The sequence below is a fragment of the Ruegeria sp. J8 genome (genome assembly GCF_056531925.1).
In genome coordinates this window covers 1-54,931 of sequence record NZ_JBQFMR010000010.1, presented here as the reverse complement: position 1 = coordinate 54,931, position 54,931 = coordinate 1, and the positions used below count along the sequence as shown (strand labels likewise).

The window sequence follows — 54,931 nt, the reverse complement described above, 5'->3', positions numbered from 1 at the left end:
CTGACCTGTTCCGCAGTTGAAATGGGCGACAAGGGTGGCCTTGGCGTACGTCTAGATCTCGAGAACGTCCCCCAGCGCGAAGAAAACATGACCGCCTATGAGATGATGCTGTCGGAATCTCAGGAACGGATGCTGATGGTCCTCAAGCCCGAGCTTGAGGCTGAGGCCCGCGCCGTGTTCGAGAAATGGGATCTGGACTTTGCCATTGTTGGCGAAACAATCGCTGAAGACCGCTTCCTGATCGTTCATAATGGCGAGGTCAAAGCTGATCTGGTTCTGTCGAAACTGTCTTCGACCGCGCCCGAGTACGACCGCCCTTGGGTCGAAACACCCGCAGCCGAGGAATTGGCCGAGGTCCCTCAGATTGATCCAATCGATGGTCTGCGTGCCCTGCTCTCTTCGCCCAATTACGCAGGCAAGCAGTGGGTGTACGAGCAATATGACACGATGGTCATGGCCGACACCGCCCGCACGCCGGGTCTGGGCGCGGGTATGGTCCGCGTGCATGGCACCGAAAAGGCTCTGGCATTCACCAGCGACGTGACCCCGCGTTACGTGCGCGCCAACCCGATTGAGGGCGGCAAGCAGGCGGTGGCCGAAGCCTATCGCAACCTGACCGCCGTGGGGGCAACCCCGCTGGCAACCACCGATAACCTGAATTTCGGCAACCCCGAAAAGCCCGAGATCATGGGACAGTTTGTCGGCGCGATCAAAGGTATTGGCGAGGCTGTCGCCGCTCTGGATATGCCGATCGTATCGGGCAACGTCTCGCTCTATAACGAGACCGACGGTCATGCGATCCTGCCGACCCCCACCATCGGCGCGGTTGGCCTTCTAAACCACACTGATGAGATCATCGGCAATGAGGTTCGCGAAGGCCATGTTGCACTGGTCATCGGCGAAACCAAAGGCCATCTGGGCCAATCCGCCCTACTGGCTGAGGTGTTCAACCGCGAAGACGGCGACGCGCCGCATGTCAATCTGGACGCAGAAAAACGCAACGGTGACTTCATCCGCGCCAACCGCGAGATGATCAAAGCCTGTACCGATCTGGGCGATGGCGGTCTGGCGCTAGCTGCGTTCGAACTGGCCGAGGCCGCGGGCGTCGGTGTCCACTTAGACGAAGCTCCAACCGAATTCTTGTTTGGCGAGGATCAAGCCCGGTATTTGGTGGCTTGCAACTTTGATCAGGCTGAGGCGCTAATGATCGCTGCCGGTCAGGCCGGCGTTCCGCTGGTCTCGGTCGGCCGCTTCACCGGCGATGCGGTCAAGATCGGAGGCTCTGAGGCTGCGCTGGGTGAGCTGACCGCCACATTCCGCAGCAGCTTTGCGGAAGCTGTCGCCTGACATAGCCTTCTCAAACGATACCGAAACCCGCGCTTTGATCGGCGCGGGTTTTGTCGTCTCAGGACCACTTGCGCGCCCCGCTTAGGCGCTCTACATCTTGGGAAAGACCTTCAGGAGTAACCTACATGCCGATGAGCGCCCACGAAATCGAACACCTGCTGCGCGAAGCCTTTCCCGATGCGGAAATTCAAGTCGGCGGCAGTGATGGCGTGCATATGTCCGCGATGGTCGTGGACGAGAGCTTTCGCGGCAAAAACCGGGTTCAACAACAGCGCGCGGTCTATGCGGCCTTGAAAGGCAAGATGGACGGCCCAGATGGAGAGCTGCACGCGCTGGCGCTGACAACGAAAGTACCGGAGTAACTTAGCGATCTACGGCTCAATTGCGGCATATAGCGTTTTAGCAGTTTTGCTAGCTCCAATTGTACTGATCGGTTTGCCCGGTTTGATACTTCACTATCGTAGAAGACTCCGTAATAGCGCGAACGAACAGCATCGTTCAGATAGTTCTCAATCTTGATGCCAGTGGCTTCCATCGTTTTTGCAATAGTTTTTGCATCAATAGTTGCCGCCGCATTGATCGAAGCCTATGTGAAACGGAAAAGAAAACACAAACTGGCCGAAATACGCCCGGCCCCGGACAAGATCGGCGAAGCTGGCGGTATCAAACGCCGCGGTCTCGACCCGTACATTTTGGCTCAGACGGAGCAGCGGCGGCTACAGAACGAAGGATGGACCCCCGGTCTGTCTCAGGATGAAACCAACGCCCCGGACGCGGGGGAGAAGGAAACGCAAGATGAGCGACGTTAAGACCCAGATTGACGAAACCGTCAAAGCCAACGATGTGGTGCTGTATATGAAAGGCACCAAGGAAATGCCGCAATGCGGATTCTCGTCCCGCGTGGCTGGTGTGCTGAACTATATGGGCGTAGACTATGCCGACGTGAACGTTCTAGCTGATGAAGAGGTCCGTCAGGGCATCAAGGATTATTCCGACTGGCCGACCGTGCCGCAGCTTTACGTCAAAGGTGAATTCGTCGGCGGTTGCGACATCATCACCGAGATGACCCTGTCCGGCGAACTGGACACGCTGTTTGACGACAATGGCGTCGGCTACAACAAAGATGCCGCCGACAAGATCCGCGAAGCTAACGCCTGATTAGCGGCTACTACAATCGCTTAGAACAACCTGCTCGCTGGCGGCATCCCCTGCCGCCAGATAGCTGACAGTTGCGTCCCAGCCTTTCGAGCGCAGGACATAGCTGCCACCCGGACCGCTGGAGCGATATTGGATACCCGACCCGCTGATGGTCTGCTCCAATGCAATCAACCGGTTATCCACCAACATCGCCGCAGCACTTGCACCGTCTGTAGCGTTGAAAAAGATCACCTCCAGCGGCGTGCCGTTCTCGCATGTGAAGGTCACAGGCAGGACGTCTATCTGGGCCGATGCGACGCTGCCCCACATGCCCAGCATGGAAGCTAGCGCAGTAGCAGGGAAAAATTTCATCCCGCTTTCTCTTCCACCACCGACGCCAATGCCTCGGCCCGTGCGGCCAGTTCCGCCAGCGTATCCGTGACCGAGGGCGGCACGACCGCCACTTCGACACGCTCTGGTTCAGGCTGCGGGGCGTTGCGCAGGGTCTGCACCTCGGCCTCGACCTCAGCCAGCTTGCCTTCCAGCATCTTGATACGATCATCCGTAGCGGCGGCCTTATCGGCCAGCATCAGCCCAGCCATCAGCAACATCCGCGATTCCGGCATCCGGCCAATCTGATCCGACAGCACTTGAGCCTCGTCGTCCAACATCTTGGCAGCGGCCTGCAAGAACACTTCTTCCCCCTGCTGGCACGAGACTTCAAAGCCACGACCGCCGATTTGAATGGTCACCTCGGGCATTACTCCACCTCACCTTCCGCCAGTTTCGCGCGCGACAACAACGGCTCTAGCCGGGCCAGAACTGCGTGGGCTTCTGCCGCGTCTGTGGCTTGTGCGGCGCGGGTCGCCTCAAGCTCGGCCACCGTGGCGCGGTTCAACAATTCGGCATCCGGCATTCCGTTTTGCGAGGCAGACCGCAGCTCATCTACCGTCTCGCGCAGCTGTTCATTTGCCTTGCGCATCCGTTGCAGGTCATCATCCAGACGCGACATCGCGGCCCCGTGACTACTGCGTTCGGCGCGCAGCATCTCCAACTCGGCCGAAAGTTCAGCAACCCGCTCGCTATCAGCCAATTCGGACCGCAGACGCGCGTTTTCTTCTTCCAGAGCCAGAGCCCCGTTGATCGCGGCCTTCAACTCTTCGTTTTCGGATTTCAGCGCGTCCAGTTCATCCTGATTTTCCAAAGCCGCCTTGGCTTCGGCCAACTCGGCCCGCGCCGCTTCGACAGAAGCCAGTTTCGCGGTCGCCTCTGCTAATTGCTGACGCAATTGAGGCACCTCAGGGTCTTCGACCGGGGCTGCACGCAAATTTTCCATGTCGGCGCGCATCGCGTCGACCTCTTGCTCGTGGCGCTGTTTCAGCGATTTCAAGCGCTCTTCAAGCTGCGCGTTGGCAACTTTTTCGTCATCCAATGCAGCTTTCAGTACATCGTCTTGTCCGGAGGGATCTGCTGGTTTGGTGCCCAAGGCATCGACGCCGGCTCCAATCCGTTCCATCGCGGCGACAATGCGACGTTGTAGTTCTTCGATCTGGCTCATACCTGTGCCACCTGTTTACCAAGGTTCCTTGAAATGTGATTTGTGCGAATCAACATTGTCTTCGTCTTGGCCTAGTCTAACCGAATGGCGCGGAAAATACCCAATGTTTGCTTTCAATCACTTGGACCGCATTCTTGAACCACTGCGACCGCGTAACCCCCGGTTCTGCTTGCACTTTGAGGGCTGAGTGGTATTCAGCGCGCAATCTGCCCGTAATCCAAAGGAATAACGCCCGTGGACCTGACTGCGCTGCGCAATGCAAACCCCGAACATTGGGACAAAGCTGCGGCCATCCGCACCCTGACCCTGGACGCCGTCGCCGCCGCCAATTCCGGCCATTCTGGCATGCCGATGGGCATGGCCGATGTTGCGACCGTGCTGTTCGAAAAGCACCTGAAATTTGACGCCTCGGCCCCGAACTGGCCCGACCGCGACCGGTTCATCCTGTCGGCCGGCCATGGTTCGATGCTGATCTATTCGCTGCTGTATCTGACCGGCCACGCTGACGTCACGCTGGACGAGATCAAGAACTTCCGCCAGTTGGGCGCAAAAACCGCAGGCCATCCGGAAAACTTTCTGGTCGATGGAATTGAGACCACCACCGGCCCGCTGGGTCAGGGTATCTCGAACGCTGTGGGCTTTGCCATGGCCGAGGAAATCCAGCGCGCGCACTACGGCAAGAAGGTCGTTGATCACTATACATATGTGATCGCGGGCGACGGCTGCCTGATGGAAGGCGTCAGCCAAGAGGCGATCACCCTCGCCGGACGTCATGAGCTGAGCAAGTTGATTGTCTTCTGGGACAACAACAACATCACCATCGACGGCACCGTGGACATCGCAGACCGGACCGATCAGGTGCGCCGTTTCGCGGCTTCGGGCTGGCATGTGATCGAGATCGACGGCCATGACCCGCAAGCCATCGACACAGCCATCGTGCAAGCGAAAAAGTCGAACAAACCGACCATGATCGCGTGCGAAAGCCACATTGCTCTGGGTCACGCGGCTCAGGATACATCAAAAGGCCATGGCGCGCTGACCGATCAGGATCAACTAAAAGCCGCCAAAGAAGGCTATGGCTGGCCGCATGGCGCGTTTGAAATCCCTGCCGACGTGAAATCGGCTTGGGAAGCCATCGGTGCCCGTGGTGCCGCCGAGCGCACCGCATGGGAGGCCCGCTTTGCCGAGCTGTCCGAGCGTAAGCAGGCCGAGTTCAACCGCGCCTATGCGTTTGAAGCGCCCAAGAAACTGGCCGGCGCGATCCGCGCGTTCAAGAAACAAGCCTCGGAAGACCAACCGAAACTGGCCACCCGCGCCTCGTCGGAAAAAGTTCTGAACGTCGTTAACCCGATCATGACCGAAACCGTTGGCGGTTCGGCTGACCTGACAGGGTCGAACAACACCAAATCTGCGGATATGGGCGTGTTCCTGCCGGAAAACCGCAAGGGCCGTTACATCCACTACGGTATCCGCGAACACGGGATGGCCGCTGCGATGAACGGCATGGCGCTGCATGGTGGCATCCGCCCGTATGGCGGCACGTTCATGGCCTTCACCGACTATGCGCGTCCGTCGATGCGCCTGGCCGCGTTGATGAAAATCCCGTCGGTCTTCGTGATGACTCACGATTCTATCGGTCTGGGCGAAGACGGCCCGACCCACCAGCCGGTCGAACATCTGGCCATCAGCCGCGCGACGCCCAACACCTATGTGTTCCGCCCCGCCGACACGGTTGAAACGGCTGAGGCATGGGAACTGGCGCTGACCTTCAAGGAAAGCCCCTCGGTCCTGTCGCTGACCCGTCAGGGCGTGCCGACCGTGCGCAAGGATCACAAAACCAAGAACCTGACCGCACAAGGCGCTTATGTTCTGGCCGAGGCCGAAGGCAAACGTCAGGCCATCCTGATTGCCACCGGCTCGGAAGTGTCACTGGCGATGGAAGCCAAAGCGATGCTTGAGGCCGAAGGCATCGGCACCCGCGTCGTCTCCATGCCCTGTATGGAGCTGTTCGCCGAGCAGGACGAAGCCTATCGCAAGCGCGTGCTGCCCGCCGGTGCCGTCCGCGTCGGCATCGAGGCCGCCGTCCGCGCCGGTGGCTGGGATCGCTGGCTGCTGGGCGAGCGTGGCCGTGAAGCCAAGGCTGGGTTCATCGGCATGTCGGGTTTTGGTGCGTCGGCCCCCGCGGGTGAGCTGTATAAGCATTTCGGCATCACTGCCGAGGCCACCGTTGCAAAGGTCAAGGACCTGCTGGGCTAACCCGCAACGCATATCAAATCAAAAAAAAGGCGACCACAGTGGTCGCCTTTTTTCATACCTGTTTCCTGTCACAGGTTGGTGAGTCATTGTGACCCCGCCTGCCCTATCCTCACGACTGAAACGCATTACCTGCGGCAAAACCAACCAGTCACAGGGAAGACCAAATATGAAACTCCACGCCGTCCTCTGCGCCGTTGTCATAGCCACCGCCGCCCCAGCCTTTGCGGCTGAATTTGCCAGCAAGGAAGAGATCCAGAAAACCATGGCGGGCCACACCTATGCCGGAGGTATGCTGTCGGGCGCGTTTACGGAATATTACGCCGCTGATGGCACCATCAAGGGCGAGGGCTACACGGGCAAGTGGGAAGCAACGGATAGTGGCATGTGTTTTCAATACGGCACAGACCCCAAGAATTGCTGGGAATTGAAAATTGACGGGGTCGCCGTAACCTTGTTCAAAGACGGCAAGATCGACGGGTCGGGAGTTGTGGTCGAAGGCAATACCAACGGTTTCTGACACGATGCCGCGCCGCTCATTATGGCGGCGCGGATTGGCCAGATCAGTGCGATTTGAGCAGCTTTGTCGCCACCGGGATTAACGCCAATCCCCAGGCTAATCCGAACACACCGTCCATAGTTGCCTTGGCGATCCACTCAGCCGCGCCTTCATATTGCGCTGAAACCATGTGGCCTACCGCATAGGCCCAGTCGTGAATGTGGTGGCCCAGCCAGCCAAAGCCCAAAACCTCGAGCCCGTGGACGATGATCGACCCGCCGACCCACAGCATTGCGGCGGTCCCAACGATTGAAAGCAGCTTCATCACAATCGGCATGGCTTTGACCAAGCCTCGCCCGGTTCCGCGCCCGATCGGCGTTGGCGCGTTCTGCGCCAGAAACAGGCCCACATCGTCCATTTTCACGATCAACGCAACCGAGCCATAGACCGCAACCGTTACACCGATCCCGACAACAGCTAACGTCGCCGCCTGCATCCAGATGTTCGGCGCCTCAATGGCGGCCAGCGCGATGGTCATGATCTCGGCCGACAAGATGAAATCGGTCTTTATTGCACCTTTGACTTTCTGCTCTTCCAGATGGCCTGGATCTCGGATTTTCATATCCTCGTCGATGGCATGGCTGCCATGGGGAAAGAGAACATGGAAAATCTTCTCAGCCCCTTCGAAACATAAATAAGACCCGCCCAGCATCAGCAAAGGCGTGATCAGCCAGGGCGCGAAATTAGCCAGCAACAGCGCAACGGGTAGCAGCAGCACGATCTTATTGAAAACCGACCCGCGCGCGATGCGCCAGATGATCGGCAACTCGCGCGCCGGGGCGAAACCTTGCACGTATTTCGGCGTCACGGCAGCATCGTCAATGATCACGCCCGCCGTTTTGGCCCCGGCCTTGCCAGCCGCTGCAACAACATCATCAACCGACGATGCCGCAACTTTTGCAATTCCGGCAACATCGTCCAGCAATGCCAAAAGACCGCTCATGCCGTGTTCCTTCCTGTAACCTGCCGCAGGTGGACCCTACCTGATCTTTCAGCTAGCGCAAGCGTTAGCGATACCGGCCAAGGTTTGCGCTAACACGTTAAAAATATGTCACTTTTACTCTTTTGAGAACGCGTTAGGGCCGCTATATCGCCAGCAACGCAAGCGCATTTTGGAGACGTCAGATGACCATCAAGGTCGGCATCAATGGTTTTGGCCGTATCGGCCGCTGCACCTTGTCGCATATCGCGGCATCGGCCCGCAACGACATCGAAGTGATCAAGGTCAACGCAACCGGCCCGCTGGAAACCACGGCGCATCTGCTGAAATATGACAGCGTCCACGGTCGCTTCCCCCGCGACGTCTCGATCGAGGGCAACACCATGGATCTGGGCCGCGGCCCCATGGAGATGTTCTCGACCTACGACATGAACGAGCTGGACTGGGAAGGCTGCGACGTCGTTCTGGAGTGCACCGGCAAGTTCAATGACGGCCTGAAAGCCAAGACGCATCTTGAGCGTGGCGCGCAAAAGGTTCTGCTGTCAGCTCCGGGCAAGAATGTCGATAAAACCATCGTCTATGGCGTGAACCACAACAGCCTCGCTGCTGATGACAAAATGGTCTCAAACGGCTCCTGCACCACAAACTGCCTTGCTCCGCTTGCCAAGGTTCTGGACGAAGGCATCGGGATTGAGCATGGCATCATGACCACGATCCACGCCTATACCGGCGACCAGCCCACGCTGGACCGCCGCCACAGCGACCTGTACCGCGCTCGCGCTGCCGCTATGTCGATGATCCCAACCTCGACAGGTGCTGCCAAGGCGCTAGGTGAGGTTCTGCCGAACCTCAAAGGTCGTCTGGATGGCTCCGCAATCCGGGTTCCGACCCCGAATGTCTCGGCAGTGGACCTGACCTTCCGCGCCGGCCGCGAGGTCACTGTTGACGAGGTCAACGCTATCGTGCGTGAAGCTTCGCAGGGTCATATGCAGCGCGTTCTGGGCTATGAGCCCGCGCCGCTGGTTTCGACCGATTTCAACCACACCGAAGAAAGCTCGATCTTCGCACCGGATCAAACTCGCGTGGTCGGTGACCGGATGGTACGCGTGTTGGCATGGTATGACAATGAATGGGCCTTCTCGGTCCGTATGGCGGATGTCGCCGTTGCGATGGGCCGTCTTAACTAAGACGCCATTGAATTCTTGAACATATTTGCCCGCTCAGGTTATCTGGGCGGGCATTTTCGTTCGGGGCCTCGATGACCAATCAAATAGCTATCTGGCTGGGTTTTTTGATTCTGGGGGCCGCCTGCCTAGACTATGCCCTGTTCGGGCCCGAGCATTTTCTGTTTCTGGGCAAGAAACTCTATGCCTTCCTGGATTGGATCGCCGTCTGGCGCTGACATAGGTTTTGCTTGACTTTTTCGTCATTCTGGCTTTGTTAGCGCTAACTCGAACGCAAGCCGAAAGACGGACGGAGCAGATCATGACACTCAAACTGGCAATCAACGGATTTGGACGCATCGGACGCAACGTGTTGCGTGCTGTTATGGAGACTGGCCGAACCGATGTTGAAATCGTCGCCATAAACGACCTGGCCATGCCCGAGATGAACGCGCATCTGTTCGAGTTTGACAGTGTCCATGGCAGGTACTCCAAGCCAGTGACGCTGTCTGAAGCCGGAATGGATGTTGGCGCCGGTCCCATACGTTTGACCAGCGAGCTTGACCCGGAAAACCTGAACTGGTCCGATGTGGACGTCGTACTGGAATGCACCGGCGTGTTCCGCACGCGCGAGGCTGCTGCCCGTCATCTGGAAAATGGGTCTAAGAAGGTTCTGATCTCGGCCCCTGCCCGTGGGGATGGTGGCGTGAAAACGATCGTATTCGGCGTCAACGATCACGAGTTGACCGCTCAGGATACCATTGTGTCGAACGCGTCTTGCACCACGAACTGCCTATCACCCGTTGCTGCCGCCCTTGATGCGGGCCTTGGCATTGTTCATGGCAACATGACGACGGTGCATGCCTATACGGCCAGCCAACCGGTGCACGATTCCGCTGGCAAAGACCCCTACCTGTCCCGCGCCGCGGCTCTGTCGATGATTCCGACAACAACCGGAGCGGCCTCTGCCGTGGGTCTTGTACTGCCGCAACTGCAAGGCAAACTGACCGGACAGGCCATTCGAGTGCCGACGCCCAACGTGTCGGTTGTCGATCTGGTCGTCGAAGTCTCACGCTCTACTACCGAGGAAGAGGTCAACGCCCTGTTCGTAGAAGCGGCAGCCAAGATCCCCGGCGTACTTGCGGCGGAACAGCGCCCACTGATCTCGGTCGATTTTAACCACGATTCCCACAGCTCGACCGTGTCCCTGCCCGAGACGAAGGTAACCGACGGCACTCTGGTCCGGGTGCTGGCCTGGTATGATAACGAATGGGGCTTCTCGAACCGGATGCTGGATACAGCAGCGGCTATGGGCGCGTTAACCTAAACGCTCTTTCAACGCCGCATCGACACGGGGCGTGACGAATTTCGACACGTCCCCATCCAGACGGGCAATCTCTTTAACCAGTTTCGAGGCGATCGCCTGATGGCGGGCCTCGGCCATCAGAAAGACCGTCTCAATCGAATTGTCCAGTGCGCGGTTCATCCCGACCATCTGGAATTCATACTCGAAATCCGCAACGGCCCGAAGGCCGCGCACGATGATCTGAGCCCCAACATCGCGGGCACAATCAATCAGCAGGTTTTCAAAGGGATGCGCAACGATTTCCGTGCCGGTCTGCTCGGTCAGATGCGCGCATTCAGCCTCGATCATGGCAACGCGTTCTTCCAAAGTGAACAAAGGTCCCTTGTCGCGGTTGATCGCAACCCCAATCACCAGCTTGTCCACAAGTGCGGATGCGCGACGAATGATATCGATATGACCCAAGGTGATCGGATCAAAAGTTCCGGGATATAATCCAACCCTCATCGCCGCCTCCTGCGCAACAAAATTTCTGCGCAAGCAAACACAACTCTGCCGCAGGTGCAATAGGTTGGCGTGGATATCGGGGCGATTAGTGCCCCATTATCATGGTTTCCAGCGCCTCTTTCTCCATTGCCAGTTCGGACAATTGCGCTTTGACCACATCCCCAAGTGTAACGATGCCGATCAATTTGCCATCTTCGACAATAGGCATGTGACGGAACCGTCCTTCAGTCATGCGGCTCAGGACGTCTTGGACCGAATCCTGACGCGTCGCCGTTACCAGATCGCTGGTCATGTAGGCGCTGACCGGTTTGCTGAGGCATCCGCTGCCGCTGGCCGCAAGTTCACGGACGATATCGCGTTCCGACAGAATGCCTGCTGCGGATTTCCCGCCATCCTCGGACACCACAACCGTACCGATCCGCTTTTCTGCCAGAATTTTCGACGCATCGGACACGGTCACGTCCGGGGCAACCGTCATGACCCCTTCGGTGGCCTTGGATTTCAGAATGGCCTGAACAAGCATAGGCGAAACCTCCGAAATAACTTGCTGTTTTCCAAAGCGTTGCCGGAATGTTTGAATGTGTCAAGATGAAGCTGCCGCTTCCAGCCGCGCCACTTCGTCACGAATTCCAGCGGTCAGCGCAGTTGCAAACCGGTTCAGGCGCTCGTTTCGCTGATCCCCTTGATGTCGGACCAGATGAAAACTCCGGGTCAGACTGACATGATCCGTCAGGATTTTCCGCAGATTTGGATGGAATGGCAGCGTGAAATCGTGGGCCACACAAACCCCAGAGCCCAAGGCAACCTGCCGCAACTGGACCGATACGGAATTCGATGCAAGTGCGACACGGTCAACCCCAAGATCGACCAGGTAATCGAGTTCGCGGTCGAAGATCATGTCCGGGATATAACCGATCATTCGATGCCCTTTCAGTGCTTCGGGCGTTGGGATCGCGGGCCGCGCGGAAAGGTATTTGTCACTGGCTACCAGATGCAATCGGTAGTCGGTGATCTTCTGAACCAGCACCCGGCCTGCCGTCGGCGCGCTGACGGTTACAGCCATATCCGCCTCGCGTCGGGACAGGTTGATAACGCGGGGCAAGGCCAGGATCTGGATATCCAAATCGGGATTGGCATCGCAGATTTGCGCGCAAACCTGTGGCAACAGGTAGTTGGCGCAACCATCGGGGGCCCCGATCCTGATCTGCCCACTTAGCGTTTTGGACGAACCGGCCATGGCCCCGGCTACAGCGCGCATCGCCTCTTCCGCTTTTAACCCGTGATCCATCAGGCGTTCTCCGGCTGAGGTCAGAACATAGCCTTGCTGAGATTTGGTGAACAAAGGCGCGTTCAGCGAAGCCTCAAGCCGAGCAATCCGTCTGCCCACTGTCGCGGGGTCGATCTTAAGTAGCCGACCCGCGGCGGACAGGCTTTCTTCGCGCGCAACCGCCAGAAACACCCGCATATCATCCCAATTCGGCGTCACCGCATACTCTTTGCATTTTTGCAAAACATGTTTGAGACATTGCCTCTGTTCACGCGATTTTTGCAAGCCTATTGTGCGCGCAAAGATAACGGAGGAATTCGCAATGTCCGAACTGTCCCATTTCATCAACGGCGAGAACGTGTCCGGCACGTCTGGTCGCTTTGACGACGTCTTCAACCCGGCTACGGGTGAAGTTCAGTACAAATGCCCGATGGCCAGCGTGGCCGAGACCACGGCTGCCATCGAAAGCGCCGCCGCTGCGCAACCCGCGTGGGGAGCCACTAACCCGCAGAAACGCGCGCGGGTGATGATGGCCATGGTTGGCCTGATGAACCGCGACATGGACAAGCTGGCCGAGGCGCTCAGCCGCGAGCACGGTAAGACCATCCCTGACGCCAAAGGCGACCTTCAGCGTGGTTTGGAAGTGATCGAATATTGCATCGGCGCACCACAGATGCTGAAGGGCGAATACACCGACAGCGCAGGCCCCGGCATCGACATGTATTCCATGCGCCAACCGCTGGGCGTTGTGGCCTCGATCATGCCGTTCAATTTCCCCGCCATGATGCCGCTGTGGCACGTGGGCCCGGCGCTGGCCTGCGGCAATGCCGTGGTTTTGAAACCGTCCGAACGTGACCCCTCGGTCCCGCTGATGCTGGCGGAACTGTTTGTCGAGGCTGGTCTGCCCAAGGGCGTGTTCCAGGTGGTCAATGGCGACAAAGAGGCCGTGGATACCTTGCTGGACAGCGAGATCATTCAGGGCGTCTCTTTCGTGGGATCGACCCCGATTGCGCAGTACATCTATTCCCGCGCCACGGCGAATGGCAAACGTGCACAGTGCTTTGGCGGCGCCAAGAACCACATGATCGTCATGCCCGACGCGGATTTGGATCAGGCCGCCGACGCACTGGTCGGTGCCGGGTTTGGCGCGGCTGGCGAACGCTGCATGGCAGTTTCGGTCGCCGTTCCTGTGGGTGAGGAAACCGCCGATGCGCTGATCGAAAAGCTGGTGCCGCGCATCGAAAAGCTGAAGGTCGGCCCCTATACAGCAGGCGATGACGTGGACATGGGCCCCGTCGTCACCGGAGCCGCGAAAGAGCGTATCCTTGGCCTGATCAACTCGGGCATCGAACAAGGCGCAGAACTTGTCGTCGACAACCGCGACTTCAGCCTACAGGGCTATGAGGACGGCTTCTTTGTCGGCCCGCACCTGTTCGACCGCGTGACCCCGGATATGGACATCTACAAGCAAGAGATCTTTGGTCCGGTTCTGTCGACCGTTCGCGCGGGATCTTATGAAGAAGCGCTGAAATTGGCGATGGACCATGAATATGGCAACGGCACCGCGATCTTCACTCGTGACGGTGACACCGCGCGTGACTTCGCCAGCCGTGTGAACATCGGTATGGTCGGCGTCAACGTTCCGATCCCGGTTCCACTGGCCTATCACACCTTTGGCGGCTGGAAGAAATCCATGTTTGGCGATCTGAACCAGCACGGCCCGGACAGTTTCAAATTCTATACCCGGACCAAAACGGTCACCGCGCGCTGGCCCTCGGGTATCAAAGAAGGCGGCGAATTTAACTTCAAAGCCATGGATTAAATGCCACGTAGTTTTTGAATCGGCCCCTTCGGGGGCCGGTTTTTTTCGGCAACGGTCTGCCGAATTCAGGCCGAAGCGCCGATTTCACGATAAATTCAGGCCAAGATGTCTGGAAATGTGCATCGATCGCCAATATTTTATCGACAAAATACAGACCGAGCAGTTCCTGAACCGGAGGCCAAATTGTCCAATTCCCGCTTGACCCGTCGCTCTGCCTTGTTGGGGGCAGCGTCCCTGTTGGCCACCCCTGCCCTTGTGCGCGCCCAAAGCTCTGACGCATTTCCGCAGAACGAAGACGCGATCAGCACGCAGCTTCCGGTGCGCCGTAACGTTTCGTCCTTCTCGCAGCAGAACTGGCAGGACCATTTTGATGAGCTGGGTGTGGGTGCCCTGTTGGCCGACATCACCAGCCGCGCGGTGCATTACTGGGGTCCGGACGGGACCTATAAACTGTATCCCAGCTCAGTCCCCATGAGTGAAGAGCTGACAAAGCGCGGCTATACCGAGGTGGTGCGCAAGCGCGAGAACCCAAGCTGGACACCGACCGCGTCGATGCGCGAGCGTGATCCTGATCTGCCGATCCGCATGGAAGGCGGTGAGCCGGGCAATCCGCTGGGCACGCGGGCTATGTATCTTGGCTGGCCTGCCTATCTGGTCCACGGTACCCATGATACCCGCAAGATTGGGCGTCAAAGCTCGTCCGGCTGTATCGGGCTCTACAATCAGCATGTCGAGGAGCTCTATCCCCTCGTCCAGGTTGGAACCCAAGTTCGACTGGTTTGAAACACAAAACCCCGGCCGCAAGGACCGGGGTTTTTTCATGACTTTGAAGAGCGTTATTCCGGCAGAATGACTGCGTCGACAACGTGGATCACACCGTTGCTGGTTTCAATGTCCGCCTGAATGACTTCGGCGTCGTTGACTTTAACCCCGCGCTTGGCGTTGACGCTCAGTCGATCACCTTGGACCGTCAGAACCTTTGCACGCTTACCAGCAATGTCACCGGACATAACCTTGGCCGGGACCACGTGATAGGTCAGAATTTCGACAAGTTGATCCTTATTCTCGGGCAGCAGAAGCGTTTCTACTGTGCCTTCGGGCAAGGCGGCAAATGCCTCATCTGTGGGGGCGAACACGGTGAACGGGCCGTCACCTTTCAACGTGTCGACCAGACCAGCAGCCTGAACAGCGGCAACAAGCGTTTCGAACGACCCGGCCGAAACGGCAGTGTCCACGATGTCGGCGGCTTGCGCCTTGACCGGCAGTGTCAGGGCAAGTGCGGCTGCGGCACCCATCAGTGTTTGGCGGAACATGGCTGTATCTCCTCTCCAGCGTGTTATCGAAAGGGGTACGGGGCCTCAGCCGCAGCGGATCACTTTGAGTTCAATTTTCTTTGATCTGCACCCAGATACTTTGCGCACGACCATCGCCCAGGAACGGCAAAGACTCGACCGCATCAGGACGATCCTGTTGCAGGTAATACCCCGGCCAAAGCATTGAAAACGCGCCAGATTGCAGCAAAGCGTGCAGCATGTACTGCTCGCCCCAACCGGGGCAGTCATAGAAGAATCGCTTGGGATATTCGTAGGGCAAAAAAACATCGTGCACATGGATCACGACACCGGGTTTCAATGCAGGAATGATGCGACAGAACAGGTGTGCGACGTCATTGCTTATGCGTACGACGTGGCTGGAATCGATGAACAGGATGTCGCCCGCCTCCAACTGATCGAACAGCGCGGGGTCGACCTCTTCCAGCCGTTTCTGTTCGAAATGATCCACCACATGGGCGATGTCTGCACGCGGATAGGGGTCAATCGCGGTGATCTGCGTCTTGAGCCCGCCGTCGATGATCGCTTGCCGGGTCACGCGCGTTGAGTTGCCGCAGCCGACCTCAATCACCCTTCGAGGTTTGAACCGACGGATCATCAGGTACAAGGCATCTGCATCGGGGCTATCATAGTAGCCATTGCCAAGCCGATAGCCGGTTTGACTGCGCGCCGGGTCCTTCATCGCGGCCAGCGCATCGGCATGTTCGCCATATTCGGCCGCCAGCGGCGCAATATCGAACTCCTTCATCCCCGGCGACAAGGCATAGGCGGGTCGAGTCAAGCCTCCTGCCCTCTCAAACGCTTCAAGGCGGGCGCGTTCGTCATTTTCGGGGGCTTTGTCGATCAGTTTAACCCCAAGTTCCTCAAGGGCGTCGTTAATTTTTCGGAATTTCTTGGGTTTCACGCGAACGCTCCGGGGTTTGGACTGTTGACTGAAGGGTTCTTATCGCCGGCGCCGGGGGCTTCGCAAGCCAAACACTTGGCAAGACGATCATTTCCGTATTCACTGTTTGGAATAACCGACGAGGGCGACCATGCAGCAAGAATACACGCTGGGTATCGAGGAAGAGTATCTTCTGGTCAACCGCGACACATGCGAACTTGCCGAAGCGCCCGAGGCGTTGATGGAAGCTTGCCAGACCGACTTCAAAGGCCAGGTCAGCCCCGAATTCCTGCAATGTCAGATCGAGGTCGGCACCCGCCCCCATGCCACTATCGCCGCCGCACGAGAGGACCTGAAACGCCTACGGTCCTGCGTGGCCAAACGCGCGGCAGACTACAACCTCGCACCAATTGCGGTGTCGTGCCATCCGTTTGCCGACTGGAAGAAGCAGCACCACACGCGCAAGGAACGCTATGACGCGCTGCAACATGCCTTGGGCGGCGTGGCGAGGCGAATGCTGATCTGTGGGATGCATGTCCATATCGGGGTTCAAGACCCTGCCCTGCGTGCTGATCTGATGCCGCAACTGGCCTACTTCCTGCCTCATCTGCTGGCCTTGTCCACCTCATCCCCCTATTGGAACGGTGAGGATACGGGGCTGTCCTCGTACCGTTTGACGGTCTTTGACAACCTTCCACGCACCGGGTTGCCCCCAGCCTTGGCCAGTTGGGACGAATATGAGCGCACCACCGGTATTCTGGTAGAGCTTGGCGTGATCGAGGATACGTCGAAAATCTGGTGGGACCTTAGGCCGTCGCACCGCTTCCCCACGCTTGAGACGCGGATCATGGATGTGCAACCGAGGCTTGAACACGCGCTGTCTCTTGCGGCGATGGTACAGGCCCTGACCCGAATGCTGTGCCGCCTGAAAGCGCAAAACCTGCGTTGGCGCAACTATGACCAGTTCCTGATCGGAGAAAACCGTTGGCGCGCACAGCGCTATGGCGTCGGCGAGGGCATGATCGACTTTGGCGACCGCTCGATCAAGCCCATGCCCGAACTGATGGGCGAACTGATGGGACTACTGGCCGAAGACACCGAGGCACTTGGTACAATGACCGAACTGGCGCGGTTGCAACAAATCGCACAGTACGGAACATCGGCCACACGTCAGCGACGCGTTTATGCCGAGGCATCCGCCCGTGGCGAAGATCCGGGAAAAGCGGTTGTCCAACACCTGATCGAGGAATTTCACCACGACCTTTAATCCCCAATAGACAGATGCTGGGAATTGCTGGCTGTGAAAAATTTCTGTAAGGATTGGGAAATAAACACTCGTTCAATTCATCCGTCGGCGTGGGAGGGAAGCCATGGATTTCGCTTTGACCGAAGAGCAGACTGCGATCTTCGACATGGCCTATGAGTTCGGGCAGAAGAACATAGCCCCCTTTGCTCGACAGTGGGAGGCTGAAGGGACCATCCCCAAAGACCTGTGGCCACGTGTCGGAGAGCTTGGATTCGGCGGCCTCTACGTCTCTGAAGACAGTGGAGGTTCGGGCCTGTCGCGTCTGGATGCCACAATGGTGTTCGAGGCGTTGTCAATGGCCTGCCCGTCCGTCGCGGCGTTTCTTTCGATTCACAACATGTGCGCGAAGATGTTGGACAGTTTCGCCGGGGATGCGCTTAAAGCACGTATCATGCCCGATGTTCTCAGCCTGAATACCGTTCTCAGCTATTGCCTGACCGAACCGGGCTCGGGCTCGGATGCTGCTGCGCTGAAAACCCGCGCGGACCGCAGCAATGAAGGATACCTGCTGAACGGGACCAAGGCGTTCATCTCAGGAGGTGGTTATTCCGACGCCTATGTCTGCATGGTGCGCACGGGACAGGACGGTCCCAAGGGGATTTCAACGGTCTATGTCGAGGACGGCGCCCCCGGCCTGTCCTTCGGCGCTTTGGAGCAGAAAATGGGATGGAAAAGCCAACCCACGGCGCAGGTGCAGTTCGACGATTGCAAAATCCCGGCCGAAAACCTTGTTGGTGTCGAAGGCGACGGGTTCAAATACGCGATGATGGGCCTAGATGGCGGACGGCTTAACATCGCCTCATGCTCGTTAGGGGCCGCGCAAGCGGGGCTGAATATGACGCTGCAATATATGTCCGAGCGGCAAGCCTTCGGTCAGTCCATCGACCAGTTTCAGGCGCTGCAATTCCGTCTGGCCGATATGGAGATCGAGTTGCAGGCCGCGCGCACATTTTTGCGCCAAGCTGCGTGGAAACTGGATCAGGGCGCGCCCGATGCGACCAAGTTCTGCGCCATGGCCAAGAAATTCGTGACCGAGACCGGATCGAAAGTGGTGGATCAGTGCCTGCAACTGCATGGCGGCTATGGCTACCTTGCAGACTACGGTATCGAGAAACTGGTCCGCGACTTGCGCGTGCATCAAATCCTGGAAGGAACGAATGAAATTATGCGCGTGATCGTGTCGCGCCAGATGCTGGCCAATCGCTGAGGGCGCTATGGCTGATATCGACATTCGAACAGCGGGCCGTGCCGGACGGATCACTCTGACCAGGCCCAAGGCCCTGAACGCGCTCAGCTATGACATGTGCATGGCCATCGACGCGGCGCTCCGCAACTGGCGCGAGGATGATGCGGTGGATCTGATCATCTTTGACGCCGAGGGCGACAAAGCCTTTTGCGCCGGGGGCGACATTGCCGAGCTTTACGAAACCGGCACCAAGGGCGATTTCGCATATGGTCAGACGTTCTGGCGGGATGAATACCGCCTGAATGCGCTGATCTTCGAATACCCCAAACCGGTCGTCAGTTTCCTGCAAGGATTTACCATGGGCGGCGGCGTTGGGATCGGATGTCACGGCAGTCATCGCGTCGTGGGCGAAAGCAGCCAGATCGCCCTGCCCGAATGCGGCATCGGTCTGGTGCCGGATGTGGGCAGTTCGCTGATGCTTGCGCTGGCCCCCGGTCGGGTGGGCGAATATCTGGGCATAGCCGGCCACCGTATGGGTCCCGCCGACGCGATTTTCGCCGGATTCGCCGATCACTACATCCCGACCGCGCAATGGGTTGACCTGATCGACATGCTCGAAGCCTCGGGCGACGCAAGCCTGCTGGCCGCCCATGCCCAAGACGCCCCTGACGGCAAACTGGCCGCGCTGCAAGACCAGATCAACATGCTTTTTGATGGTGAAGGGTTGCAGGACATCCTCAACACCCTGACCGCGTCAGACACGGATTTTGCGGCGAGCGCATTGAAAATGGTGAACCGAGGTTCGCCCCTTTCCATGGCCTGCTGTATCGAAATGCTGCACCGGCTGCGCGGGCCTAACCTGACCATTCGGAAAGCGCTGGAACATGAATTCCGCTTTACCTACCGCGCAAGCGAGCACGGAGATTTTCTGGAAGGTATCCGTGCACAGATTATCGACAAGGACCGCACACCCCGCTGGAAGCACCAAGACCGGACTGTCCCCATTGTCGAAGTGTCGCGGATGCTACAACCGCTGGGCAGCAATACGCTGACATTCGAGGAGGATTGAGGAATGAAGATCGGGTTTATCGGCCTTGGGAATATGGGCAATCCGATGGCTGCCAATTTGTCCAAGGCCGGGCACGAGGTTGCAGGCTTTGACATGGCAGACGTAGACGTTCCAGGCGTAGTTATGGCCACTTCGGGGGCTGAAGCCGCCGTCGGTGCCGAGATCGTCATCACCATGCTGCCCAACGGCCAGATACTGCGTGCTGTCGCTGACCAGATCTTGCCCGCAATGGATTCGGGCGCGGTCTGGGTGGATTGCTCGACCGTAGATGTGGACAGTGCCCGAGCAGTCGCAGACGAAGCCGCTCAAGTTGGCGTCTTGGCCGTGGATGCACCCGTGTCCGGAGGGATTGGCGGTGCCGCCGCCGGAACCCTGACCTTTATGGCAGGTGGCATTGAGGAGGCCTTCGCCAAGGCCGCCCCACTGTTCGACATCATGGGGCAAAAGGCCGTGCATTGCGGTGGCTCTGGTGCCGGTCAGGCCGCCAAGATCTGCAACAACATGATCCTCGGCGTCACTATGATCGCCACCTGCGAGGCGTTTGCGCTGGCTGACAAGCTGGGTCTGGACCGGCAAAAGATGTTCGACGTGGTCAGCACGTCCTCGGGCTATAGTTGGACGATGAACGCTTATTGCCCCGCGCCCGGTGTAGGACCTGCCAGCCCGGCGGACAACGATTACCAACCGGGCTTTGCGGCGGAACTGATGCTCAAGGACCTGCGCCTCAGCCAGCAAGCGGCCGAAAGCTCGGATGCTGATACTCCGATGGGACAGGCGGCCACTGCGCTTTATGAGCAGTTTGTCGAGGCCGAGAACGGGCTGGGCAAGGACTTTTCTGCCATGCTGCCCCGGTTCGAAAAACGCGGACGCGGATGATATTATCCCGTGGGCGGGTATCTGCCCGCGGGGTTGACCGCCGACCTTCGGACCGCCATCTATCGAGTCAGAGCAGTTTTGTGTCGGAGATCACGATGTCACGCGTTTTGGCAGTTTTGTTAACAGTTTCCACTCTGGTGGCCGCTCCTGCGGCGGTGATGGCAGGCAATGGTAAAGGCAACGGCAAGACTACGGACAACGTTTTTCGCATCCCTTCGCAACCTGTGATTCAGGTCAAGAACAAGGGTGGCCATTGCCCACCGGGTCTGGCCAAGAAAAACGTACCTTGCGTTCCGCCTGGCCAGGCCAAAAAACTGTATCGCAACGGCGAGTTCATCAATAACGACTACCTCTGGATCAATGACCCTTACCGTTATGGTCTAGATCGCGGTTCGTATATCCGAGCTGGCGATTACGTTTACCGGGTCGACCCCGAAACGCGCAAAGTGCTGAACCTGATCGGCGCGGTCGTCGACATTCTGAACTAGGTCACACAACCTCAACGATAGCACCCAATTTTTGACGCAATTCTGCGTCATCACGATTCTCGTTATTGCGAGGATTGAATATGTATAGTGACGGTGCGATTTTTGAGTTCCGCGGCCCGTGGAACGTACCCATTCAATTGAACCAGAGCCTGATTTTACTGGTTCTGATCATCGTCGGATTCAGCTTCGACCCCGGGACCCTGCCCTATGCGCTTGGATTCGTGGGTATTTTGCTGGGCTCGATCCTGCTGCACGAACTCGGGCACGCTTGGGGTTGTTTGATCCAGGGCGTCCCCGTCAACCGCGTCGTCCTTTATTGCGGTGGCGGATTTTGCGAACATCGCCGCTCGACCTCGTCATACGAAGATGAGTTGATCGTGGCCATGGGGCCAATAGTGAACCTGACCCTTTGGGCGGTGTGTTCACTGGTCGAGCCCTTCGTTTCCTCTCCCGCGCTGGGGTGGGTTTTGGTCGTGACCGCACAATTGAACCTGTGGCTGGCGATTTTCAACATGCTGCCATTGATGCCGCTGGATGGTGGACGGCTGTTCCACGCAATGCTGAACCGCATGGTGAAACCCGTAACAGCGACCCGCATTGCCGGATTTGTCGGACTGATTGGCGTCGCCATGTGGCTGCCGATGATGGTGTTTGCCTATGTGAATTTCGGCTTTGTGTTTCTTTTCTTCCCACCATTACTGCGCCACTGGCATATGCTGCGATACGCGCAGTATTGACGCTATTCCGCCGCGACCTGTTCAGAGTTCAGCATCTGATTCAGGTATCGCCCAGTATGGCTGCGCTCGACGGCGGCCACGTCTTCGGGCGTGCCGGTGGCGACGATCTCACCACCGCCATCGCCACCTTCGGGGCCGATGTCGATAATATGGTCAGCGGTTTTTACCACATCCAGATTGTGCTCGATCACAACGACCGTATTGCCCTGATCGACCAATTCATGGAGCACTTCCAACAGCTTGCGCACGTCTTCGAAATGCAGACCCGTCGTTGGTTCATCCAGAATATACAGCGTCCGCCCAGTCGAGCGTTTGGACAATTCCTTGGACAATTTCACCCGCTGCGCCTCGCCCCCGGACAAGGTCGTGGCCTGCTGCCCAACCTTGATATAGCCCAGCCCAACACGCGCCAGCGCATCCATCTTATCGCGGATTGAAGGCACGGCCTTAAAGAACTCCTGCGCGTCTTCTACAGTCATATCAAGGACATCGGCGATGGACTTGCCCTTGAATTTGATCTCCAATGTTTCGCGATTGTAGCGCGCACCCTTGCAGGTTTCGCAGGTGACATAGACGTCAGGCAGAAAGTGCATCTCGATCTTGATGACGCCGTCACCCTGACACGCCTCGCACCGGCCGCCCTTGACATTAAAGCTAAACCGCCCCGGCTTGTACCCTCGCGCCTTGGCTTCCGGCAGACCGGCAAACCAGTCGCGGATCGGAGTGAAAGCTCCGGTGTAAGTTGCTGGATTCGAACGCGGAGTCCTCCCAATTGGGCGTTGGTCAATGTCGATCACCTTGTCCAGATGCTCCAGACCCTTGATCGTCTCACAGGGCGCAGGCGTCTGCCGCGCGCCGTTCAATCGCATCGAGGCGGTTTTGAACAGTGTCTCAATCGTCAGAGTCGACTTGCCGCCACCCGATACACCGGTCACACAAACGAACTTACCCAGCGGAAATTCTGCCGTGACGTTTTTCAGGTTATTCCCGGTGGCTTTGACGACCTTCAGCTTTTTCTTGTTCCCTTTGCGCCGGTCAGTCGGCACAGCAATCTCTCGCGTGCCCGACAGGTATTGCCCGGTCATCGAGGCCGCATCGGCCGCGATATGCTCTGGCGTTCCATGGCTGACCACCTGCCCGCCATGCACACCGGCACCGGGGCCAATATCGAACACGTAATCAGCCTCGCGGATCGCTTCTTCGTCATGTTCGACCACGATCACCGTATTGCCCTGATCGCGCAGATTCTTGAGCGTCCCCAGCAGCCGGTCATTATCCCGCTGATGTAACCCGATCGAAGGCTCGTCCAACACATATAACACGCCCGTCAAGCCGGACCCAATCTGGCTGGCCAACCGGATACGCTGGCTTTCGCCACCGGACAACGTGCCACTAGAACGAGACAGCGTAAGATATTCCAAACCCACATTATTCAGGAATCCGAGGCGCTCGCGAATCTCTTTCAGAATCGCCCGAGCAATCTCATTCTTCTGTACGCTCAGATGGTTCGGGGCGTCCTCAACCCAAGCCAAGGCCTCACGGATCGACATCTGAACCACCTGCCCCACATGCAGACCCGCGATCTTGACGGCCAAAGCTTCGGGTCGCAGACGGTAGCCTTCACAGGCCCCGCAAGGACGGTTGTTCTGATAACGCTCGAATTCTTCCCGAATCCAGGCGCTGTCGGTTTCGCGATAGCGGCGTTCCATATTCGGAATAACGCCCTCAAAGCTGCGTGTCACCTGATAGACTCGCCCGCCCTCATCATAACGGAACTGGATTTCCTCATCACCAGAGCCGCGCAGGAATACCTGTTGCACCTTGGCGGGAAGGTCTTTCCACGGGGTGTTCTTGTCGAACTCAAAATGCCGCGCAATGGCTTCGATGGTTTGCAAAAAATATGGCGACTTACCCTTGCGCCACGGGGCCAAGGCACCGTCATACAGTTTGAGCGTCTGGTCCGGCACCACGAGGCGTTCGTCAAAGAACAGCTCGACCCCTAACCCGTCGCAATCCGGGCACGCCCCAAATGGCGCGTTGAAAGAAAACAGGCGTGGTTCGATCTCGGGGATGGTGAAGCCGCTGACTGGGCAGGCAAAATTCTCGCTGAAGGTGATACGTTCCGGGTCGCCCTCCTTCGGGGCGGTTTCCAGAATCGCGATGCCATCCGCCAAATCCAAAGCGGTGCGCAGGCTGTCGGCCAGCCGAGTCTCCATCCCTTCACGCACAACAAGGCGGTCTACGACCACGTCGATGTCATGGCGGAATTTCTTGTCTAAAGTGGGCGGGGTATCGAGCTCATAGAACTCGCCATCCACTTTGACACGTTGAAAACCTTGTTTGCGCAGTTCAAGGAACTCTTTCTTATATTCCCCCTTCCGGTCGCGCACGATGGGGGCCAGCAAGTAGCCGCGCGTGCCCTCCTCCATCGTCATGATCCGGTCGACCATGTCCTGCACCTGTTGCGCCTCAATCGGCTGGCCGGTGGCGGGGCTAAAGGGCGTACCTGCGCGGGCAAACAAAAGGCGTAGATAGTCGTAGATCTCGGTCACGGTCCCCACGGTCGAGCGCGGGTTTTTCGACGTCGTCTTCTGTTCAATCGAGATCGCTGGAGACAGCCCACTGATGTGATCCACATCGGGCTTTTCCATCATGTCCAGAAACTGCCGCGCATAAGCCGACAGGCTTTCGACATAGCGACGCTGACCCTCGGCATAGATCGTATCAAAGGCCAGCGACGACTTGCCCGAACCAGATAGCCCCGTGATCACCACAAGCTGATCCCGCGGAATATCCACATCAATGCTTTTGAGGTTATGTTCGCGCGCGCCGCGCACCTCGATATTCTTCAGCTCAGCCATTCTTGGCCCCCTACACGCAAGTGACCTAGAAATAGGCGAGCAGCACTGAGTCTCCAACAGAAAAATTAGAACAAAGTGTGAACTTACGGATTATTGCCGATCACTCCTGACAAAACATGTGCGTCGGCGCGCAATGTGCTGAATGTTCAAAGTTCTGACTGAGATTTGAGAAATAAATGGCGCGGTTGACGGGGCTCGAACCCGCGACCCCCGGCGTGACAGGCCGGTACTCTAACCAACTGAGCTACAACCGCGCATCTATTTTTACGGCCTTTAACCTGGACCAAGGAGTGCAGCGATGGCGCGGTTGACGGGGCTCGAACCCGCGACCCCCGGCGTGACAGGCCGGTACTCTAACCAACTGAGCTACAACCGCCCGCTGCACGTTCGTTGCTGAACGTTGGGGTGTATTATGGCTCCGCTCGGGCAGCGTCAAGCGGCGTTTTGAAGTTTTTTCCGAATTCGGGAATTTTACCTTCGCCGAAGATCTCGGATCAACGTGTCATCACCGGTCTTGACAGTAGATCAGCCAACAACGCAAGTGGATCAAGCAGCAGGTGTTTTCGCCACAACCAAAAACTGTGTCAGCTTCGCCACATCGCACCTAATTCAACTGTGCCAGATACACTTTCCGCTCTAGCCCGATTAAGTCCGCAATTGCTCAGAAGGTCTCAACAAGACCCTATTGCACAACGAAAAGAAAACGGAGCATAAACGTGAAAAAGTTGTTTATTAGCAGCGCTTTGTCAGCAGCAACCCTGACTGGTGCAGCACAAGCTGTCGAATTTTCCGGCGGATATTTGAATCTGGATTATTCTACGTTCACAGACACCGACTTCGGTGACGCCTACAACCTGAACGGTTCTGGAGAATTGGCATTTAACCGCGCATTCAGCACACAGCTAGATCTTGGCGTCCAGCGATTTCAGGACCTAAGCGAGACCGCAACGAACTGGACCTTGCACGGCAACTGGCACACCGCCAACAACGCGTCTTTCGGCCTGTTTTACGGCCAGGAAGACCTGGACGATGCCGATTTCGAATTCTACGGTCTGGAAGCCGGATTTGATGCCGGACCCGCAGAGATCGAAGGTTATCTTGGGCGGCAAGATCTGACAAATGCCTCGGATCTGGATGGCACGCTATTTGGTATTTCGGCAAAAACCGAATTGGCTGATGCATGGGAACTGAACGCGAGCTTTGACATCGTTGACAACTTTGCAGGTGCACTGGACTACAACCTGTTTGCCATTGGCGCCTCTTATGCGGCTGCGGACAATGCCGAAGTCTACGGCAATGTCGGTGTTGCCCATATTTCGTCCCCATTGGTGTCCGGTAGCGAAAACGAAGCATATGTCAGCTTCGGCGTCCGTGTGAACTTTGGCAACGAACGCGGCACCACCTTCGGTCAGCGTGGCGTTCTGTCCAGACTGCCAGGTTTGCCGGGTCTATGAGGACATTTTCCTCTCGGGGCGCGCCTCCGGGGGGACTTTGGTGCCGGGGTTAGAAAAACGAATCCCGGCTCTTGCGGCGGGCCAAGACTCACTGTAAGACGCCGCCTTACGGGTGATTAGCTCAGTGGTAGAGCGCTTCGTTCACATCGAAGATGTCAGGAGTTCAAATCTCTTATCACCCACCATTTTCCCCTAAAACTTGGTGGTTCCTCGCGTCCCAATTCTTTGGGTAGTCGCATAAAAAGGGCGAGGTTGAAACCCCGCCCATTTTGATCATTCAATCCGAACTCAGTGCGTTCTGGCAGACGCTGCCGAACTTTCCGCGGCTTTCGCAGCCGCGGCGGCGGCCTCCTCGGCTGCTTCGTCCCATTCGATGGGTTCAGGCTCGCTAATCAGCGCCTGCTTCAGAACCTCGGACACATGCGTGACCGGGATGATCTCCAGCCCTTCCTTCACGTTATCCGGGATGTCGGCCAGATCCTTTTCATTTTCCTCGGGGATCAGGACAGTCTTGATGCCACCACGCAGTGCCGCCAGCAGTTTTTCCTTGAGCCCACCGATCGGCATCGCGTTGCCGCGCAGCGAAACCTCGCCCGTCATGGCGATATCCTTGCGAACCGGAATACCGGTCAGCACCGACACGATCGAAGTCACCATCGCCAGACCGGCCGAAGGGCCATCCTTTGGCGTTGCGCCATCCGGAACGTGGACGTGAATGTCCAGCGTGTCGAATTTCGTCGGCTTCACCCCGATCTGAGGCGAGATTGACCGCACATAGGACGATGCCGCGTCGATGGATTCCTTCATCACATCGCCCAGCTTACCGGTGGTCTTCATCCGCCCCTTGCCGGGCAGTTTCAGCGCTTCGATATGCAGCAGATCGCCCCCGACCGAGGTATAAGCCAGACCAGTCACAACACCGACCTGATCGTCCTGTTCAGCCAGACCATAGCGGTATTTGGGCACGCCCAGGAAATCATCCAGATTGTCGGGCGTCACCGTGACCGACTCGGCCTCTTTCTTGATGATCTTGGTCAGCGATTTCCGGGCAACCTTGGCGATCTCTCGTTCCAAGTTCCGCACGCCCGCTTCCCGGGTATAGGTGCGGATGATGGATTGCAGCGCATCATCGGTCAGCTCAAATTCCTTGGCCTTGAGGCCATGGTTTTTAACCTGCTTGCTGATCAGGTGCTGCTTGGCTATCTCGGATTTCTCTTCCTCGGTATAGCCAGCCAGCGGGATGATCTCCATCCGGTCCAGCAGAGGCCCGGGCATATTATAGCTGTTCGACGTGGTTAGAAACATCACGTTGGACAGGTCATATTCGACCTCCAAGTAGTGGTCCATGAACGTACTGTTCTGTTCCGGGTCCAGCACTTCAAGCATGGCCGAAGCCGGGTCGCCACGGAAATCCTGCCCCATCTTGTCGATCTCATCGAGCAAAATCAGCGGGTTCGTGGTCTTTGCCTTTTTCAGCGACTGGATGATCTTGCCGGGCATCGAACCGATATAGGTCCGACGGTGGCCGCGGATCTCAGATTCGTCACGCACGCCACCCAACGAGATGCGAATGAATTCGCGCCCCGTGGCTTTGGCAACCGACTTACCCAGCGAGGTTTTACCTACACCCGGAGGGCCGACAAGGCAAAGGATCGGGCCTTTCAGCTTTTTCGAGCGCTGTTGAACCGCCAGATACTCGACGATCCGTTCCTTGACCTTCTCAAGCCCATAGTGATCGGCATCCAAAATGTCCTGGGCACGGCCCAGATCCTTTTTGACGCGGGATTTGGTGCCCCACGGCAGCGACAGAATCCAGTCCAGATAGTTGCGCACAACGGTGGCCTCGGCCGACATGGGTGACATATTCTTGAGCTTCTTCAGCTCACCCTCGGCCTTTTCGCGCGCTTCTTTCGACAGCTTGGTCTCGGCGATTTTCTCTTCCAGTTCAGCAACTTCGTTGCCGCCGTCCTCGCCATCGCCAAGTTCCTTCTGAATGGCCTTCATTTGCTCATTCAGGTAGTACTCGCGCTGCGTCTTCTCCATCTGGGATTTGACGCGGGTCTTGATCTTTTTCTCGACCTGCAGAACCGACATCTCGCCCTGCATGAGGCCATAGACCTTTTCCAGCCGTTCACTAACCGAGAGCGTCTCAAGCAGTTCCTGCTTTTGCTCAACCTCGATGCCAAGATGGCCCGAAACCAGGTCGGCCAGCTTGGCAGGTTCGGTGGTTTCACCAACGGCGGTCAGCGCTTCTTCGGGGATGTTCTTGCGGACTTTGGCGTAACGCTCGAACTCATCTGCGACGGTGCGCAGCAGCGCCTCGGTCGTCGTCACGTCGCCCGGAATTTCGGTCAGATATTCAGCGCGGGCCTCGAAAAAATCGTCATTTTCCAGAAAATCGGTGATCTGCACGCGCGCCTGCCCTTCGACCAGCACTTTGACAGTGCCATCGGGCAGTTTCAGCAGTTGCAGCACATTTGCCAGTACGCCCGACCGGTAAATCCCGTCGATTGCGGGATCGTCCTCACCCGGATCAATCTGGCTGGACAGCAGAATCTGCTTGTCGTCCTGCATCACTTCTTCCAGCGCGCGGACGGATTTTTCCCGTCCCACGAACAGCGGCACGATCATATGTGGAAACACCACGATGTCGCGCAACGGCAGTACTGGGTACGAGGAATTCAGAGGCTCTTGCATGCTCTATCCTTATCATTGGCAAGACGGCTCCGGTCCCTGTGTCAGGCAACACTCGGCCATCTCCTGTGTAGGTGAAGAAATGGGTTTAAAATCTCACTTTTTCAACCACAGTATTGGTGTGATCTTAAGATGAACCCGTACAGAAGGAAGCGCAAGGTACCAAATTGCACCACACGTGCCCCGCAAATCCAAAGAGGGAAATCTATACTCCCGTGTTAAACAGTTTCGAACCTATACTGAAAAGAAGAATTTCTAACTGTAGAGGTTACTCGTGACAGAACAGACACTTCAAAACGCAGCGGCAAAGGATCAGGCTGCATATGAGGAAATCCGCGAAAAAAAGTACCAAGACCAACTAATCTACGCATCTCATAAGTCCGGGCGCTCCATTCTGCAAATCCAAAAAGACTTTTCACGTCTCGCGCGCTCGATCACTAAACTGAATTTGACCGAATACCTTTTGCATGGGTTTCACTACGAGGGAAATTATGCTGACGAAGAGCGTTTACAGTTCATCGGGAACAAAATCCACTGGCCCATCGCCAACACTTGCAACGATCACACTTGGAACGCGACGACAGAAGATAAAGCCCTCGCCTGCACACTACTCACCGCTGGTGGCCTTCCTGTCCCAGAGAACTTGGGTGTAATTGACAAGTCTCAAAGAGTGTTTCCCGGAATTGATAAGGTCAACACACCAGATGCGCTAAGAGCGCTGTGCCTTGAGCACGCGGACGCAGGATTGTTTGGAAAAGTCATTGGCGGCATGGTTGGATTTGGTGTTTTCCGCATTCAGTCAGCAACAGACCATTCTTTGGTTTGTAGTGGCATTGGCGAAGTAACCTACGAAGACTTCCTGGATCGCGTAGTCGGTGAAAATAGCTATCTAATTCAACGTCAATTGAGAAACCACTCGCGTATTGCCCCATTCGCGTCTGCTCTGGCCACGGTCCGAATGGTTAATTTAGTGAGCGACGAGGGCGTTTATGTGCCCATGGCAGCGATGGCGTTGGCTCAGGGGTCAAATATTGCAGACGCTTTCTGGCGCGACGGAAACATCGCATGTGCTGTCGATGTAGACACCGGAAGACTCACGACAGTTGCGCAACGAGATGATCAGGAAATTCGATACCTTGAAGATCACCCAAAACAAGTTGGTTTAAAAGGTCTCAGCTTACCATATTGGAATGAGCTGAAAGAAATTAACGCGCGCGCCGCTCGCCTCTTCGCACCAATAAGATACCAGTCAACTGATATTGCGATAACCGACACAGGACCAGTTATAGTTGAAATCAACTACGGATGCGGCTTTGGGCTCCCGCAACAAGCTTCAGGAAAAGGACTGCTTACACCAGAAGTTCGCGCATTCTTTGAAAGCTGTGGTTATGACTTCGAAGCCAAACCCCGCCGACGGTTTCGTTTTTTTGGGCGTTAGAATTACAACATCAAATCGGTTCGATATCGCCCTGTACGCGTTGGGCATGGAATTGATTTTGCCATGCCTCAAAGGTTCCCGCCGCAATCGCGCCGCGCATTCCCTGCATGATTTCTTGAAAATAGTGCAGGTTGTGCCAGGTCAGCAGCATCCCCGAGATCATCTCGTTCGCGCGGAATACATGGTGCAAATAAGCGCGGGAGTAGTTGGAACAGGCTGGACACGTACACTGCTCATCCAGCGGGCGCGGGTCATCCGCATGGCGGGCGTTTTTAATATTGACCACGCCATAGCGGGTGAAAACCTGCCCTGTGCGCCCTGAACGCGAAGGCAAAACACAATCCATCATGTCGATGCCGCGCGCAACGGCGCCTACGATGTCATCGGGCTTGCCCACTCCCATCAGATAGCGTGGCTTGTCGGTGGGCAGCATATCAGGCGCGAAATCCAGAACGCTGAACATGGCCTCTTGGCCTTCGCCGACGGCCAGTCCGCCGACCGCATAGCCTTCGAACCCGATCTCTTTTAAGGCTTCGGCGGATTCTTCGCGGAAATCGTGTTCTAGTCCACCTTGCTGAATACCAAACAAAGCGTGGCCCGGACGGTCGCCGAACGCATCGCGCGACCTGTGCGCCCATCGCATCGACAGTCGCATCGATTCAGCAATCCGGTCCCGGTCCGCGGGTAAGGCCGGGCATTCGTCGAAACACATAACGATATCCGAACCCAGCAGGCGCTGGATTTCCATTGACCGCTCTGGCGTCAGCTCATGTTTGGAGCCGTCGATATGCGATTTGAAGGTCACGCCCTTTTCGGTCAGTTTTCGAAGCCCGGCCAGGGACATAACCTGAAACCCACCCGAGTCTGTCAGGATCGGACGTTCCCAGTTCATGAACTTGTGCAAACCACCCAGACGGTCAATCCGCTCTGCCGTCGGGCGCAGCATCAAGTGATAGGTGTTGCCCAACAGGATATCGGCCCCGGTTGCGCGCACGCTTTCGGGCATCATCGCCTTGACCGTCGCCGCCGTTCCGACAGGCATAAAAGCGGGCGTTCGAACCTCGCCGCGCGGTGTGCGGATCACGCCGGCTCTCGCCTTTCCGTCGGTGGCTTTCAGGTCAAAAGAAAAACGTTCGGTCATAGGGGGCCTCGGGGTCGCTGAACCGGGCAGGATTTGCCCGATCTGCCCGTCCTTTGCAACCCGTCAGGGCAATGAAGCGACCCGTTGGGTAAAGAGATCGACCACCCCTGCCCCGTCGACATCGCAGCACACGTGCACGACGGGACGCGAAGGATCAGGGCGGGTCAGGCCAATCTCGGGGCCGTCCGCAACAACCTGCAACCCGGTTTCCACCATTGTGAACATGTCCGCATGGGTACAGGCGATCACAGCTGTCGAATCGTGCAGCCCGCAACCCTCAAGCCCACCAACATCCTTGTAGAACTTCAGATAAAACTTCGAGATATCGCGCAGGAACCCACCCATATCTGCGGATTGTTCCGCGAGGCCGTCAAAATCGGCCCCTTCGTAGAGGGTCCTGAGCGTCACATCCAAGCCAACAACCACCGTCGTAGGAGGGTTGGCAAAAACCTCATCGGCGGCAAGAGGGTCATGGTAGATATTCGCCTCGGCATGCGGGGTAATGTTACCAGGGCAATAAACAGCACCGCCCATGATGACCAAGCGGGCGATGTTCTGGGCAAATTCCGGGTCCAGACGCAGTGCAGCGGCGATATTAGTTAAGGGACCGACGGCGCAGACCACCAGTTCGCCCTTATGCACGCGGGCCATTTCAACCAGGTATTCGGCAGCGGACAGGCTGTGATTGCTCCCGATCTGAGGGATGTCGGTGACATCTCCAAACCCCTCAGGCCCATGAACATGCTCAGACGGCGCATGTGTGTCCGCCCCCTGCGCCACGGGTGCGCCTTCTGCGACCGGGGCGTTTATGCCCAGTTTATCTAACAAAAACCGCGCGTTCCGGCTGGATTGATGCACATGGGTGTTGCCGAAAACCGTGGTCAGGCCAATCAGCTCAATCTCGGGGGCAGCAGCAGCATAGGCGATGGCCATTGCGTCATCAATGCCGGGGTCAGTGTCTATAATCAGTTTCATGTTTGCCCGATAGCGCAATCGGCAAGGGATGCAAAGTGGTCACAGACAGGCCTCCGCCCCCCTTATCAGCTTATTCAATGATTTGATTCCGCGCCCCTTCTCGGGATAGCTGAGTTGAAATTGGGCGAGTCAATCCCCAAATGTATACTATAGTACACAATACCGAGAGGACAGTTATATGGAAGAACAGATTATTGGATTGATTTCATCCAACATCATTTTCCTGCTGGGCGCGGCGCTGATCGTCGTCGTCATTTTCAAGGGCATAAAGATTGTGCCTCAATCCGAGAAGTTCGTGATTGAACGGTTCGGGCGCCTTCATTCGGTCCTTGGACCGGGGATCAACTTTATCGTTCCGTTTCTGGACGTTGCACGCCACAAAATATCCATTCTGGAGCGTCAGTTGCCCAACGCGACTCAGGACGCGATCACTAAAGACAACGTGCTGGTGCAGATCGACACCTCGGTCTTTTACCGCATTCTTGAACCGGAAAAGACGGTCTATCGTATCCGTGACGTAGATGGCGCGATTGCCACCACCGTGGCCGGTATCGTCCGCGCCGAGATCGGCAAAATGGACCTGGATGAGGTACAGTCGAACCGTGCGCAGCTGATTACCCGTATTCAGGAAAGCGTGGAAACCGCCGTGGATGACTGGGGTATCGAGGTGACTCGGGCCGAGATTTTAGACGTTAACCTGGATCAGGCCACCCGCGACGCAATGTTGCAGCAGCTGAACGCCGAACGCGCCCGTCGCGCGCAGGTGACTGAGGCCGAGGGTCAGAAACGCGCCGTTGAACTGAACGCCGATGCCGAGCTATATGCGGCTGAACAAACCGCCAAAGCCCGCCGTATTGAGGCCGAGGCCGAAGCCTATGCAACGGGCGTGGTCGCCAAAGCTATTCAGGATAACGGGATCGAGGCCGCTCAGTATCAGGTCGCATTGAAACAGGTCGAGGCCCTGAACGCACTTGGCGCAGGCAATGGCTCACAAACCATCGTGGTGCCCGCGAATGCGCTCGAGGCGTTTGGCGATGCCTTCAAAATGTTGAAAGGAGGCCGGTAATGGCCGATCCGTTCTGGTTGACATGGTGGATTTGGTTGGCGGGGGCTTTGGCCCTCGGCATCCTCGAGATTGTGCTGCCGGGGTTCATCTTTCTGGGCTTCGCAATCGGCGCGGCGATCACTGGGCTGTTGCTGGTCATTCCCGGGGTCGCACCGTCCCTGCCGGTTTTGCTGCTGATCTTTGCAGCTTTGTCCTTGGTGGCGTGGCTGGTGTTGCGGCGGATGTTCGCCCTGCCCCATGGTCAGGTGAAGACCTTCCGGCATGATATAAACGAATGAATCGCTCGGCGCCCAATAAGGGCGCCACGGCACCACTGGACGCTGCCCGTGGCTTTCCCTATATAAAAGCTCAGGAAACAGACCCGAGGCACGAATGACCCACCCGAGTGAACAGTTCGAAGGCACCCCGCTGATTGCGCCTTCCACGATTGAGCACCCCTTGTATGAAGCGGTGGTCGAGGCGTGCCGGTCCGTCTATGACCCTGAGATTCCGGTCAATATCTATGATCTGGGCCTGATCTATACCATCGACATCACGCCCGAAAACGCCGTTAAGGTCATCATGACCCTGACCGCGCCAGGCTGCCCTGTCGCGGGCGAAATGCCGGGCTGGATTGTCGAAGCTGTCGAACCGGTGGCCGGTGTCAAGGAAGTGGACGTAGAACTGACATGGGAACCGCCCTGGGGCATGGAGATGATGTCCGACGAGGCCCGTCTGGAATTGGGCTTCATGTAAGCAAACCAGTTGTCGATGACTAAACCGCCCTCAATCACCGGGGCGGTTTTTTATTTGATACCGCAGGTGGATTTAATTTCTTCCGCCCGCGCGTCCAGCGCTTTGACGTAATCACCAGAGAGCATCGACAAATGTTTCTTCTCGGTTCCGGTGATAAGGCCCAGCAGCGCACCGGCTGGAAGGATTGAAACAACGCTTGCAACCTGTTGAGCTTGAGCGTGTTTTTTCTCAGCCGCGATGGCGCGCAAATCCCCTGGCGCAGTGGCGCAATTCACCGGATGCCGCTTTTCATCGGTTTGAGCCGCAGCAGCACCAGCAAACGCCGCGAGGGCAATTAACGGCACCGCTTTTATTCCACTAAGTTTTAGCGAAGAATTGATCCTGTTATCCTACCTGCAGTGTTCTCTGCTCTACTGCGTGCAAGGCTAGGACGAAGGTGCAGCGTTAGGCAAGCGTAGGTTGCATGTGTGCCTACCTGAGTGGAAAACTTAGGTAAGCACGTCTGCTATGTCTTGAGACTGCCCCACCAGAGGACTAAGTTATTAACAACGCGCGACGACGGAGACGAAAATGTTTGGCATTCCCGGCAAACAGGCCGTGACCATGACCCCAAAGGCTGCGGCCCAGATTGTACGCCTGATGGAATCGGGCGGGCACGCGGGACTGCGCATTGGCGTCAAGAAAGGTGGCTGCGCAGGCATGGAATACACCATGGATTATGTGGATGAGGCCGACACCAATGATGAGGTGGTCGAACAGGATGGCGCACGGGTGATGATCGCCCCAATGGCGCAAATGTTCCTGTTCGGGACCGAAATCGACTATGAAGTCTCGTTACTGGAATCCGGTTTCAAATTCCGAAACCCCAACGTGGTCGATGCCTGCGGCTGCGGCGAGTCGATCAAGTTCGACGAAACCCTGTCAGCGCAGAATTAGGACGCCGTTTTCAGGTGGACGTACGTCTCGTTGAACCGCCGGGTCAGGTGTTCTCCGGCTGAAATCACTTGGTCCGACTCAGGTAGCGCAACGTTGGTGTCATAGGACGGGTTAAAAAACAGCGGCACCGAAACCCGTTCATCCGCTCCTCCGACGACCCTGTGCATGGTCGCTTTGACCTGCCCTGCGGTCCAGAACTCCAGCATTTCCCCGAAGTTGATCACGAAGGTGCCGGGGTCGGCTTGGACCTCGGCCCAACTTCCATCCGGCAATTGTGCCTCAAGTCCCGGAGTGCCGTCGGTCGCCAGCAAGGTCAGGCAGCCATAATCCGTGTGCGCGCCGATCCCGAAATCACGCGCCCCCGCCCAAACGGGACGCTGAGGGTAGAAGTTGCCGCGCAGCAAAGCCATCGGCGTGTCAAACGCCGCATCAAAGCTGCCCGCGTCGCGGCCCAAAGCAACGGCAATCGCTCGCAAGATACGCATCGCAACGGCACAAGCGTCACCATAGTAGCCTTGAATCATGTGCTGAAAACCAGACGGCGCGTCGGGCCATTGGTTAGGGGCGTAAACGCTCAGGCCCCGGTCGGCATAGGCACTGTCCTCGGGCAGATCGAAACCGCAATCGAACACCTCTTTGTAGTCCGGATTCGCATCGGGATCGACTTGTTCGGAATGCGGCGCACCCCAGCCTCGATTTGCCCCGGTCTTTGCCATGTCTACGCGGCTTTTTTGCGCCTCGGGCAGGTGGAAAAACGCTTTGTAAGCGGCTAGGACGGCTTCGATCCTCGCCTTGTCTAATCCAGTGTTGGAGACGCGCAGAAACCCAACGTCGCTAACGGCGCGCCGCAATCTGGCCAGTTCCGCCACATCACGGGCGTCCAATTTCGCAAGATCCAGTGTGTCGATCATCTCTGCCTCATTCGCTCGCGCGAGTTCTGTCGATTTCTGCGATGGTCTGCAACCGGAATTGTCACGACCCCCGGCGGGTGTTATCCGAAACACAAACAAAAATTCTTGTGGGAGTGTGTGCGATGCGGCGCAAGCTGGCGGCTGGTAACTGGAAAATGAATGGGCTGTCGGCCGAGCTAGAGGAGTTGAGCACCCTCGCCCGCATGTATCCGTCCCCCACGGTCGATGTGCTGATCTGCCCGCCCGCAACCCTGCTGCACCGCGCGGCCAGCACCGTGCAGGCCACAGATATTCAGGTTGGCGGTCAGGATTGCCATGCAAACACCTCTGGCGCCCATACCGGTGATATCAGCGCCGGAATGCTGCTCGATGCAGGGGCGTCCGCGGTCATTCTGGGCCACTCTGAACGGCGAGAGGATCACGGCGAGCAAAATGAAGACATCCGTGCTAAGGCCCGTGCTGCCATGGACGCTGGGTTGAAAGCCATCATCTGTGTCGGTGAAAGCCTGGAACAGCGCGAAGCAGCCAACACGCTGGATATCATCGGTGGTCAGATGTCGGGCTCGATCCCTGATCAGTCAACCGGTGAGAACTTGATCGTAGCCTATGAACCCATCTGGGCCATCGGCACGGGCAAAGTCCCCACCCTCGACGAAATCGGAGAGGTCCACGACTTTATCCGAACCCGTCTGGAACGTCGCTTTGGCGAGGGCGTGGGCCGCTCGGTCAGGCTACTTTATGGCGGGTCGGTCAAACCCGGCAATGCCGCAGACATCTTTGCCGTGTCCAACGTGGACGGGGCATTAGTCGGCGGGGCCAGCCTGAAAGCGCAGGATTTCGCGGGCATCATCGACGCGCTGCAAAACGCCTGAGCGTCACGCCAGTTTCATAGTTACCAAACCGGCCAAAATCAGGGCCGCTGCAATCAAGCGCGGGGCTGTCAGGGCCTCGCCTAGAAACATGACGCCGATCATGAACGCTCCAACCGCACCGATCCCGGTCCAGATCGTATAGGCCGTGCCGAGTGGCAAATCCCGCATAGCCAGTGCCAGCAAGCCAAAAGACCCGATCATCGACACGCCCATCAGCGCGGTCGGCCAAAGCCGGGTGAAGCCAACCGATTGCTTCATCGCAACGGCCCAGACGATTTCCAACAAACCGGCGAATAGCAGAAAAATCCAGGGCATAGAGGCACCTCATATCCGTTCGGGTCGTCCCGAATGATCAACCAAAGTGGTGAGGTCGTCCTCTGCCCTCCAGATGGGCATGATCCGCAATTCGTCAAGAGGGGCGCAAAGGAAAAAGCCGGGCCTCTGGGGGCCGGCTTTCATGTGGTTCACGGCTAGTTCGTTATGATCTCTGGACCCATGAAAGTGTTGGGCAAGAAGGTCGATATCCATGGGATATACGTGACCATGATCAGGAAGACGAACAGAACCGCCAGGAAGGGCAGCGCCGCCTTCACGACGCTCATCATCGGCATTCCGGCCACGCCCGAGGTCACGAACAGGTTCAGCCCGACCGGAGGTGTAATCATCCCAATCTCCATGTTGACCACCATGATGATGCCCAGATGGATCGGGTCGATGCCCAGTTCAATCGCAATCGGGAACACCAGAGGTGCCACGATGACCAGCAGGCCCGAAGGCTCCATGAACTGACCGCCGATCAGCAGGATCACGTTCACCACGATCAAGAAGGTCACAGGTCCCAGACCCGCCGACAGCATGGCACTGGCGATGTGTTGCGGCACCTGCTCGTCGGTCAGCACATGTTTCAGGATCAGCGCGTTGGCGATCACGAACAGCAGCGTGACGGTCAGCTTGCCTGCCTCGAACAGCGTATGTTTGGTATCGGGGTGGAAAAAGGCCGTCACCAGCGCATAGGGCTTTTTGATCAGTGGCAGATTGGGTTGCCCTTCTTCCGTACTGAGCGGGCCCATGTCCTTGTAGACGAAGCTGGCAATCAGGAAGGCATAGACGGCGGCCACGGCCGCGGCTTCGGTCGGTGTAAAGATACCGCCATAAATACCACCCAGAATGATGACGATCAGGAAAAGGCCCCATCCGGCCTCGCGCGCCGAGGCAAAGATCTCGCCCCATCCTTTCCACTCACCTTTGGGCAGGTTCTTGACCTTGGCCATGACATAGATGGTGATCATCAGCATCAGACCTGCCATCAGGCCCGGAATGACCCCTGCAAGGAACATGCGCCCGACCGAGACCTCGACGGCGGCTGCATAGACAACCATCACGATCGACGGCGGGATCAGGATGCCCAGCGTACCCGCGTTACAGATCACACCAGCGGCGAATTCCTTGGAATACCCCACCTGACGCATCCCTGCGATCACGATCGAGCCGATGGCCACAACGGTCGCCGGGGACGACCCCGACAGTGCCGCGAACAGCATACAAGCAAACACGCCCGCAATCGCCAGACCACCAGGCAAATGCCCAACACAGGCAATCGAGAAGCGTATGATCCGCCGCGCCACACCGCCCGTTGTCATGAAAGACGACGCCAGAATGAAGAACGGGATTGCTAGCAGGGTGAAATGCCCCTCGAAGGCCTCGAACAGCGTGCCTGCGACCGAGGCCAAAGAACTGTCAGAATAGATCAGCAGGAACAGGGTCGAGCTAAGGCCAAGCGCCACCGCAATCGGAACACCGATCAACAGCAGGCCAATGACCATTGAGAAAAGAAGAACGACGTCCATCAGTCATGCACCCCTTGTTGTGCGCGGACTTCTTCGATCTCGTCCTCGACTTCGTGGCTGGCGACAAGGCGGTCGGTTTCGCCGCGCCAGATTTGTACTGCAACCTGAGAAAAGCGGATCACCAGCAGGATCATCGACACCGGCAACACCAGATACGGGATCACCTTGGGCAGCTTTTCATAGCCCTCGCCATAGTTGATCATGTCTTCCAAAAACCGCAGCGGCGCGACCATTGGGATGTCGTCAACCTCGTAAAAGCTCTGGCTGCGCGCACCGGTATCGAACCCGGTCGGGAACCACCGGCCTGAGGTCGGCGGCAGATCCGCGAAGACGGCCCAATAGTCATAAGACCCCTTTAGCAGCAGCAACGAGAAGACCAGACAGCACGCCACCGCAATTAGAGCCAGGATGCGTCGCGGCGCAGGTGCCAGCATATTCAGGATCGCATCCACGCCCAGATGCGCGTGTTTCTTCACTGCATAGGACGCCCCCAACAGCACCAACCAGCCAAAGGTGAACACTGTCAGTTCCAGCGCCCACAGGATGTTAGAATTAAAGACGAACCGCGCGATGACGTTGGCGAAGGTGACGACGGTCATCACCCCCAACAACAGCGCGATCATCGTCTCTTCGATATGGTCGATCAGCCCGCCAGAGCCGGGTTTCGCACCAGACATCTCATTGTCCCCGCATTTTGTGTGATGAGAATAATTGGGGCGGGCCTGTTTCAGCCCGCCCGGCCCGCGCATCGATAACTCCCCAGTCCCCCGACGCGCGGACTGATCGGATTAAAATCCGGTGTTGATCGCCTGTGCAGCGTCGATCTTGTCCTGACCCACATCGCCAGCGAACTTGTCCCAGACAGGCTTCATCGCATCGACCCAAGCCTGACGCTGGTCGGCGTTCAGCTCACGAATGGTGCCGCCGGCGTCGATCACCGACTGCTTGGCCGCTTCGTTCACCGCAAAGGCTTCTTTGTTCCGCGTCTCGGTGACTTCACTCAGGATCGTCAGGAACTGATCGCGCACTTCGGGGTCCAAGCTGTCCAGCCAGTCAACCGAAGTCACAACCAAGTAATCGATGATGCCGTGGTTGGTCTCGGTAATACCGTCCTGCACTTCGAAGAACTTCTTGCCGTAGATGTTCGACCAGGTGTTCTCCTGCCCGTCCACAACGCCCTGCTGCAACGCGCCATAGACTTCCGAGAACGCCATTTTCTGCGGGCTACCACCAATGGCTTCCATCTGCGCGACCAGCACGTCCGAAGACTGAACACGGAACTTCAGACCATCCGCATCGGAAGGATCAACCAAAGGTTTGTTCGCCGACATTTGCTTCATGCCGTTGTGCCAAAATGCCAGCCCCTGCAGGCCACGGCGCTGCATGCTGTCCTTCATCGCTTGACCGTCAGCCGAGGCTTGGAATGCGTCCACCGCATCAATGTTCTTGAACATGAACGGCAGGTCGAACAGACGGAACTGCTTGGTGAACTTTTCAAACTTCGACAGCGACGGCGCGGCCAGTTGGACGTCGCCCTGCAGCATCGCCTCCAGCACCTTGTCGTCATTATAGAGGGTCGAGTTCGGGAACACCTCCATGCACATAACGCCGTTCATCTCGTCATTGACACGCTGCTCCAGCAACGATGCAGCAATCCCCTTGGGGTGCTTGTCGGTGTTGGTCACATGCGCAAACTTCACCACGATCTCGCCGTCGTCACACGCCGCCATCCCAGCGGTCGCGGTCGCGGTCAGCGCCAGTGCGGTTGCGGCTGTTGTCAGGAATTTCATCTGTCCTATCCTCCCAGACTTCACAAAACTTCTCCCAGACGCTCGACGAGCGCCTCATGCCGGGCAGTGAACCGAATCGCCTCTTACCGCTCAACTTTTTGTTCTGAATGCCGGTTGATTGTATTTTTTTGTTAATTAACAGTTCATTACAAGCCGCGCGAACAGATCTTTGGCTGCTATCCTTGAGCGACGTGCGAAATTTCGCACAAGCCCAAACCCCTTCTGTGCGGTTTTCCGCACAACTTGATTCGCCCATCGAGAATCACCACCCAATCAAGCGCAACCACAGTTCGCGTCAGCGAACTGCCCGGCCCAACCGCCTGACCTGCATGAAATGCAGAGAAAGCGGGCGGGAGCACCTACCTGCGATAATCCTCGGGCCGAATGCCATAGCGAGCCAGCTTGTCGTAAAATGTCTTGCGCGGCAGTTTCAGCGCCTTGGCCGCGTCCGATGCTTTGCCGTTATGGCGCCCCAGCGCCGCGATCAAAAGTGACCGCTCAACTTGGGCCATCTGCTCGCTCAGACCCAACTCAGTGGCGGCGCCCACCTCATCCGGCATCCCAAGCACAAAGCGCATGGCCGCTGACATCAAGGATCGGGCATTCCCTGGCCAATCTTGCGACATCAAAGCCGCCAAATGTTCGGAAGAGATGTCAGGTACTGCAATGCCAGCCTGTTCCGCAGCCTGCGCGACGTAGTGGCGAAAGATCACCGGGATATCCTCGGGCCGCTCGGACAGGGACGGGATGCGCACGCGCATCACATCCAACCGATAGAACAGGTCCGCATGAAACTGCCCTGTTGCGGACAGATCCGCCAGATCCGCAGTGGTGCCGGCGATGATCCGTGCCCCAACCCCCTGCTCGATGATTTCAAGCGCCGCATATTGGGTGTCTTTCGGCATCACCGAAACCTCGTCAAGGAACAGTGACCCACCAGCCGCGTCCTCACACACCTGCTGCAAAGACTGAACCGACATGCCCGAAGCGGGCCGCTTGACGAATGGGCCCTGCGATTGCGGTGACATCAAATGAACCACCTCAGCAACCTTTGATATCCCACTGCCCGCAGGTCCTGTCACCAGAACCTCGGCCCCAGTCGGCGCAACTGAACGCACCCGGTCCCGCAACGTCTCCGACCGCGCAGACAGACCAAACAGAAGCCGCGCCGCCGGGTCGCCCTTTTCCAACTCCTGTTTCAAGGCGCGCTGTTCCAGCACTTGCCGCCGCGCCAGATGCGCCCGTTCCAGCACCTCAAGCAGATCAGAGGCCGCACAGGGCTTTTCCAGAAAATCGAACGCACCCTTGCCCATCGCCCGAACGGCCATTGGAATATCGCCTTCGCCTGTCAGCAGGATCACCGGCAACTCGGGATCAACCTCCAACGCGTAGTTCAAAAGGTAAAACCCGTCCCGTCCGGGCATGCGGATATCCGAGACGATGACCCCCGCAAAATCCGCGCGAATATGGTCCTTGGCCGCAACAAAAGAACCTGCCGTGACCGGCGCGTAATCCGCCAGTTCCAGCGTTTGCGCCAATGCCTCGCGGACCGCCGCGTCATCATCGACCAGAAGAACCTTGCGTGTCATACCACTTCATCTTCCCGAAAATACTCCAGTTCAACCGTAAAGGTCGCCCCTGGATTCGAGTTCACACCGCGAATATTGCCGCCAAAGCTTTGCACCAGCCCGTACGAGATCGAAAGACCCAGCCCCATCCCCTCTGAGGAGCCGACCTCTTTGGTCGTATAAAACGGTTCGAACAGTTTTTCCGTATTTTCAATCCCCGGACCGATATCGCGGACTGTCACCGACAGCTTTTCGTCATCATGTATTTCAATGTCGATCCGCCGCTCGGGTTGCTGGCTCATGGCGTCGGCGGCGTTGTTGATCAGGTTGACGAAAACCTGCCCCAGACGCACCTCTCCGCCCCACGCGAACACAGGCCGCACCGGAGGGGTCCAGTCCAGAACCACCCCATCCGCGCGCAAACGCGCCTCGGTCAGTTCGATCGCGGTTTCGATGACCTGCACCAGATCAACCTTGCTCATCGGCTCGCTTTCATTGCGCGCAAACGCCCGCAGGTTCTTGATGATGCGGGCCATACGTGCGGCCATATCGGAAATGCGGGTTAGGTTCTCAGCGGCCTTTTCCTCGCGTCCACGGGTCAGGAAAGCGGTTCCATTATCGGCGAATTGCCGGATCGCCATGAGTGGCTGGTTCAACTCGTGACTGATCCCAGCAGACATCTGCCCCAATGCGCTGAGTTTTCCAGCCTGCACCAATTCTTCCTGCGCGTGTTTCAGGGCGGTTTCCGCCTCCTGTCGCTCATGCACTTCGCGGCGCAGGGCGGTGTTGGCATCCGTCAGTTCATGAGTGCGTTGCGCCACGCGGCTTTCCAACTCGACATTGGCCAAGGCCAAAGTGCGCCTGCGCTCGGTGGCCAGATACAACAAAGCCCCAAAGGCCAGACAGATTGCCGCCACCGTCGCCGCCTGCAACCCGGCCAAGCGCAGGGCCGGAGCAACATCGACCAGCACTTCGGCCGTCATGTCGATCACTGGCAGATCCAGCGTCAGATGCAAGGCACGTTGCGGTAAATACCGACCCCAATCGACCTCCCACAACTCATGCGGTCCCACTTGGACCGAGGCGAAGGCCACGGACTCACCGGTTGGCGGAGATAGCCCCAGCTGGCCGTCGTCACGGCGCCAGAACAACAGGTCCGAGCGATTGGAGATGAACACGACCCCCTCGGCATCGACAAAGAAAACAGCCTCGGTACTGCCGCGCCACGTCTGCTCGACATCCTGCACGTCGGCGATGACCATTAATGCCCCGTCCACCTGCCCTTCGGGGCCAAACGCGGGGGCGGCGTAAGAATAGATCCGGTCCCCGGTCGCGTCTAACACCCCATGCGCACTGCCCATCGCACCCTGCAAGGCACGCTCAAAGGCAGGGTGATCGGCCATATTGGTCTGTGCCGCCGGTTGTGCCGAGGCCAGAACCTGACCGTCGCGGTCCAGATAGATCATATCGACCGCCGCTGTCTTGTCGGCAACATCCAACAGCACGAAGCGCGCATCGCGCCGTTGTGCTTCGGTCTCCAGCGTGTCGAAAGCAGGATGTGTGGCCATCAGAACGGCAAGTTCCTGATAGACCTGCATCTGAGTGCTCAGCCGGTCGGCAGCGAGTTCCAGATCAGCCTCGGCCTTGTCACTAAGTTGCAGCAGCGCCTGCCGGTAGCCGTATGACCACACCCCTGCCGCCAACAGCGCGACAGACAAGACAAATCCCAAAACAACCCAAACCCTTTGCATGAAATAGGGTCTTGCATTCACCGGGCCTCATGGCAAGTGTCCTTGGAATGAAGACGCTTACCCAATCCCCGGTTGCACCGGACTTCGTCCAAAACCCCTACCCTTTCTATCACCATGCCCGCGCATCCGGCGATCTGATTTATTGGGACGACTATCAGATTGTGGCCGCCGTTTCGCACAAGGCCCTGCAAACGTTGCTGAAAGACCGCCGCTTTGGCCGTGAAACCCCAGCCGAGATGCAAAAGCCGGGTCCAAGGCACCTCGCCCCATGGTTGGCGATCGAGGCGCATTCCCTGCTTGAGCTGGAACCACCCCGCCATACTAGATTGCGGGCCTTGGTGATGCGCGCCTTCACCTCGCGCGCGATTACTGCGCTAGAGCCCGCAATACGGGACCTGACCCACGCATTGATCGACGATTTCCCGGATTCCCCGTTCGATCTGCTGGACCGGTTTTGCACCCAAGTGCCCGTGATCACCATCTGCCGCCTGCTGGGCGTACCCGAGGAGATGTCGCCGGACCTGCTGCGTTGGTCCCATTCCATGGTCGCCATGTATCAGGCCAGCCGAACGGCACAGACCGAACAAGATGCAGCCGCAGCCTCGCAAGAATTCACTGATTTCCTGAACAGCTATATCGACCGCCGTCGCACGGATTCGCGTGATGACCTGATCACCCGGCTGATTGCAGCCGAGGAAGATGGCGAGAAACTGACGCGCGATGAATTGGTCGCCACTTGCGTCCTGCTGCTGAACGCCGGACATGAGGCAACCGTGCATTCGCTGGGCAACGGCGTGAAGACAGCGTTGGAACTAGGCCTTGATCGCAGCGTCTTTCAGCCGGGTGTCATAGACGGAACGGTCGAGGAAATCCTGCGCTACGATCCGCCGCTGCACATGTTCACGCGCTATGCTTACGAAGACGTCACCCTGTTCGACCACAGTTTCAAACGCGGCGACGAGGTGGCCTTGCTTTTGGGGGCGGCGAACCGCGACCCGGCAGTGTGGACAAACCCAGATCAGTTTGACCCAACCCGCCCGGTTGTCACCAACACCAGTTTTGGCGGCGGCTTGCATTTCTGTGTCGGGGCGCCGTTGGCACGGCTGGAAATGCGAGTCGCGCTGTCAATCCTGTTCAATCGGTGCCCCTCTCTACGCCTGAGCGAAGCACCGGCCTATGACAACACCTATCACTTCCACGGCTTGCAGCGCTTGATAGTGGAAACCTGAAACTATCCGTCGACCAAAGCACCCAAGGGCAACATCGTGGTGGACTTGATTTCCTCCATCGATAGCAGCGCGGTCACGTTGTGGACCCGCACTTCCGAGATCAGGGTCTGGTAGAACTCATCATAGGCGCGCGCATTCTTGACACGCACTTTCAGAATATAGTCGATATCTCCCGCCAGCCTGTGCGCCTCTTGCACTTCGGGCCGATCCCGCAAGGCCTTGAGGAACCTGCGCTGCCAATCAGCCTCGTGCTCTGAGGTTCTGATCAGCACAAAAAACGTAGCCTCGAACCCCAGCGCCTCGGCGTCCAGCAAAACGGTCTGCTGACCGATTACTCCGGCCCCTTTCAGCTTGCGGATCCGATTCCAGACCGGGGTCTTGGAGCTGCCGACCCGCGCTGCTATTTCGTCCAGCGATTGACTGGCATCGCGCTGAAGCTCAACCAGAATTTTCCGATCCGTGTCGTCTATTCGCACCGACATTCCAATTTATCCCTCGTTTCGAAACCCACGTTCCACATTCCAATTTTACAGGAACGTTTGTTCTTATTTAAGCGCCTATATGGCGCAATACTGGGAATATTTCCTATATTGCAGGTCAAGTCAAACCAACCGGAATCAACTATGCAAGACGCACGTTCATATGATGGCACAGGGCATGTCGACTTTGTCGGCGCGGGCCCCGGCGATCCTGAATTGCTGACGCTCAAGGCGCTGCGTGCGTTCGAGCGCGCGGATGTCATACTGCATGACCGCCTGATTAGTGCCGAGGTTTTGGCGATGGCGGGAAAAACGGCTGCTCTGGTTGATGTGGGTAAAGCCGGTTTTGGTCCTTCGTGGAAACAGGCGGATATCGACGCCCTATTGGTGGAACATGCGTTAAAAGGTCAGCGGATCGTACGCCTGAAATCCGGTGATCCTACCGTGTTTGGCCGTCTGGACGAAGAGATCGAGGCCGTTGAAGCCTCAGGCATCTCTTGGACCATCATCCCCGGTATTACGGCTGCCTCGGGCGCTGTGGCGGGTATCGGCCAAAGCCTTACCCGGCGCGGCCGCAATTCCTCGGTCCGGTTCTTGACCGGCCACGACATGAAGGGCTTTGCCGATCACGACTGGGCAGCACTGGCGCGTCCGGGCTCTGTCGCGGCAATCTATATGGGCAAAAAATCGGCTCGGTTCATCCAGGGCCGCTTGATCATGCACGGCGCCGACCGCGCCACGCCCATCACATTGGTGGAAAACGCCTCGCGCCCTGATCAGCGCATCGTGTCAACCAATCTGGACCAGTTGCCCGCCGATCTGAACGCCGCCGAAATGGACGGCCCCACCCTGACTTTTTACGGCCTTGCCCCGCGCCAAGCGGCCAAGACCCTGACCGAATTCAAGAAGGAGCACGCCTGATGGCCCGCGCTTTTACCCCCAAAGTTGTCACTGCGAATGACCTTCTAGAAGGCGACGTGATCTACCTGACCGCCGATGACCGTTGGTCGCGCGACCTGGCCGAGGCCGAGCTGATCACCGACGAGGCCCACGCTCAGGTCCGCCTGCTGGATGCCGCGCGTCAAGCCAATAAGATCGTCGGCGCATATCTGGCCGATGCAGTGGCCGGTGAAAACGGCCCCGAACCCACCCATTTCCGCGAGGACTTCCGCCGCACCGGCCCGTCCAACTATGCCCACGGCAAGCAGGAAACAACAACGCAGCCCCGGGCCTGATCTCTGGCCCTCTCTCTCCCCAAAAAGGCCCCAAGGTATCGGGGCTGCAACTAAGGACAGCTAATCATGTATCGCTACTCCGAGTTCGACACAGCATTTTTGGCAGAACGTAACAAGCAGTTCCGCGCCCAGGTTGAGCGTCGCATCGACGGCTCGCTGACCGAGGATGAGTTCAAACCCTTCCGTCTGATGAACGGCCTGTATCTGCAACTGCACGCGTACATGCTGCGCGTCGCCATTCCCTATGGCACGCTGTCCAGTGCACAGATGCGCCAACTGGCCCTGCTGGCCGAGAAGTGGGACAAGGGCTATGGCCATTTCACCACCCGCCAGAACATCCAGTATAACTGGCCTAAGCTGAACGACGTTCCGGATATGCTGGACGCGCTGGCCGAGGTTGGCATGCACGCCATCCAGACCTCGGGCAATACGATCCGCAACGTGACCGCCGACCATTTCGCCGGTGCCGCCGCGGACGAGATCGCCGATCCTCGCCCCTATGCCGAACTGCTGCGCCAGTGGTCCACCGATCACCCGGAATTCCAGTTCATGCCGCGTAAGTTCAAGATCGCCATCACCGGTTCGGAAAACGACCGTGCTGTAATCAAAGCGCACGACATCGGCCTACAACTGGTTGAACGCGACGGCGTTCTGGGCGCCCGCGTGATCGTGGGCGGTGGTCTGGGCCGTACGCCGATGATCGGCAAGGAACTGTCGGATTTCGTCGCCTTTGACGACCTGCTGGCCTATCTTGAAGCGACTGTGTCTGTCTGGAACCAGATCGGCCGCCGTGACAACAAATACAAAGCACGCATCAAGATCACCGTTCATGAAAACGGCATCGACACCATCCGCGCCAAGGTAAACGAGCGCTTCCTTCAGGTCCGCCCCCAATTCAAAGGCGCCGATATGGCGTTGTTGGAAGAGATCAAGGGCCACTTTGCAGCGCCTGATTTCCGTCAGGGCTCGGTCGCGTCCTTTGAGAGCGCCTATACCAACGATCCAGTCTTCCGCTCGTGGGTCGATACCAATATCGCGCCGCATAAGAACGCGGACCACGCGATTGTCACGATCTCGATCAAAAAGCACGGCGCGACACCGGGTGATGCGACCGCAGAACAGATGCGCGTGATGGCCGATTTGGCTGAAGAGTTCGCTTATGATGAGCTGCGCATCAGCCACGAGCAGAACGTGATCCTGCCGCATGTCCACAAATCGGACCTGCCCGCGATCCACGCCAAGCTGAAGGAATACGATCTGGCCACCGCAAATATCGGCCTGATCAGCGACATCATCGCCTGCCCCGGCATGGATTACTGCGCGCTGGCCACGGCACGTTCGATCCCGGTTGCACAGGAAATCGCAACCCGCTTTGACGATCTTAAGCTGGAGCATGATATCGGCCACCTGAAGATCAAGATCTCGGGCTGCATCAACGCTTGTGGTCACCACCATGTGGGTCACATCGGCATTCTGGGTCTGGATCGTGCAGGCGTCGAGAACTACCAGATCACTCTGGGCGGCGACGGCACTGAAACGGCAGCCATCGGCGACCGTACCGGTCCAGGCTTTGCTTATGATGAGATCGTCCCGGCGGTCGAGCGGATCGTGAACACCTATTTGGAACAGCGCGACAGCTCCGAAGAAGAGTTCCTGCAGACCTATCGCCGTGTCGGCATGGCTCCGTTCAAGGCAGCTCTGTACCCCGAGGCTCAGGCGAATGCCGCTTGATCTGATCCAGACGGAACTGGGCAAAGACCGCAGCGAACTGACCGAAAAAGTCGAGGCGCTGAACGCCCGGTTCCGGCACCACAGCGCGCATGACGTGATGCACGGTGCCATTGACCAGATTGAAGATCTTGCCCTGGTGTCCAGCTTTGGGGCCGAGTCGGTAGTGTTGCTGCACATGGCGGCGGTGGTCGACAAGATGACCCCGGTGCTGTTTGTGGACACTCAGATGCTGTTTACCGAAACGCTGGAATACCAGCAGGAGGTCAGCGAACGTCTGGGGCTTAAAAACGTGCAGATCATCCGCGCCGAGGACGAGGATGTGAAGCGCGACGACCCCTATGGTGCCCTGCGTCTGCGGGATACGGATGCGTGCTGTAACTTGCGCAAGACCTTCCCGCTGCAACGGGCCCTGACGGGCTACTGCGGCTGGATCACCGGGCGCAAACGGTTTCAGTCCGGCACCCGCGCCGCGCTGGAGTTCTTCGAGGTCGAAGACGGCACTGGCCGGATCAAGGTCAACCCGTTGGCCCATTGGGCGCCCGAGGATGTGCGCGCCTATATGGAAGAAAACAACCTGCCCCGGCATCCACTGGTGGCCAAAGGATACCCCTCGATCGGTTGTGCGCCCTGCACCTCGCCGGTCAAAGAAGGCGAAGACCCTCGCGCCGGACGTTGGCGCGATCAGAACAAGGAAGAATGCGGCATCCATTTTGTCGATGGCAAGATGGTGCGCGCCGGAGAGACAACATGAACGTAATCGTAGATGATGAGGGCTTTGCCCCCGACGACTGGACCGATGGGTTTGTTACGCTGGAAGACGCCGCCAATGACGTGGTTGCGTTGGATGTGGCCTCGGACACCGATCCGGATGAGCTGTTTGAACGTCTGGGCAGCGCCAAAATGGTGCGCGTGGACTTTCCGTCGTCGGCTGATGGGCGCGGCTTTACCATTGCCCGCATTTTGCGCCTGAAAGGCTATACCGGCCGTCTGCGCGCCCGCGGCCATGTGCTAGCGGATCAATTCGCCATGGCTCGCCGTAGCGGCTTTGACGAGGTCGAGATCGACCAGGCACTGGCCCAGCGTCAGCCCGAGGATCAGTGGCTGGCCCGGTCGAACTGGGAAGACAACAACTATCAGGCCCGCCTGCGCGGTTAAGACCGCCATCGGTCAACTTGAGGACAGGACGTGGGGGCAACTGCCCCCTTTTCCTGACGTGGATCAAAGATTAAACGGAGATGCCGGTTTACCCAACTGGCGGATATAACGATGACAGAGATGAAACCAGTGAGTGAAGCAACCGCCGTGAAGGCCCCCGTTCTGCCCGACGCCCAGACCGTCACCGACGTCAAGCATTGGACCGACAGCCTGTTTTCCTTCAAAGTGTCGCGCCCGGCCTCGCTGCGGTTCCGCTCGGGCGAGTTTGTGATGATCGGTTTGATGGGCGATCCCGACCCCAAGACCGGCCGCCAAAAACCGCTTCTGCGCGCTTATTCGATCGCGTCGCCCTCCTGGGACGAAGAGCTGGAGTTCTACTCGATCAAGGTGCAGGATGGTCCGCTGACGTCAAAGTTGCAACATATCAAACCCGGCGATCAGATTATCCTGCGGCCCAAGCCCGTTGGCACGCTGGTACATGACGCCCTGCTGCCCGGCAAACGCCTGTGGTTCTTCGCCACTGGCACCGGCTTTGCGCCCTTCGCCTCGCTGCTGCGCGAACCGCAGACCTATGAAGATTATGATGAGGTCATCATCACGCATACCTGCCGCGAAGTGGCCGAACTGGAATACGGTCGTCAGTTGATCGAAGACATCCGTAAGGACGAGATGCTGGCCGAGCTGATGGGCGAAGGTTTCGCCGACAAGATCCGATACTACCCGACCACCACGCGGGAAGAGAGCCCCAAGATGGGCCGCATCACCAACCTGCTGCAAGACGGCACTGTCTTTGCCGATCTGGGTATCGAAGGTGGCATCAAGCCGGAAACCGACCGTGCTATGGTCTGTGGCTCACTGGCCTTTAACCTCGATATCAAAGCCATTCTGGAAGAGTTCGGCCTGCGTGAAGGCGCGAATTCCGAACCCAAGGAATTCGTCATCGAAAAGGCCTTTGTAGGCTAGTCAGGCCGCGCCGGTCACCGGGTTACCCCTGACCGGCGCATAAACCTGCTGTGAAACCACCGAAATTCCATCGTTTTGGCGTGGATCACGCTTGAATCAGGCACCGGAGCGGTCTAAATTTCGGGCTCGAATTTCTGCAATCATCAAAGGAATGAACCCATAGCCCGCAGACCTCACAACGCGCCGCCTCAGAGAGATACCGGCCCGCGCGTCAATGAAAGAATCCGTGCCCCCGAAATCCGCCTGATCGGCGCTGATGGAGATAACGTCGGGGTGGTTCATCCCGCCAAAGCCATGCAACTTGCCGCAGATGCGGGCCTAGACCTGGTCGAGATTTCGCCAAACGCGAACCCGCCGGTCTGCAAGATCATGGACTTTGGCAAGTTCAAATACGAACAGCAGAAACGCGAAAGCGAAGCGCGTAAGAAGCAAAAAGTCATCGAGGTGAAAGAGGTCAAGTTCCGGCCCAACACCGACACGCATGACTATGACGTCAAGATGAAGAACGTCTTCAAGTTTCTGGAAAAGGGCGACAAGGTCAAAGTCACTCTGCGCTTCCGAGGCCGTGAGATGGCACACCAGAATCTTGGGCGTGAACTGCTGGAGCGCGTGGCAGAGGACATCAAGGATCTGGGCAAGGTCGAAAACATGCCCAAAATGGAAGGCCGTCAGATGATCATGATGATCGGGCCGCTTCCTCAGAAGTAATCAGAATTACCGGATGTTATTCAAAGCCCCCCGCCGTGGGGGCTTTTTTCTGTTCATCCTGCCGTTCACGCAGCCACACGATTGAGTCGTTCAAGTCAAATCCCAATGAGATCAGATCGACGATCAAAAGCAGAACCAGAAACCGAACAAATCCGGTGGTCAGCGGAGTTCCATCCGTTAGCAGGATTATGATGATCGCCACCATCGGCACCCAGCAGATCAGATGAGGCAGAGCCATGGCCTTGGACATGCCGCGTGCGGCCCTCATGATAGGAATATTCAACGCCATTCCTGTCACGGCCAAGGCCGCAATCAGTGCACCCTGCGGTTGATCAACAAAAGCCAGAGTGCCGAGATTCACAGGCACAAGGATGAACGTCATCCATAACTGTACCCATAGTGGCAGTGCCCGAAAACTTGACCAAATGTCTGCGATCATTACTCACACCCATTCACAATAAAATAATGAATAAGTGTATTAATTACACAGGAGTTGTCAGTACACAAACACGTTATACGACTGCGGCCAAAGAATTACTCAACTTTGTGACCATTTCGCCAACCTGAGTCTCCTTTAGAATGAAAGGAGGAGCCAAAAGAACGTGGTCTCCGAATCGCCCATCGCGTGTGCCTGACATCGGGTAGCAGATCAAACCTTCCGCTAAAGCGGCCTTTTTGATCTTGGCAGCTACGCCCTGAGACGGATCGAAGGGTGCTTTGGTTGCACGGTTCGCGACCAGCTCGATTCCACGAAAAAGCCCCCGCCCCCGAATATCCCCGACATTGGGGTGCTGACCGAACTCGGCAAGCAAAGCGTCCTGAACCGTCGAACCCATCTGCATCACGCGATGCGGCAGATCCCGCTCGATCATCTGTGTCACAACGGCAAGTGCCGCTGCTGTTGCAACGGGGTGGCCAATATAGGTGTGACCGTGCTGAAAAAAGCCGGAGCCGTCTCGGACTGCGTCATAAATCTTCCCGGTGCACATCATGGCCCCGATCGGCTGATATCCCGCCCCCAGACCTTTGGCAATGCACAGGATATCGGGGGCGACACCCTCATGATCGCAAGCGAACAGATGCCCTGTGCGCCCCATACCGCACATTACTTCGTCCAGGATCAGTAACACACCGTACTGGTCACAAATCTCGCGGATTCGTCTGAAATACCCCTCGACCGCCGGTACCGCACCCAATGTTGCCCCAACTACGGGTTCGGCCATGAACGCCATCACGCTGTCCGGTCCCAACCGCAGGATTTCTGCCTCAAGCGCGTTTGCGACCCTCTGGCCATAGTCAAAGCTACTCTCATCCTCGGGTTTCTCGCCGTATTCGTAGCAGGCCGGGATATGAGACATCTCGATAAGCATCGGCGCAAACTGCGCACGCCGCCATGCGTTCCCGCCGGCCGATAAGGCCCCTAAGGTGTTCCCGTGATAGCTTTGACGACGTGCAATCACATGACGCCGGTCTGGTTGCCCGATCTCAAGAAAATATTGCCGCGCCAGTTTTATCGCGGCCTCGGTCGCCTCGGATCCGCCCGATACAAAATAAACGCGGTCCAGATCACCCGGTGCGTGTTTGATCAGCAGATCCGCCAACGCCTCGGCCGGTTCCGAGGTCATGAACCCGGAATGGGCAAACGCGATCTTTCCAACCTGCTCTTGAACAGCGGCAATCACCGCATGATCCGAGTGGCCAAGGCAAGACACAGCCGCATCGCCACAATCCAAATACCGACGCCCCTGAGAGTCGATCAGATAGCATCCGTCGCCTCCAACAGCAGTTGGCAGATCAGCCTTGGTATGGCGTGGAAAAACGTGGCTCATGATCTGATACCTTTCAAAGTTTCTACCAAAGCGGCAACAGATGCCGCGTTGTCGGCCCAAGGGGTTCCGGCGTGGTCCGTCAGACTGTTTTCAAACCCGACACGCACGTCTCCACCCTTTTTCGCAGCCATCGCAAGGCACGCATGTTCCTGCGGCCCAAAAGCACAGACCATCCAGGGCCCATCGAACGGCGGCAACCTGTCCAAATCCTCGGGCGTTGAATTCATCCCTGCCGAATAGCGCCCCAGAACCAACAGATGCTCCGACTGTTCCATTCGCACTATGCCCGACGCGCGCCATTGCGCCAACAAAGCAGCGTCTGTTGCATCATAGAGGATATGCTGAACCCGCGTCCCCTGTTCGGCACATAGCCCATAAACCCGATCTGCGAGGTCCGGCGCACGCGCAATCTCGCGTACAGAAACCGAGGCCCAACCCGGCCTCACCCCGGCCAGACAGTCGTACTGTGCTTGCACGTCATACAGACCGACCGCTTCGGTCGTGATCTGGATGTCCAGCGTCGGGACTTGTCTACGCAGCTCAGCAATCGTTTCCAGATATTGCCCCGCGTCCAAACTATGCCGTCCCTGCGTATCACGTATATGTAGGTGAAGACCTTGCGCCCCGACCCCATGACATGCCTGCGCCGTCTCCGTGATCTGATCCAGCGTCACAGGAAGATAGGCATGATCCTTGACCCCGCGCCGCGCCCCATTTGGCGCAAGCAGAACATAGGGTTTCTCGGACGACTTATGGGCAGACATTGGCACATCCTTTTGCATACCTCGGACATGACGGTTCACTTCAGTGTTTTCAATTTGCCTTTTTCAAAACATTTGTTTTTATGCAGAACATGACACTCAATTCCCTAACCCGACGCTTGCGCGGTACAATCGATCAGTTGCCCCCAGCCCTGCAAGCGGCCGCAAAATATGTACTCGACCATCCCGGCAATATCGCGCTGGACCCAATCCGAGTGTCTGCCGACAAGATCGGCGTAAGCACCAATGTGTTGGTCCGGCTGTCCGAAAGACTTGGGTACGACAGCTACGAGGCCTTCCGCGCACCCTTTCGCCATGCTCTGCTAACTGATCGGGAGCGACACCTGAACCAAAGCTGGCTAGTGGAAATGCACGAAGGCACGCCCGCCGATCAGGCACAGGCCAAATTCGCCGAAACCACATTGAATGCAACAACCCGATCCCTTCGGTTGATGACGCCCGAAAAAACGGCGCAGGCGCTGGATGTCATCACGTCTTCTCGGCGGTGCTTTGTCACCGCCACCCGCGCCAGTTATGCGCTATCCTACTATTTCTCGTATGTGGGCCGAATGGCACATCCCGGAATACAGTTGATCCCACGACATGTTGGCGCAGCCAGCGATGACCTCGTGGACGCGACCCAGCAAGACTGCCTGTTGGCCATCACCGTTCACCCCTATTCCGCAGATACAGTCCAATCGATGCGCTCTGCGCTGGCCCGCCGGATGCGCCTCATCCTGATCACCGACAGCGAGGTGGTCGCACCAGGCATTCAACCCGACGTCCTGTTCCCGGTCAGCACAAGATCCCTGCATCACTTTTCTGCATATTCCGGCGCAATGGCTGTCCTTGAATGCCTTCTTGGGCAGTTGTTCGACGCAGGCGGTGCAGACGCACTGAACCAAGTTCAGGCCTACGAAAAAGCCAGGGAACAAAACGGCGCGTATTGGGCTCCCTCCAAAACGCCACGTATCCGGCGATAAAAAAGCCCCGCTTTTGTTGCGGGGCTTTTGGGTTCGTTTGTCTAGGCGGTTACGCGCAGGCTTGTACGGCGCGTTTGGTCATGACGC

The 54,931-nt window shown here is 57.6% G+C and carries 58 protein-coding genes and 3 tRNA genes (1 of these 61 cut by a window edge); 34 read left to right on the top strand and 27 right to left on the bottom strand.

Going from position 1 to position 54,931, the window contains the following annotated elements; genetic code table 11:
• The 4 genes from purL to grxD form a co-directional block, all read left to right on the top strand.
• Window positions 1-1,347: the 3' portion of a phosphoribosylformylglycinamidine synthase subunit PurL gene (gene purL, locus ACR0L1_RS18690; protein WP_480860288.1), read on the top strand. It extends 813 nt beyond the left edge of the window; the window shows 1,347 of its 2,160 coding nt (coding positions 814-2,160); the start codon falls outside the window, past its left edge; the stop codon is at window positions 1,345-1,347.
• Between the two features lie 125 nt (window positions 1,348-1,472).
• Window positions 1,473-1,709, top strand: coding sequence for a BolA/IbaG family iron-sulfur metabolism protein (locus ACR0L1_RS18685; protein ID WP_170354080.1), 237 nt, complete (start codon window positions 1,473-1,475; stop codon window positions 1,707-1,709).
• A 213-nt stretch (window positions 1,710-1,922) separates the two neighbouring features.
• Complete coding sequence (locus ACR0L1_RS18680; RefSeq protein WP_480860286.1) at window positions 1,923-2,156, top strand: hypothetical protein; 234 nt, start codon at window positions 1,923-1,925, stop codon at window positions 2,154-2,156.
• On the top strand, window positions 2,143-2,505 hold the full coding sequence (gene grxD / locus ACR0L1_RS18675; protein WP_170791053.1) for a Grx4 family monothiol glutaredoxin: 363 nt from the start codon (window positions 2,143-2,145) through the stop codon (window positions 2,503-2,505). Before ACR0L1_RS18680 ends, grxD begins: the two co-directional genes overlap by 14 nt.
• On the opposite strand, the gene ACR0L1_RS18670 is transcribed toward grxD, so the two are convergent.
• Genes ACR0L1_RS18670 through ACR0L1_RS18660 form a run of 3 tightly spaced genes read right to left on the bottom strand, consistent with a single transcriptional unit; the run spans window position 2,506 to window position 4,042 of the window.
• A complete protein-coding gene (locus ACR0L1_RS18670) occupies window positions 2,506-2,856 on the bottom strand; it encodes an MliC family protein (protein WP_170769655.1) in 351 nt (116 codons plus the stop codon). It lies immediately after the preceding gene.
• A complete protein-coding gene (locus ACR0L1_RS18665; RefSeq protein WP_170786647.1) occupies window positions 2,853-3,245 on the bottom strand; it encodes a cell division protein ZapA in 393 nt (130 codons plus the stop codon). The genes ACR0L1_RS18670 and ACR0L1_RS18665 overlap by 4 nt, the downstream gene beginning before the upstream one ends.
• Window positions 3,245-4,042, bottom strand: a complete 798-nt coding sequence (locus tag ACR0L1_RS18660; RefSeq protein ID WP_480504378.1) for a hypothetical protein — start codon at window positions 4,040-4,042, stop codon at window positions 3,245-3,247. The genes ACR0L1_RS18665 and ACR0L1_RS18660 overlap by 1 nt, the downstream gene beginning before the upstream one ends.
• A 234-nt stretch (window positions 4,043-4,276) precedes the next feature.
• Here ACR0L1_RS18660 and tkt point away from each other — a divergent pair, with 234 nt between their 5' ends.
• Both tkt and ACR0L1_RS18650 read left to right on the top strand, forming a co-directional pair.
• The gene (gene tkt / locus ACR0L1_RS18655) at window positions 4,277-6,298 is read left to right on the top strand and encodes a transketolase (RefSeq protein WP_480504379.1); all 2,022 of its coding nucleotides are present in this window, start codon (window positions 4,277-4,279) and stop codon (window positions 6,296-6,298) included.
• Between the two features lie 166 nt (window positions 6,299-6,464).
• Entirely contained in the window at window positions 6,465-6,815 is a 351-nt protein-coding gene (locus ACR0L1_RS18650) for a hypothetical protein (RefSeq protein ID WP_480860283.1), read from the top strand.
• A gap of 43 nt (window positions 6,816-6,858) precedes the next feature.
• Here the strand turns inward: ACR0L1_RS18650 and ACR0L1_RS18645 are convergent, their stop codons facing one another.
• Window positions 6,859-7,797 (bottom strand): DUF808 domain-containing protein, encoded by a 939-nt coding sequence (locus ACR0L1_RS18645; protein WP_480860281.1) that lies wholly within the window; start codon window positions 7,795-7,797, stop codon window positions 6,859-6,861.
• 182 nt (window positions 7,798-7,979) lie between these two features.
• Here ACR0L1_RS18645 and gap (ACR0L1_RS18640) point away from each other — a divergent pair, with 182 nt between their 5' ends.
• The 3 genes from gap (ACR0L1_RS18640) to gap (ACR0L1_RS18630) all read left to right on the top strand — a co-directional run bounded on the left by gap (ACR0L1_RS18640) (window position 7,980) and on the right by gap (ACR0L1_RS18630) (window position 10,284).
• On the top strand, window positions 7,980-8,981 hold the full coding sequence (gap, locus tag ACR0L1_RS18640; RefSeq protein ID WP_170791060.1) for a type I glyceraldehyde-3-phosphate dehydrogenase: 1,002 nt from the start codon (window positions 7,980-7,982) through the stop codon (window positions 8,979-8,981).
• Window positions 8,982-9,052: 71 nt separating this feature from the next.
• On the top strand, window positions 9,053-9,196 hold the full coding sequence (locus ACR0L1_RS18635) for a hypothetical protein (RefSeq protein ID WP_170791063.1): 144 nt from the start codon (window positions 9,053-9,055) through the stop codon (window positions 9,194-9,196).
• A gap of 83 nt (window positions 9,197-9,279) precedes the next feature.
• A complete protein-coding gene (gap, locus tag ACR0L1_RS18630) occupies window positions 9,280-10,284 on the top strand; it encodes a type I glyceraldehyde-3-phosphate dehydrogenase (protein WP_480504381.1) in 1,005 nt (334 codons plus the stop codon).
• On the opposite strand, the gene coaD is transcribed toward gap (ACR0L1_RS18630), so the two are convergent.
• From coaD to ACR0L1_RS18615, 3 genes are all read right to left on the bottom strand, one after another.
• Window positions 10,276-10,767, bottom strand: coding sequence for a pantetheine-phosphate adenylyltransferase (gene coaD, locus ACR0L1_RS18625; protein WP_170769646.1), 492 nt, complete (start codon window positions 10,765-10,767; stop codon window positions 10,276-10,278). The two genes, gap (ACR0L1_RS18630) and coaD, sit on opposite strands and share 9 nt — an antisense overlap.
• Before the next feature lie 85 nt (window positions 10,768-10,852).
• Window positions 10,853-11,290 carry a CBS domain-containing protein gene (locus ACR0L1_RS18620; protein WP_170786633.1) on the bottom strand — a complete coding sequence of 146 codons (438 nt, stop codon included), beginning with the start codon at window positions 11,288-11,290 and terminating at the stop codon, window positions 10,853-10,855.
• Between the two features lie 60 nt (window positions 11,291-11,350).
• Complete coding sequence (locus ACR0L1_RS18615) at window positions 11,351-12,253, bottom strand: LysR family transcriptional regulator (RefSeq protein WP_480504382.1); 903 nt, start codon at window positions 12,251-12,253, stop codon at window positions 11,351-11,353.
• Between the two features lie 103 nt (window positions 12,254-12,356).
• Here ACR0L1_RS18615 and ACR0L1_RS18610 point away from each other — a divergent pair, with 103 nt between their 5' ends.
• Both ACR0L1_RS18610 and ACR0L1_RS18605 read left to right on the top strand, forming a co-directional pair.
• Window positions 12,357-13,856: a CoA-acylating methylmalonate-semialdehyde dehydrogenase gene (locus ACR0L1_RS18610; protein ID WP_480860279.1), complete on the top strand. Its 1,500-nt coding sequence runs from the start codon at window positions 12,357-12,359 to the stop codon at window positions 13,854-13,856.
• A 183-nt stretch (window positions 13,857-14,039) separates the two neighbouring features.
• A complete protein-coding gene (locus ACR0L1_RS18605; RefSeq protein ID WP_170769642.1) occupies window positions 14,040-14,639 on the top strand; it encodes a L,D-transpeptidase in 600 nt (199 codons plus the stop codon).
• A gap of 53 nt (window positions 14,640-14,692) precedes the next feature.
• Here ACR0L1_RS18605 and ACR0L1_RS18600 read toward each other — a convergent pair whose 3' ends face one another.
• Both ACR0L1_RS18600 and ACR0L1_RS18595 read right to left on the bottom strand, forming a co-directional pair.
• Complete coding sequence (locus ACR0L1_RS18600) at window positions 14,693-15,169, bottom strand: fasciclin domain-containing protein (protein ID WP_170786627.1); 477 nt, start codon at window positions 15,167-15,169, stop codon at window positions 14,693-14,695.
• Between the two features lie 70 nt (window positions 15,170-15,239).
• Window positions 15,240-16,091 carry a class I SAM-dependent methyltransferase gene (locus tag ACR0L1_RS18595; protein WP_480860277.1) on the bottom strand — a complete coding sequence of 284 codons (852 nt, stop codon included), beginning with the start codon at window positions 16,089-16,091 and terminating at the stop codon, window positions 15,240-15,242.
• Between the two features lie 130 nt (window positions 16,092-16,221).
• Here ACR0L1_RS18595 and ACR0L1_RS18590 point away from each other — a divergent pair, with 130 nt between their 5' ends.
• The 6 genes from ACR0L1_RS18590 (at window position 16,222) to ACR0L1_RS18565 (ending at window position 21,732) form a co-directional block, all read left to right on the top strand.
• Window positions 16,222-17,337, top strand: a complete 1,116-nt coding sequence (locus ACR0L1_RS18590; protein WP_480860275.1) for a carboxylate-amine ligase — start codon at window positions 16,222-16,224, stop codon at window positions 17,335-17,337.
• Window positions 17,338-17,440: 103 nt separating this feature from the next.
• A complete protein-coding gene (locus ACR0L1_RS18585; protein WP_480860273.1) occupies window positions 17,441-18,583 on the top strand; it encodes an acyl-CoA dehydrogenase family protein in 1,143 nt (380 codons plus the stop codon).
• 7 nt (window positions 18,584-18,590) lie between these two features.
• Entirely contained in the window at window positions 18,591-19,631 is a 1,041-nt protein-coding gene (locus ACR0L1_RS18580) for an enoyl-CoA hydratase/isomerase family protein (RefSeq protein WP_480860271.1), read from the top strand.
• A gap of 3 nt (window positions 19,632-19,634) precedes the next feature.
• Window positions 19,635-20,507: a 3-hydroxyisobutyrate dehydrogenase gene (mmsB, locus tag ACR0L1_RS18575; RefSeq protein ID WP_480860270.1), complete on the top strand. Its 873-nt coding sequence runs from the start codon at window positions 19,635-19,637 to the stop codon at window positions 20,505-20,507.
• Between the two features lie 95 nt (window positions 20,508-20,602).
• Window positions 20,603-20,995, top strand: a complete 393-nt coding sequence (locus tag ACR0L1_RS18570) for a hypothetical protein (protein WP_480860269.1) — start codon at window positions 20,603-20,605, stop codon at window positions 20,993-20,995.
• Window positions 20,996-21,075: 80 nt separating this feature from the next.
• Window positions 21,076-21,732 (top strand): site-2 protease family protein, encoded by a 657-nt coding sequence (locus ACR0L1_RS18565; protein ID WP_170791085.1) that lies wholly within the window; start codon window positions 21,076-21,078, stop codon window positions 21,730-21,732.
• A gap of 2 nt (window positions 21,733-21,734) precedes the next feature.
• Here ACR0L1_RS18565 and uvrA read toward each other — a convergent pair whose 3' ends face one another.
• From uvrA to ACR0L1_RS18550, 3 genes are all read right to left on the bottom strand, one after another.
• On the bottom strand, window positions 21,735-24,593 hold the full coding sequence (gene uvrA, locus ACR0L1_RS18560; RefSeq protein WP_170786610.1) for an excinuclease ABC subunit UvrA: 2,859 nt from the start codon (window positions 24,591-24,593) through the stop codon (window positions 21,735-21,737).
• Between the two features lie 177 nt (window positions 24,594-24,770).
• Window positions 24,771-24,847: transfer RNA gene (locus ACR0L1_RS18555), tRNA-Asp, on the bottom strand.
• Window positions 24,848-24,892: 45 nt separating this feature from the next.
• Window positions 24,893-24,969, bottom strand: a tRNA-Asp gene (locus ACR0L1_RS18550).
• Between the two features lie 340 nt (window positions 24,970-25,309).
• Between ACR0L1_RS18550 and ACR0L1_RS18545 the strand changes: the two genes are divergently transcribed.
• Window positions 25,310-26,047, top strand: coding sequence for a porin (locus tag ACR0L1_RS18545; protein ID WP_480860267.1), 738 nt, complete (start codon window positions 25,310-25,312; stop codon window positions 26,045-26,047).
• Window positions 26,048-26,157: 110 nt separating this feature from the next.
• Window positions 26,158-26,232: transfer RNA gene (locus tag ACR0L1_RS18540), tRNA-Val, on the top strand.
• Between the two features lie 103 nt (window positions 26,233-26,335).
• On the opposite strand, the gene lon is transcribed toward ACR0L1_RS18540, so the two are convergent.
• Complete coding sequence (gene lon / locus ACR0L1_RS18535; protein WP_170791742.1) at window positions 26,336-28,744, bottom strand: endopeptidase La; 2,409 nt, start codon at window positions 28,742-28,744, stop codon at window positions 26,336-26,338.
• Between the two features lie 271 nt (window positions 28,745-29,015).
• Between lon and ACR0L1_RS18530 the strand changes: the two genes are divergently transcribed.
• On the top strand, window positions 29,016-30,179 hold the full coding sequence (locus ACR0L1_RS18530) for a sugar-transfer associated ATP-grasp domain-containing protein (protein ID WP_480860265.1): 1,164 nt from the start codon (window positions 29,016-29,018) through the stop codon (window positions 30,177-30,179).
• Window positions 30,180-30,189: 10 nt separating this feature from the next.
• Here the strand turns inward: ACR0L1_RS18530 and tgt are convergent, their stop codons facing one another.
• Together tgt and ACR0L1_RS18520 are read right to left on the bottom strand one after the other, a co-directional pair.
• The gene (gene tgt, locus ACR0L1_RS18525; protein ID WP_480860263.1) at window positions 30,190-31,320 is read right to left on the bottom strand and encodes a tRNA guanosine(34) transglycosylase Tgt; all 1,131 of its coding nucleotides are present in this window, start codon (window positions 31,318-31,320) and stop codon (window positions 30,190-30,192) included.
• A 63-nt stretch (window positions 31,321-31,383) separates the two neighbouring features.
• Window positions 31,384-32,295: a nucleoside hydrolase gene (locus tag ACR0L1_RS18520; protein WP_480504394.1), complete on the bottom strand. Its 912-nt coding sequence runs from the start codon at window positions 32,293-32,295 to the stop codon at window positions 31,384-31,386.
• 178 nt (window positions 32,296-32,473) lie between these two features.
• Between ACR0L1_RS18520 and ACR0L1_RS18515 the strand changes: the two genes are divergently transcribed.
• From ACR0L1_RS18515 to ACR0L1_RS18505, 3 genes are all read left to right on the top strand, one after another.
• The gene (locus ACR0L1_RS18515; RefSeq protein WP_170791738.1) at window positions 32,474-33,361 is read left to right on the top strand and encodes an SPFH domain-containing protein; all 888 of its coding nucleotides are present in this window, start codon (window positions 32,474-32,476) and stop codon (window positions 33,359-33,361) included.
• Window positions 33,361-33,639 carry an NfeD family protein gene (locus ACR0L1_RS18510; protein ID WP_170769626.1) on the top strand — a complete coding sequence of 93 codons (279 nt, stop codon included), beginning with the start codon at window positions 33,361-33,363 and terminating at the stop codon, window positions 33,637-33,639. The genes ACR0L1_RS18515 and ACR0L1_RS18510 overlap by 1 nt, the downstream gene beginning before the upstream one ends.
• A 94-nt stretch (window positions 33,640-33,733) precedes the next feature.
• Window positions 33,734-34,096, top strand: a complete 363-nt coding sequence (locus tag ACR0L1_RS18505; protein ID WP_170769625.1) for an SUF system Fe-S cluster assembly protein — start codon at window positions 33,734-33,736, stop codon at window positions 34,094-34,096.
• A gap of 50 nt (window positions 34,097-34,146) precedes the next feature.
• On the opposite strand, the gene ACR0L1_RS18500 is transcribed toward ACR0L1_RS18505, so the two are convergent.
• Complete coding sequence (locus ACR0L1_RS18500) at window positions 34,147-34,440, bottom strand: hypothetical protein (protein WP_480860260.1); 294 nt, start codon at window positions 34,438-34,440, stop codon at window positions 34,147-34,149.
• A gap of 226 nt (window positions 34,441-34,666) precedes the next feature.
• On the opposite strand from ACR0L1_RS18500, the gene ACR0L1_RS18495 reads away from it, so the two are divergent.
• A complete protein-coding gene (locus tag ACR0L1_RS18495) occupies window positions 34,667-35,032 on the top strand; it encodes a HesB/IscA family protein (protein ID WP_170786598.1) in 366 nt (121 codons plus the stop codon).
• Here ACR0L1_RS18495 and ACR0L1_RS18490 read toward each other — a convergent pair.
• Window positions 35,029-35,943 (bottom strand): isopenicillin N synthase family dioxygenase, encoded by a 915-nt coding sequence (locus tag ACR0L1_RS18490; RefSeq protein WP_480860258.1) that lies wholly within the window; start codon window positions 35,941-35,943, stop codon window positions 35,029-35,031. The genes ACR0L1_RS18495 and ACR0L1_RS18490 overlap by 4 nt on opposite strands.
• Window positions 35,944-36,065: 122 nt before the next feature.
• Here ACR0L1_RS18490 and tpiA point away from each other — a divergent pair, with 122 nt between their 5' ends.
• On the top strand, window positions 36,066-36,815 hold the full coding sequence (gene tpiA, locus ACR0L1_RS18485) for a triose-phosphate isomerase (RefSeq protein WP_480860257.1): 750 nt from the start codon (window positions 36,066-36,068) through the stop codon (window positions 36,813-36,815).
• A gap of 3 nt (window positions 36,816-36,818) precedes the next feature.
• On the opposite strand, the gene ACR0L1_RS18480 is transcribed toward tpiA, so the two are convergent.
• The 6 genes from ACR0L1_RS18480 to ACR0L1_RS18455 form a co-directional block, all read right to left on the bottom strand.
• On the bottom strand, window positions 36,819-37,130 hold the full coding sequence (locus ACR0L1_RS18480; RefSeq protein ID WP_170791734.1) for a DMT family transporter: 312 nt from the start codon (window positions 37,128-37,130) through the stop codon (window positions 36,819-36,821).
• A gap of 155 nt (window positions 37,131-37,285) precedes the next feature.
• Window positions 37,286-38,662 carry a TRAP transporter large permease gene (locus tag ACR0L1_RS18475; protein ID WP_170786590.1) on the bottom strand — a complete coding sequence of 459 codons (1,377 nt, stop codon included), beginning with the start codon at window positions 38,660-38,662 and terminating at the stop codon, window positions 37,286-37,288.
• A complete protein-coding gene (locus ACR0L1_RS18470; protein ID WP_170769619.1) occupies window positions 38,662-39,339 on the bottom strand; it encodes a TRAP transporter small permease in 678 nt (225 codons plus the stop codon). Before ACR0L1_RS18470 ends, ACR0L1_RS18475 begins: the two co-directional genes overlap by 1 nt.
• A gap of 111 nt (window positions 39,340-39,450) precedes the next feature.
• Window positions 39,451-40,452 (bottom strand): DctP family TRAP transporter solute-binding subunit, encoded by a 1,002-nt coding sequence (locus tag ACR0L1_RS18465; RefSeq protein WP_480860255.1) that lies wholly within the window; start codon window positions 40,450-40,452, stop codon window positions 39,451-39,453.
• 359 nt (window positions 40,453-40,811) lie between these two features.
• Window positions 40,812-42,041 (bottom strand): sigma-54-dependent transcriptional regulator, encoded by a 1,230-nt coding sequence (locus tag ACR0L1_RS18460; RefSeq protein ID WP_480860254.1) that lies wholly within the window; start codon window positions 42,039-42,041, stop codon window positions 40,812-40,814.
• Window positions 42,038-43,771: a sensor histidine kinase gene (locus ACR0L1_RS18455; protein ID WP_170791733.1), complete on the bottom strand. Its 1,734-nt coding sequence runs from the start codon at window positions 43,769-43,771 to the stop codon at window positions 42,038-42,040. The genes ACR0L1_RS18460 and ACR0L1_RS18455 overlap by 4 nt, the downstream gene beginning before the upstream one ends.
• 47 nt (window positions 43,772-43,818) lie before the next feature.
• On the opposite strand from ACR0L1_RS18455, the gene ACR0L1_RS18450 reads away from it, so the two are divergent.
• Window positions 43,819-45,000, top strand: a complete 1,182-nt coding sequence (locus ACR0L1_RS18450; protein WP_480860252.1) for a cytochrome P450 — start codon at window positions 43,819-43,821, stop codon at window positions 44,998-45,000.
• 2 nt (window positions 45,001-45,002) lie between these two features.
• On the opposite strand, the gene ACR0L1_RS18445 is transcribed toward ACR0L1_RS18450, so the two are convergent.
• Entirely contained in the window at window positions 45,003-45,482 is a 480-nt protein-coding gene (locus tag ACR0L1_RS18445) for an Lrp/AsnC family transcriptional regulator (RefSeq protein WP_170786584.1), read from the bottom strand.
• Between the two features lie 141 nt (window positions 45,483-45,623).
• Here ACR0L1_RS18445 and cobA point away from each other — a divergent pair, with 141 nt between their 5' ends.
• The 7 genes from cobA to infC all read left to right on the top strand — a co-directional run bounded on the left by cobA (window position 45,624) and on the right by infC (window position 51,271).
• Window positions 45,624-46,400 carry a uroporphyrinogen-III C-methyltransferase gene (gene cobA / locus ACR0L1_RS18440; protein ID WP_170786583.1) on the top strand — a complete coding sequence of 259 codons (777 nt, stop codon included), beginning with the start codon at window positions 45,624-45,626 and terminating at the stop codon, window positions 46,398-46,400.
• Window positions 46,400-46,714, top strand: coding sequence for a DUF2849 domain-containing protein (locus ACR0L1_RS18435; RefSeq protein ID WP_170786582.1), 315 nt, complete (start codon window positions 46,400-46,402; stop codon window positions 46,712-46,714). Before cobA ends, ACR0L1_RS18435 begins: the two co-directional genes overlap by 1 nt.
• Before the next feature lie 66 nt (window positions 46,715-46,780).
• Window positions 46,781-48,445 carry a nitrite/sulfite reductase gene (locus ACR0L1_RS18430; protein ID WP_480860250.1) on the top strand — a complete coding sequence of 555 codons (1,665 nt, stop codon included), beginning with the start codon at window positions 46,781-46,783 and terminating at the stop codon, window positions 48,443-48,445.
• The gene (locus tag ACR0L1_RS18425; RefSeq protein WP_170769610.1) at window positions 48,435-49,196 is read left to right on the top strand and encodes a phosphoadenylyl-sulfate reductase; all 762 of its coding nucleotides are present in this window, start codon (window positions 48,435-48,437) and stop codon (window positions 49,194-49,196) included. The genes ACR0L1_RS18430 and ACR0L1_RS18425 overlap by 11 nt, the downstream gene beginning before the upstream one ends.
• On the top strand, window positions 49,193-49,600 hold the full coding sequence (locus ACR0L1_RS18420; RefSeq protein WP_480860247.1) for a DUF934 domain-containing protein: 408 nt from the start codon (window positions 49,193-49,195) through the stop codon (window positions 49,598-49,600). Before ACR0L1_RS18425 ends, ACR0L1_RS18420 begins: the two co-directional genes overlap by 4 nt.
• Window positions 49,601-49,711: 111 nt before the next feature.
• Complete coding sequence (locus tag ACR0L1_RS18415; RefSeq protein WP_170769608.1) at window positions 49,712-50,563, top strand: ferredoxin--NADP reductase; 852 nt, start codon at window positions 49,712-49,714, stop codon at window positions 50,561-50,563.
• A 117-nt stretch (window positions 50,564-50,680) separates the two neighbouring features.
• Window positions 50,681-51,271 carry a translation initiation factor IF-3 gene (gene infC, locus ACR0L1_RS18410; protein WP_456239037.1) on the top strand — a complete coding sequence of 197 codons (591 nt, stop codon included), beginning with the start codon at window positions 50,681-50,683 and terminating at the stop codon, window positions 51,269-51,271.
• A 16-nt stretch (window positions 51,272-51,287) separates the two neighbouring features.
• On the opposite strand, the gene ACR0L1_RS18405 is transcribed toward infC, so the two are convergent.
• The 3 genes from ACR0L1_RS18405 to ACR0L1_RS18395 all read right to left on the bottom strand — a co-directional run bounded on the left by ACR0L1_RS18405 (window position 51,288) and on the right by ACR0L1_RS18395 (window position 53,864).
• Complete coding sequence (locus ACR0L1_RS18405) at window positions 51,288-51,653, bottom strand: hypothetical protein (RefSeq protein ID WP_237215911.1); 366 nt, start codon at window positions 51,651-51,653, stop codon at window positions 51,288-51,290.
• A 130-nt stretch (window positions 51,654-51,783) separates the two neighbouring features.
• A complete protein-coding gene (locus tag ACR0L1_RS18400; protein WP_480552950.1) occupies window positions 51,784-53,100 on the bottom strand; it encodes an aspartate aminotransferase family protein in 1,317 nt (438 codons plus the stop codon).
• A complete protein-coding gene (locus tag ACR0L1_RS18395) occupies window positions 53,097-53,864 on the bottom strand; it encodes a beta-keto acid cleavage family enzyme (RefSeq protein WP_480860245.1) in 768 nt (255 codons plus the stop codon). The genes ACR0L1_RS18400 and ACR0L1_RS18395 overlap by 4 nt, the downstream gene beginning before the upstream one ends.
• Before the next feature lie 89 nt (window positions 53,865-53,953).
• Between ACR0L1_RS18395 and ACR0L1_RS18390 the strand changes: the two genes are divergently transcribed.
• On the top strand, window positions 53,954-54,844 hold the full coding sequence (locus ACR0L1_RS18390) for a MurR/RpiR family transcriptional regulator (RefSeq protein WP_480860244.1): 891 nt from the start codon (window positions 53,954-53,956) through the stop codon (window positions 54,842-54,844).
• Window positions 54,845-54,931 lie beyond the last annotated feature (87 nt).

What these genes read in the sequence shown, in the direction of transcription:
- ACR0L1_RS18685 (WP_170354080.1), top strand. Translation starts at nt 1,473, where the DNA reads ATGCCGATGAGCGCCCACGAAATCGAACACCTGCTGCGCGAAGCCTTT.
- grxD (WP_170791053.1), top strand. Translation starts at nt 2,143, where the DNA reads ATGAGCGACGTTAAGACCCAGATTGACGAAACCGTCAAAGCCAACGAT.
- ACR0L1_RS18670 (WP_170769655.1), bottom strand. Translation starts at nt 2,856, where the DNA reads ATGAAATTTTTCCCTGCTACTGCGCTAGCTTCCATGCTGGGCATGTGG.
- ACR0L1_RS18665 (WP_170786647.1), bottom strand. Translation starts at nt 3,245, where the DNA reads ATGCCCGAGGTGACCATTCAAATCGGCGGTCGTGGCTTTGAAGTCTCG.
- ACR0L1_RS18660 (WP_480504378.1), bottom strand. Translation starts at nt 4,042, where the DNA reads ATGAGCCAGATCGAAGAACTACAACGTCGCATTGTCGCCGCGATGGAA.
- ACR0L1_RS18650 (WP_480860283.1), top strand. Translation starts at nt 6,465, where the DNA reads ATGAAACTCCACGCCGTCCTCTGCGCCGTTGTCATAGCCACCGCCGCC.
- ACR0L1_RS18645 (WP_480860281.1), bottom strand. Translation starts at nt 7,797, where the DNA reads ATGAGCGGTCTTTTGGCATTGCTGGACGATGTTGCCGGAATTGCAAAA.
- gap (WP_170791060.1), top strand. Translation starts at nt 7,980, where the DNA reads ATGACCATCAAGGTCGGCATCAATGGTTTTGGCCGTATCGGCCGCTGC.
- ACR0L1_RS18635 (WP_170791063.1), top strand. Translation starts at nt 9,053, where the DNA reads ATGACCAATCAAATAGCTATCTGGCTGGGTTTTTTGATTCTGGGGGCC.
- gap (WP_480504381.1), top strand. Translation starts at nt 9,280, where the DNA reads ATGACACTCAAACTGGCAATCAACGGATTTGGACGCATCGGACGCAAC.
- coaD (WP_170769646.1), bottom strand. Translation starts at nt 10,767, where the DNA reads ATGAGGGTTGGATTATATCCCGGAACTTTTGATCCGATCACCTTGGGT.
- ACR0L1_RS18620 (WP_170786633.1), bottom strand. Translation starts at nt 11,290, where the DNA reads ATGCTTGTTCAGGCCATTCTGAAATCCAAGGCCACCGAAGGGGTCATG.
- ACR0L1_RS18610 (WP_480860279.1), top strand. Translation starts at nt 12,357, where the DNA reads ATGTCCGAACTGTCCCATTTCATCAACGGCGAGAACGTGTCCGGCACG.
- ACR0L1_RS18600 (WP_170786627.1), bottom strand. Translation starts at nt 15,169, where the DNA reads ATGTTCCGCCAAACACTGATGGGTGCCGCAGCCGCACTTGCCCTGACA.
- ACR0L1_RS18590 (WP_480860275.1), top strand. Translation starts at nt 16,222, where the DNA reads ATGCAGCAAGAATACACGCTGGGTATCGAGGAAGAGTATCTTCTGGTC.
- ACR0L1_RS18585 (WP_480860273.1), top strand. Translation starts at nt 17,441, where the DNA reads ATGGATTTCGCTTTGACCGAAGAGCAGACTGCGATCTTCGACATGGCC.
- ACR0L1_RS18580 (WP_480860271.1), top strand. Translation starts at nt 18,591, where the DNA reads ATGGCTGATATCGACATTCGAACAGCGGGCCGTGCCGGACGGATCACT.
- mmsB (WP_480860270.1), top strand. Translation starts at nt 19,635, where the DNA reads ATGAAGATCGGGTTTATCGGCCTTGGGAATATGGGCAATCCGATGGCT.
- ACR0L1_RS18570 (WP_480860269.1), top strand. Translation starts at nt 20,603, where the DNA reads ATGTCACGCGTTTTGGCAGTTTTGTTAACAGTTTCCACTCTGGTGGCC.
- ACR0L1_RS18565 (WP_170791085.1), top strand. Translation starts at nt 21,076, where the DNA reads ATGTATAGTGACGGTGCGATTTTTGAGTTCCGCGGCCCGTGGAACGTA.
- uvrA (WP_170786610.1), bottom strand. Translation starts at nt 24,593, where the DNA reads ATGGCTGAGCTGAAGAATATCGAGGTGCGCGGCGCGCGCGAACATAAC.
- lon (WP_170791742.1), bottom strand. Translation starts at nt 28,744, where the DNA reads ATGCAAGAGCCTCTGAATTCCTCGTACCCAGTACTGCCGTTGCGCGAC.
- tgt (WP_480860263.1), bottom strand. Translation starts at nt 31,320, where the DNA reads ATGACCGAACGTTTTTCTTTTGACCTGAAAGCCACCGACGGAAAGGCG.
- ACR0L1_RS18520 (WP_480504394.1), bottom strand. Translation starts at nt 32,295, where the DNA reads ATGAAACTGATTATAGACACTGACCCCGGCATTGATGACGCAATGGCC.
- ACR0L1_RS18515 (WP_170791738.1), top strand. Translation starts at nt 32,474, where the DNA reads ATGGAAGAACAGATTATTGGATTGATTTCATCCAACATCATTTTCCTG.
- ACR0L1_RS18510 (WP_170769626.1), top strand. Translation starts at nt 33,361, where the DNA reads ATGGCCGATCCGTTCTGGTTGACATGGTGGATTTGGTTGGCGGGGGCT.
- ACR0L1_RS18505 (WP_170769625.1), top strand. Translation starts at nt 33,734, where the DNA reads ATGACCCACCCGAGTGAACAGTTCGAAGGCACCCCGCTGATTGCGCCT.
- ACR0L1_RS18495 (WP_170786598.1), top strand. Translation starts at nt 34,667, where the DNA reads ATGTTTGGCATTCCCGGCAAACAGGCCGTGACCATGACCCCAAAGGCT.
- ACR0L1_RS18490 (WP_480860258.1), bottom strand. Translation starts at nt 35,943, where the DNA reads ATGATCGACACACTGGATCTTGCGAAATTGGACGCCCGTGATGTGGCG.
- tpiA (WP_480860257.1), top strand. Translation starts at nt 36,066, where the DNA reads ATGCGGCGCAAGCTGGCGGCTGGTAACTGGAAAATGAATGGGCTGTCG.
- ACR0L1_RS18480 (WP_170791734.1), bottom strand. Translation starts at nt 37,130, where the DNA reads ATGCCCTGGATTTTTCTGCTATTCGCCGGTTTGTTGGAAATCGTCTGG.
- ACR0L1_RS18475 (WP_170786590.1), bottom strand. Translation starts at nt 38,662, where the DNA reads ATGGACGTCGTTCTTCTTTTCTCAATGGTCATTGGCCTGCTGTTGATC.
- ACR0L1_RS18470 (WP_170769619.1), bottom strand. Translation starts at nt 39,339, where the DNA reads ATGTCTGGTGCGAAACCCGGCTCTGGCGGGCTGATCGACCATATCGAA.
- ACR0L1_RS18465 (WP_480860255.1), bottom strand. Translation starts at nt 40,452, where the DNA reads ATGAAATTCCTGACAACAGCCGCAACCGCACTGGCGCTGACCGCGACC.
- ACR0L1_RS18460 (WP_480860254.1), bottom strand. Translation starts at nt 42,041, where the DNA reads ATGACACGCAAGGTTCTTCTGGTCGATGATGACGCGGCGGTCCGCGAG.
- ACR0L1_RS18455 (WP_170791733.1), bottom strand. Translation starts at nt 43,771, where the DNA reads ATGCAAAGGGTTTGGGTTGTTTTGGGATTTGTCTTGTCTGTCGCGCTG.
- ACR0L1_RS18450 (WP_480860252.1), top strand. Translation starts at nt 43,819, where the DNA reads ATGAAGACGCTTACCCAATCCCCGGTTGCACCGGACTTCGTCCAAAAC.
- ACR0L1_RS18445 (WP_170786584.1), bottom strand. Translation starts at nt 45,482, where the DNA reads ATGTCGGTGCGAATAGACGACACGGATCGGAAAATTCTGGTTGAGCTT.
- cobA (WP_170786583.1), top strand. Translation starts at nt 45,624, where the DNA reads ATGCAAGACGCACGTTCATATGATGGCACAGGGCATGTCGACTTTGTC.
- ACR0L1_RS18435 (WP_170786582.1), top strand. Translation starts at nt 46,400, where the DNA reads ATGGCCCGCGCTTTTACCCCCAAAGTTGTCACTGCGAATGACCTTCTA.
- ACR0L1_RS18430 (WP_480860250.1), top strand. Translation starts at nt 46,781, where the DNA reads ATGTATCGCTACTCCGAGTTCGACACAGCATTTTTGGCAGAACGTAAC.
- ACR0L1_RS18425 (WP_170769610.1), top strand. Translation starts at nt 48,435, where the DNA reads ATGCCGCTTGATCTGATCCAGACGGAACTGGGCAAAGACCGCAGCGAA.
- ACR0L1_RS18420 (WP_480860247.1), top strand. Translation starts at nt 49,193, where the DNA reads ATGAACGTAATCGTAGATGATGAGGGCTTTGCCCCCGACGACTGGACC.
- ACR0L1_RS18415 (WP_170769608.1), top strand. Translation starts at nt 49,712, where the DNA reads ATGACAGAGATGAAACCAGTGAGTGAAGCAACCGCCGTGAAGGCCCCC.
- ACR0L1_RS18405 (WP_237215911.1), bottom strand. Translation starts at nt 51,653, where the DNA reads ATGACGTTCATCCTTGTGCCTGTGAATCTCGGCACTCTGGCTTTTGTT.
- ACR0L1_RS18400 (WP_480552950.1), bottom strand. Translation starts at nt 53,100, where the DNA reads ATGAGCCACGTTTTTCCACGCCATACCAAGGCTGATCTGCCAACTGCT.
- ACR0L1_RS18395 (WP_480860245.1), bottom strand. Translation starts at nt 53,864, where the DNA reads ATGTCTGCCCATAAGTCGTCCGAGAAACCCTATGTTCTGCTTGCGCCA.
- ACR0L1_RS18390 (WP_480860244.1), top strand. Translation starts at nt 53,954, where the DNA reads ATGACACTCAATTCCCTAACCCGACGCTTGCGCGGTACAATCGATCAG.